Annotated in this window: 50 protein-coding genes (2 of these 50 cut by a window edge); 10 read left to right on the top strand and 40 right to left on the bottom strand. The window is 72.0% G+C overall.

The features are described from left to right. Together ACIQF6_RS13565 and ACIQF6_RS13560 are read left to right on the top strand one after the other, a co-directional pair. Positions 1-482: the 3' portion of a DUF4166 domain-containing protein gene (locus ACIQF6_RS13565; protein ID WP_400893862.1), read on the top strand. The gene continues 256 nt to the left of window position 1, outside the view; the window shows 482 of its 738 coding nt (coding positions 257-738); its start codon lies off the left edge, out of view; it ends in the stop codon at positions 480-482. Positions 483-523: 41 nt separating this feature from the next. Further along, the gene (locus ACIQF6_RS13560) at positions 524-1,165 is read left to right on the top strand and encodes a TetR/AcrR family transcriptional regulator (protein WP_400893860.1); all 642 of its coding nucleotides are present in this window, start codon (positions 524-526) and stop codon (positions 1,163-1,165) included. 79 nt (positions 1,166-1,244) lie between these two features. Here the strand turns inward: ACIQF6_RS13560 and ACIQF6_RS13555 are convergent, their stop codons facing one another. From ACIQF6_RS13555 to ACIQF6_RS13540, 4 genes are all read right to left on the bottom strand, one after another. Then, on the bottom strand, positions 1,245-2,768 hold the full coding sequence (locus ACIQF6_RS13555; protein ID WP_400893858.1) for a CoA-acylating methylmalonate-semialdehyde dehydrogenase: 1,524 nt from the start codon (positions 2,766-2,768) through the stop codon (positions 1,245-1,247). Between the two features lie 106 nt (positions 2,769-2,874). Then, positions 2,875-3,666: a hypothetical protein gene (locus tag ACIQF6_RS13550; RefSeq protein ID WP_400893856.1), complete on the bottom strand. Its 792-nt coding sequence runs from the start codon at positions 3,664-3,666 to the stop codon at positions 2,875-2,877. Positions 3,667-3,684: 18 nt separating this feature from the next. After that, positions 3,685-4,140: a hypothetical protein gene (locus ACIQF6_RS13545; protein ID WP_400893854.1), complete on the bottom strand. Its 456-nt coding sequence runs from the start codon at positions 4,138-4,140 to the stop codon at positions 3,685-3,687. A 101-nt stretch (positions 4,141-4,241) separates the two neighbouring features. Beyond that, a complete protein-coding gene (locus ACIQF6_RS13540) occupies positions 4,242-5,756 on the bottom strand; it encodes a gamma-aminobutyraldehyde dehydrogenase (protein WP_400893852.1) in 1,515 nt (504 codons plus the stop codon). A gap of 184 nt (positions 5,757-5,940) precedes the next feature. Here ACIQF6_RS13540 and ACIQF6_RS13535 point away from each other — a divergent pair, with 184 nt between their 5' ends. Next, positions 5,941-7,587, top strand: a complete 1,647-nt coding sequence (locus ACIQF6_RS13535; RefSeq protein ID WP_400893850.1) for a PucR family transcriptional regulator — start codon at positions 5,941-5,943, stop codon at positions 7,585-7,587. Between the two features lie 230 nt (positions 7,588-7,817). On the opposite strand, the gene ACIQF6_RS13530 is transcribed toward ACIQF6_RS13535, so the two are convergent. Next, positions 7,818-9,176, bottom strand: coding sequence for an aspartate aminotransferase family protein (locus ACIQF6_RS13530; protein WP_400893848.1), 1,359 nt, complete (start codon positions 9,174-9,176; stop codon positions 7,818-7,820). A 136-nt stretch (positions 9,177-9,312) separates the two neighbouring features. Beyond that, positions 9,313-10,758, bottom strand: coding sequence for a gamma-aminobutyraldehyde dehydrogenase (locus ACIQF6_RS13525; RefSeq protein ID WP_400893846.1), 1,446 nt, complete (start codon positions 10,756-10,758; stop codon positions 9,313-9,315). A 266-nt stretch (positions 10,759-11,024) separates the two neighbouring features. Between ACIQF6_RS13525 and ACIQF6_RS13520 the strand changes: the two genes are divergently transcribed. From ACIQF6_RS13520 to ACIQF6_RS13505, 4 genes are all read left to right on the top strand, one after another. Beyond that, positions 11,025-11,498, top strand: coding sequence for an Lrp/AsnC family transcriptional regulator (locus tag ACIQF6_RS13520; RefSeq protein ID WP_030458782.1), 474 nt, complete (start codon positions 11,025-11,027; stop codon positions 11,496-11,498). Then, positions 11,495-12,889, top strand: coding sequence for an aspartate aminotransferase family protein (locus tag ACIQF6_RS13515; protein WP_400893844.1), 1,395 nt, complete (start codon positions 11,495-11,497; stop codon positions 12,887-12,889). Before ACIQF6_RS13520 ends, ACIQF6_RS13515 begins: the two co-directional genes overlap by 4 nt. A gap of 214 nt (positions 12,890-13,103) precedes the next feature. After that, on the top strand, positions 13,104-13,811 hold the full coding sequence (locus ACIQF6_RS13510; protein ID WP_400893842.1) for an ABC transporter ATP-binding protein: 708 nt from the start codon (positions 13,104-13,106) through the stop codon (positions 13,809-13,811). Positions 13,812-13,821: 10 nt separating this feature from the next. Then, on the top strand, positions 13,822-14,961 hold the full coding sequence (locus ACIQF6_RS13505; RefSeq protein ID WP_400893840.1) for a hypothetical protein: 1,140 nt from the start codon (positions 13,822-13,824) through the stop codon (positions 14,959-14,961). Between the two features lie 75 nt (positions 14,962-15,036). Here the strand turns inward: ACIQF6_RS13505 and rlmN are convergent, their stop codons facing one another. The 7 genes from rlmN to rpsB all read right to left on the bottom strand — a co-directional run bounded on the left by rlmN (position 15,037) and on the right by rpsB (position 20,986). Beyond that, positions 15,037-16,137, bottom strand: coding sequence for a 23S rRNA (adenine(2503)-C(2))-methyltransferase RlmN (gene rlmN, locus ACIQF6_RS13500; RefSeq protein ID WP_400893838.1), 1,101 nt, complete (start codon positions 16,135-16,137; stop codon positions 15,037-15,039). Between the two features lie 40 nt (positions 16,138-16,177). Beyond that, positions 16,178-16,366, bottom strand: coding sequence for a hypothetical protein (locus tag ACIQF6_RS13495; RefSeq protein WP_400893836.1), 189 nt, complete (start codon positions 16,364-16,366; stop codon positions 16,178-16,180). A gap of 100 nt (positions 16,367-16,466) precedes the next feature. Next, positions 16,467-17,333, bottom strand: coding sequence for a phosphatidate cytidylyltransferase (locus ACIQF6_RS13490; RefSeq protein ID WP_400893834.1), 867 nt, complete (start codon positions 17,331-17,333; stop codon positions 16,467-16,469). Positions 17,334-17,475: 142 nt separating this feature from the next. Further along, positions 17,476-18,033 (bottom strand): ribosome recycling factor, encoded by a 558-nt coding sequence (gene frr / locus ACIQF6_RS13485; protein WP_035866581.1) that lies wholly within the window; start codon positions 18,031-18,033, stop codon positions 17,476-17,478. An 81-nt stretch (positions 18,034-18,114) separates the two neighbouring features. Then, positions 18,115-18,870, bottom strand: a complete 756-nt coding sequence (gene pyrH / locus ACIQF6_RS13480) for a UMP kinase (RefSeq protein ID WP_400893831.1) — start codon at positions 18,868-18,870, stop codon at positions 18,115-18,117. A gap of 284 nt (positions 18,871-19,154) precedes the next feature. After that, entirely contained in the window at positions 19,155-19,994 is an 840-nt protein-coding gene (gene tsf / locus ACIQF6_RS13475) for a translation elongation factor Ts (RefSeq protein WP_400893828.1), read from the bottom strand. A 131-nt stretch (positions 19,995-20,125) separates the two neighbouring features. Next, a complete protein-coding gene (gene rpsB, locus ACIQF6_RS13470) occupies positions 20,126-20,986 on the bottom strand; it encodes a 30S ribosomal protein S2 (protein WP_400893826.1) in 861 nt (286 codons plus the stop codon). A gap of 493 nt (positions 20,987-21,479) precedes the next feature. On the opposite strand from rpsB, the gene ACIQF6_RS13465 reads away from it, so the two are divergent. After that, a complete protein-coding gene (locus tag ACIQF6_RS13465; RefSeq protein WP_400893824.1) occupies positions 21,480-22,073 on the top strand; it encodes a M23 family metallopeptidase in 594 nt (197 codons plus the stop codon). A gap of 41 nt (positions 22,074-22,114) precedes the next feature. Here the strand turns inward: ACIQF6_RS13465 and ACIQF6_RS13460 are convergent, their stop codons facing one another. The 18 genes from ACIQF6_RS13460 to proS all read right to left on the bottom strand — a co-directional run bounded on the left by ACIQF6_RS13460 (position 22,115) and on the right by proS (position 40,182). Beyond that, complete coding sequence (locus ACIQF6_RS13460; protein WP_400893822.1) at positions 22,115-22,771, bottom strand: TetR/AcrR family transcriptional regulator; 657 nt, start codon at positions 22,769-22,771, stop codon at positions 22,115-22,117. 111 nt (positions 22,772-22,882) lie between these two features. Further along, positions 22,883-23,713 carry an RNA polymerase sigma factor WhiG gene (gene whiG / locus ACIQF6_RS13455; RefSeq protein WP_400893931.1) on the bottom strand — a complete coding sequence of 277 codons (831 nt, stop codon included), beginning with the start codon at positions 23,711-23,713 and terminating at the stop codon, positions 22,883-22,885. A 1,315-nt stretch (positions 23,714-25,028) separates the two neighbouring features. Then, positions 25,029-26,183, bottom strand: a complete 1,155-nt coding sequence (gene dprA, locus ACIQF6_RS13450; protein ID WP_400893820.1) for a DNA-processing protein DprA — start codon at positions 26,181-26,183, stop codon at positions 25,029-25,031. A 597-nt stretch (positions 26,184-26,780) separates the two neighbouring features. Further along, positions 26,781-28,433, bottom strand: coding sequence for a YifB family Mg chelatase-like AAA ATPase (locus tag ACIQF6_RS13445; protein WP_400893817.1), 1,653 nt, complete (start codon positions 28,431-28,433; stop codon positions 26,781-26,783). 1 nt (position 28,434) lies between these two features. Beyond that, positions 28,435-28,908 carry a YraN family protein gene (locus ACIQF6_RS13440; protein WP_400893815.1) on the bottom strand — a complete coding sequence of 158 codons (474 nt, stop codon included), beginning with the start codon at positions 28,906-28,908 and terminating at the stop codon, positions 28,435-28,437. A gap of 290 nt (positions 28,909-29,198) precedes the next feature. Next, entirely contained in the window at positions 29,199-29,525 is a 327-nt protein-coding gene (locus tag ACIQF6_RS13435; RefSeq protein ID WP_030458804.1) for a DUF2469 domain-containing protein, read from the bottom strand. A 56-nt stretch (positions 29,526-29,581) separates the two neighbouring features. Further along, complete coding sequence (locus ACIQF6_RS13430) at positions 29,582-30,055, bottom strand: NUDIX hydrolase (RefSeq protein ID WP_400893813.1); 474 nt, start codon at positions 30,053-30,055, stop codon at positions 29,582-29,584. Between the two features lie 70 nt (positions 30,056-30,125). Further along, on the bottom strand, positions 30,126-30,875 hold the full coding sequence (gene lepB, locus ACIQF6_RS13425) for a signal peptidase I (protein ID WP_400893811.1): 750 nt from the start codon (positions 30,873-30,875) through the stop codon (positions 30,126-30,128). Positions 30,876-31,042: 167 nt separating this feature from the next. Then, entirely contained in the window at positions 31,043-31,966 is a 924-nt protein-coding gene (gene lepB / locus ACIQF6_RS13420) for a signal peptidase I (protein ID WP_400893809.1), read from the bottom strand. A gap of 205 nt (positions 31,967-32,171) precedes the next feature. Further along, the gene (gene lepB, locus ACIQF6_RS13415; protein ID WP_400893807.1) at positions 32,172-33,116 is read right to left on the bottom strand and encodes a signal peptidase I; all 945 of its coding nucleotides are present in this window, start codon (positions 33,114-33,116) and stop codon (positions 32,172-32,174) included. Positions 33,117-33,324: 208 nt separating this feature from the next. Then, positions 33,325-33,951 carry a signal peptidase I gene (gene lepB, locus ACIQF6_RS13410; protein WP_400893805.1) on the bottom strand — a complete coding sequence of 209 codons (627 nt, stop codon included), beginning with the start codon at positions 33,949-33,951 and terminating at the stop codon, positions 33,325-33,327. A gap of 389 nt (positions 33,952-34,340) precedes the next feature. Then, on the bottom strand, positions 34,341-34,691 hold the full coding sequence (gene rplS, locus ACIQF6_RS13405) for a 50S ribosomal protein L19 (RefSeq protein WP_030458810.1): 351 nt from the start codon (positions 34,689-34,691) through the stop codon (positions 34,341-34,343). 154 nt (positions 34,692-34,845) lie between these two features. Next, positions 34,846-35,664, bottom strand: coding sequence for a tRNA (guanosine(37)-N1)-methyltransferase TrmD (gene trmD, locus ACIQF6_RS13400; RefSeq protein WP_400893929.1), 819 nt, complete (start codon positions 35,662-35,664; stop codon positions 34,846-34,848). 5 nt (positions 35,665-35,669) lie between these two features. After that, the gene (gene rimM / locus ACIQF6_RS13395; RefSeq protein WP_400893802.1) at positions 35,670-36,392 is read right to left on the bottom strand and encodes a ribosome maturation factor RimM; all 723 of its coding nucleotides are present in this window, start codon (positions 36,390-36,392) and stop codon (positions 35,670-35,672) included. A 167-nt stretch (positions 36,393-36,559) separates the two neighbouring features. Next, positions 36,560-36,799, bottom strand: a complete 240-nt coding sequence (locus ACIQF6_RS13390) for an RNA-binding protein (RefSeq protein ID WP_014138265.1) — start codon at positions 36,797-36,799, stop codon at positions 36,560-36,562. Positions 36,800-36,801: 2 nt separating this feature from the next. Then, a complete protein-coding gene (rpsP, locus tag ACIQF6_RS13385) occupies positions 36,802-37,230 on the bottom strand; it encodes a 30S ribosomal protein S16 (protein WP_043916170.1) in 429 nt (142 codons plus the stop codon). Positions 37,231-37,754: 524 nt separating this feature from the next. Next, the gene (locus ACIQF6_RS13380; RefSeq protein ID WP_043916169.1) at positions 37,755-38,333 is read right to left on the bottom strand and encodes a hypothetical protein; all 579 of its coding nucleotides are present in this window, start codon (positions 38,331-38,333) and stop codon (positions 37,755-37,757) included. A 436-nt stretch (positions 38,334-38,769) separates the two neighbouring features. After that, a complete protein-coding gene (gene proS / locus ACIQF6_RS13375) occupies positions 38,770-40,182 on the bottom strand; it encodes a proline--tRNA ligase (RefSeq protein WP_400893799.1) in 1,413 nt (470 codons plus the stop codon). 244 nt (positions 40,183-40,426) lie between these two features. Between proS and ACIQF6_RS13370 the strand changes: the two genes are divergently transcribed. Continuing rightward, a complete protein-coding gene (locus ACIQF6_RS13370; RefSeq protein WP_400893797.1) occupies positions 40,427-41,227 on the top strand; it encodes an SAM-dependent methyltransferase in 801 nt (266 codons plus the stop codon). Here ACIQF6_RS13370 and ftsH read toward each other — a convergent pair. From ftsH to ACIQF6_RS13335, 7 genes are all read right to left on the bottom strand, one after another. Then, positions 41,214-43,118 carry an ATP-dependent zinc metalloprotease FtsH gene (gene ftsH / locus ACIQF6_RS13365; RefSeq protein ID WP_400893795.1) on the bottom strand — a complete coding sequence of 635 codons (1,905 nt, stop codon included), beginning with the start codon at positions 43,116-43,118 and terminating at the stop codon, positions 41,214-41,216. The two genes, ACIQF6_RS13370 and ftsH, sit on opposite strands and share 14 nt — an antisense overlap. A 57-nt stretch (positions 43,119-43,175) precedes the next feature. Beyond that, positions 43,176-43,700 carry a GNAT family N-acetyltransferase gene (locus ACIQF6_RS13360; RefSeq protein WP_400893793.1) on the bottom strand — a complete coding sequence of 175 codons (525 nt, stop codon included), beginning with the start codon at positions 43,698-43,700 and terminating at the stop codon, positions 43,176-43,178. 228 nt (positions 43,701-43,928) lie between these two features. Continuing rightward, positions 43,929-45,482 (bottom strand): signal recognition particle protein, encoded by a 1,554-nt coding sequence (ffh, locus tag ACIQF6_RS13355; RefSeq protein WP_400893790.1) that lies wholly within the window; start codon positions 45,480-45,482, stop codon positions 43,929-43,931. Positions 45,483-45,886: 404 nt separating this feature from the next. Further along, complete coding sequence (locus ACIQF6_RS13350) at positions 45,887-48,361, bottom strand: [protein-PII] uridylyltransferase (protein WP_400893788.1); 2,475 nt, start codon at positions 48,359-48,361, stop codon at positions 45,887-45,889. Between the two features lie 26 nt (positions 48,362-48,387). Beyond that, positions 48,388-48,726: a P-II family nitrogen regulator gene (locus ACIQF6_RS13345; protein WP_400893786.1), complete on the bottom strand. Its 339-nt coding sequence runs from the start codon at positions 48,724-48,726 to the stop codon at positions 48,388-48,390. Next, positions 48,723-50,051 (bottom strand): ammonium transporter, encoded by a 1,329-nt coding sequence (locus ACIQF6_RS13340; protein ID WP_400893784.1) that lies wholly within the window; start codon positions 50,049-50,051, stop codon positions 48,723-48,725. The genes ACIQF6_RS13345 and ACIQF6_RS13340 overlap by 4 nt, the downstream gene beginning before the upstream one ends. A 171-nt stretch (positions 50,052-50,222) precedes the next feature. Then, on the bottom strand, positions 50,223-51,677 hold the full coding sequence (locus tag ACIQF6_RS13335; RefSeq protein WP_400893782.1) for a hypothetical protein: 1,455 nt from the start codon (positions 51,675-51,677) through the stop codon (positions 50,223-50,225). Between the two features lie 433 nt (positions 51,678-52,110). On the opposite strand from ACIQF6_RS13335, the gene ACIQF6_RS13330 reads away from it, so the two are divergent. Continuing rightward, positions 52,111-52,770 (top strand): bifunctional DNA primase/polymerase, encoded by a 660-nt coding sequence (locus ACIQF6_RS13330; protein WP_400893780.1) that lies wholly within the window; start codon positions 52,111-52,113, stop codon positions 52,768-52,770. 135 nt (positions 52,771-52,905) lie between these two features. Here the strand turns inward: ACIQF6_RS13330 and ftsY are convergent, their stop codons facing one another. Both ftsY and smc read right to left on the bottom strand, forming a co-directional pair. Next, entirely contained in the window at positions 52,906-54,162 is a 1,257-nt protein-coding gene (ftsY, locus tag ACIQF6_RS13325; protein WP_400893777.1) for a signal recognition particle-docking protein FtsY, read from the bottom strand. Between the two features lie 24 nt (positions 54,163-54,186). Then, positions 54,187-57,258, bottom strand: partial view of a chromosome segregation protein SMC gene (smc, locus tag ACIQF6_RS13320; RefSeq protein ID WP_400893775.1) — the 3' portion only. 555 nt of this gene lie beyond the right edge of the window; 3,072 of the gene's 3,627 nt are visible here — the last part of the coding sequence; its start codon lies beyond the right edge, outside the window; the stop codon is at positions 54,187-54,189.

Raw genomic sequence — 57,258 nt, 5'->3', positions numbered from 1 at the left:
AGGGGTGGGACATTCCGTTCACGATCGCCAATTACGCGTACCGGGACGGGTTCGGGCGGGAGACGGTGACGTTCGTCCGGACGTTTCAGTTCACCCGGCCGCGGCGGTTCGACGCGACGATGGTCGCGGCGTCCGGCCGGCCGGGGACGGTGCTCGACTATCTGGGGACGCGGCAGGAGCTGGCGGTGGACCTGCGGCTGGGGGTGACGGCGCGTGGCGGGTTGACGATCTCCTCGGCGGCACAGCGGGTGGCGTCGCTGGTAGGGGCGCCGGTGGTGCCGGAGTTGCTGACGGGGCGGGCGGAGTTGCACGAGTGGTTCGACGACGAGGCGGGGCGGTTCCGGATCAAGGTGCGGGTGACCAATCCGGTGGTGGGGCTGGTGCTGGGGTACCGGGGGTGGTTCACGGCGGAGTACCCGCGGGTGGGGGCGGAGGGGATTCCGCGTCATGTCCGTCCGGTGCGCGAGAGCTTCCGGATGTAGCGCGGGCCTCCGGGCGGGCGGCGGCGACTACGCTGCGGCGCATGGGCGACACACGTGAGCGGTTGATGGATGCGGCGATCAGTGCGCTCAAGCGGCAGGGGATCGCGGGGGTGTCGGCGCGGACCATCGCTGCGGAGATCGGGGCCAACCAGGCGCTGGTGTTCTACCACTTCAAGACGGTGGAGGGGCTGCTCACGGCGGCGGCGCTGCGGGAGACGGGTCTGCGGCTGGAGCGGTACCGCGAGCAGTTCGCGGAGGTGGGGTCGCTGCGCGAGCTGCTGACGGTCGGCCGGGAGCTGCACGCGCGGGAGCAGGAGGAGGGGAACGTCGCGCTGCTGGGGCAGTTCCTGGCGGGGGCGACGGGCTATCCGCAGCTCGCGGAGGTGACGGCCGACGGGCTGCGGCTGTGGACGGTGGAGATCGAGGCGGTGCTGGTCCGGCTGTTCGCCGGGCATCCGCTGGCGGAGTTCCTCGATCTGAAGGGGCTGGCGCAGGCGGTGACGGCCGGGTTCATCGGCCTGGAGCTGTACGACGGTGTGGACCCGGCGGGCGCGGCGGGGGCGTTCGTGGCGCTGGACCAGCTGGGGGTGCTGGTCGAGGTGGTGGACGGCCTCGGCCCGGTGGTGTCGCGGGCGGTGCGGGCGACGGTGCGCCGTCAGGTGCGGAACAACAGCGCGGAGTAGCGGAACGCCGAACGGCCGGCCCCCTGCCCGGGGCCGGCCGTTCGTGTCGTGGCGTGTCGTGCCGTGGTTCTCGACAGCCTCAGCTGTTGGTCGGGAACCCGAGGTTGATGCCGCCGTGCGACGGGTCGAGCCAGCGCTGGGTGACGGCCTTGCCGCGGGTGAAGAACTGGACGCCGTCGGCGCCGTAGGCGTGGCTGTCGCCGAACAGCGAGGCCTTCCAGCCGCCGAAGGAGTAGTAGGCGACGGGGACGGGGATCGGCACGTTGATGCCGACCATGCCGACCTCGACCTCGTTCTGGAAGCGCCGGGCCGCGCCGCCGTCGTTGGTGAAGATGGCGGTGCCGTTGCCGTACGGGTTGTTGTTGATCAGTTCCAGGCCCTCGTCGTAGGAGGGGACCCGGACGATCGACAGGATCGGGCCGAAGATCTCGTCGTTGTAGACGGACATGCCCGGCTTGACGTGGTCGAACAGGGTGGGGCCGAGCCAGAAGCCGTCGGCGGTGGGGGCGCCGGCGGCGTCCTCGCCGGCAATGGCGTGCTTGCGGCCGTCGACGGCGAGTTCGGCGCCGTCGGCGACACCGGACTCGACGTAGGAGGTGACCTTGTCGCGGTGCTGGCCGGTGACCAGCGGGCCCATCTCGGAGTCGCCGTTGCAGCCGGGGCCGACCTTGAGGGTGGCCATCCGCTCCTTGATCTTGGCGACCAGCTCGTCGCCGATCGGGTCGACGGCGACCAGGACGGAGACGGCCATGCAGCGCTCGCCGGCCGCGCCGAAGCCGGCGTTGATGGCGGCGTCGGCGGCCAGGTCGAGGTCGGCGTCGGGGAGCACCAGCATGTGGTTCTTGGCGCCGCCGAGGGCCTGCACGCGCTTGCCGTAGCGGGTGCCGGTCTCGTACACGTAGCGGGCGATCGGGGTGGAGCCGACGAACGAGACGGACTTGACGTCGGGGTGCTCCAGCAGGCGGTCGACCGCGACCTTGTCGCCGTGCACGACGTTGAAGACGCCGTCGGGGAGGCCGGCTTCCCGCCACAGTTCGGCGATGAAGTTGGCGGCGGACGGGTCCTTCTCGGAGGGCTTCAGCACGACCGTGTTGCCGGCCGCGATGGCGATCGGGAAGAACCACATCGGCACCATGGCCGGGAAGTTGAACGGCGAGATGATGGCGACCGGGCCGAGCGGCTGGCGGATCGAGTAGACGTCGACGCCGGTGGAGGCCTGCTCGGTGAAGCCGCCCTTGATGAGCTGCGGGATGCCGCAGGCGTACTCGACGACTTCCTGGCCGCGGGCGAGCTCGCCGAGGGCGTCGGAGTGCACCTTGCCGTGCTCGGAGACGATGATCGAGGCGAGTTCGTCCTTGCGGGCGTTGAACAGCTCGCGGAAGTTGAACAGCACCTGGGTGCGCCGGGCGATGGACGCCTTGCGCCAGGAGGTGAAGGCCTGGGCGGCGGCGGCGACCGCCTGGTCGACCTCGGCGATCTCGGCGAAGTCGACCTGGCCGGTGATCTGGCCGGTGGCCGGGTCGAAGATGTCGCCGCGGCGGGGCGCGGTTCCGGCGGTGGCGACGGACTGGCCGCCGATCCAGTGCGTGATGTGCTTGCTCAAGGGTCTCTGCCTCCGATGTCCACGGATGTCCCGCGCTCGTTCTCCAGTCTGCGCGGCGCGCCCGGCCCGCTCAACGAGCACCCTGACGGGGAAGCGTGATTCACCCTTACAGGTCGTCGGGAGCGTCTTCGGCGGTGCCGTCCGCGGCGCCGTCGGACGTCTCCGCGGCGTCCAGGTAGGGATCGTGCAGGCCGTCGGCGAGTTCGGTGGTCTCCAGCAGGTCGAGCCGTAGGTCCTGCGCCCAGTTCTCGGCCCACTTCCGGGTGTCGGCGGCACCGGACGGGAGCAGCGCGGCGGCGCTCTCCAGCCGATCGGCGAGCGTCGCGGCGGTGAACTCCTCGTCGAACGCGCCGGCCAGGGCCAGGAGTTGGCCTTCGCGCAGCCGGGCGGTGAGGGCGTGCAGGGCGAACAGGTCGGTGGGCAGGGCGCGTTCGCAGAGGGTGAGGACGGCCAGTGCGGCGGTGTCGTCCAGTGCGGCGACCGGGAGCGGGGCGCCGTCGGGCAGCACGGGCGGGTGGCGCAGCGGTTCGCGCCGCAGTTGGACGCCGAGCGCCGGGCGGGTCGGGTCGGGGAGCCCGAGGCCGGCGGTGTGGCCGGCGGTGACGGTGAGTTGGTGGCGTCTGGCGGTGCCGGGGGTGTCCACGGTGCGGTGGCCGGCGGCGCGCAGGGTTTCGGCGAGCCCGGTGGCGAGGTCGGCGAGCGGCGGGCCGCCGGCGCAGACCAGCAGCAGGTCGGCGCCGTGGCGGCGGACGGGCAGGCCGTGCAGGCGCAGGGCGTCGGCTCCGGCCAGGGCGAGGGCGTGCTGCAGGCAGTACGGCTGGGCGGCGGCGAGCAGCAGGGTGCGGTCGGTGGGCCGGTCCCCGGTGGGTGGCCCGGGGTCGGCGGTGCTGGTGTCCATGGGGACAGTGTGGTCCGCTCAGCGCGGGAACCGTGGGCAGCGCAGGTGCGCGGCGATGTCGTGCAGCGCGAGGGCGAGGGCGGCGGGGTCGACGAGGCGTCCGCTGCGGTGCGGGGGGATCAGCCAGTGCGGGCCGCGGCCCGGGCGGTCGGGGTGCGGGACGGCGATCCAGGTGCCGTCGCCGGAGCGGCGGATGCCGGTGCCGATCCAGCGGTCGGCGGTGCCGACGGGGACGAGGAAGCCGACGGTGTCGTCGGCCGGGTCCTCCAGGACGGGTCCGCCGCCGGGCCGGTCGAGCAGCGCGGCGGCGGGTCGGCCGAGCGGGCCGGGGACGTGCAGCACGTCCCAGCGGCGGCCGGCGGGCAGCAGGGCGAGGCCGAGGCCGGTGCGTTCCCAGCTGCGGCGGCAGTCGTCGGGGTCGGGGGCGGCGTCGGTCAGCCAGTGCAGGGCGCTGGGGTGGCGGGCGGTGCTCACGTGCGGTTCCTCGTCTCTCCCGGACGGCGGGCGGTGGACGTTCGTCATCCGGGAGAGCGGGGCGGTGGTGGTCTCTTACACGGGTCGCGCCCGACGGGCCGTCAGCGGTCGCCGAAGATGGTGCGGTGCCAGTCCTTGCGGGCGACCGCGGTGGTGTCGAACATGACGTGCTTGACCTGGGTGTATTCGTCGAGCGAGTACTGCGACATGTCCTTGCCGTAGCCGGAGGCCTTGTACCCGCCGTGCGGCATCTCGCTGATGATCGGGATGTGGTCGTTGACCCAGACGCAGCCGGCGGCGATCTCGCGGGTGGCGCGCAGCGAGCGGTGGATGTCGCGGGTCCAGGCGGAGGCGGCCAGGCCGTAGGGGGTGTCGTTGGCGAGCCGCAGGCCCTCCTCGTCGCTGTCGAAGGGCAGCACGACGAGCACGGGGCCGAAGATCTCGCCCTGGACGACCTCGCTGTCCTGGGCGGCGCCGGTGATCAGGGTGGGGCGGTAGTAGGCGCCGAGCGACAGGTCGGCGCCGTCGTGGCCCTTGCCGTCGGCGGGGCCGCCGGTGACCACGGTGGCGTAGGAGCGGGCGCGCTCGACGAAGCCGGCGACGCGGTCGCGGTGGGTGAAGGAGACCAGCGGGCCGAGGTCGGTCTGCGGGTTCATCGGGTCGCCGAGGCGGATCGCGGCGTACAGCTCGGCGACGCCGGCCACGAAGGCGTCGTACAGCGGGCGCTGGACGTAGGCGCGGGTGGCGGCGGTGCAGTCCTGGCCGCCGTTGATCAGCGAGGCGGCGACGGCGCCGTGCACGGCGGCGTCCAGGTCGGCGTCGTCGAAGACCACGAACGGGGCCTTGCCGCCGAGTTCGAGGTGGGTGCGCTTGACGGTGGCGGTGGCGATCTCGGCGACCCGCTTGCCGACGGCGGTGGAGCCGGTGAAGGACACCATGGCGACGTCGGGGTGGCCGATCAGGTGCTCGCCGGCGGTGCGCCCGGCGCCGGTGACGACGTTGACGACGCCGTCGGGGATGCCGGCGTCGGTGCAGGCCCGGGCGAACATCAGCGAGGTCAGCGGGGTGATCTCGGCGGGCTTGAGGACGATGGTGTTGCCGGCCGCGATGGCCGGGAGGATCTTCCAGGCGGCCATCTGCAGCGGGTAGTTCCACGGCGCGATGCTGCCGACCACGCCGATCGCCTCGCGGCGCACGTACGAGGTGTGGTCGCCGCTGTACTCGCCGGCGGCCTTGCCTTCGAGGTTGCGGGCGGCGCCGGCGAAGAACGCGGTGTTGTCGACGGTGCCGGGGACGTCGAACTCGGTGGACAGCTTGATCGGCTTGCCGGTCTGCGCGGTCTCCACCCGGGCGAACTGCCCGGCCCGGTCGGCGAGGATGCCGGCCAGGCGGTTCAGCGCCTCGGAGCGGGCGCCGGGGGTGGCGCCGGACCACTCGGGCAGCGCGGCGCGGGCGGCGGCCACCGCGGCGTCGACGTCGGCGGTGGTGGCGAGCTCGACCTGCTGGACGGTGCTGCCGTCGGCGGGGTTGACCACGTTGAACGGTTCGCCGCCGGAGCCCCGGGTCAGGCGGCCCGCGAGGTACTGCGCGCCGTCGTTGAAGCTGGTCAGGTCCATGAGTTGCCTCCATTGCCTACTCGACCCGGCCGACGATGCCTCGGTTCGGGTGTCGGAGGCAAGCGTCACTCAGCAAGGGCCCTCCCGACCGTCCTTACAGGCTGCAAGGGCCGCCCCTGGGCGACAGGGCGTCGCCCCGCAGCATGATTGACTTGACACCCTGAACCCCCTGGAGGTGTCCGCGATGCTCCCCACCGTCGCCCGCGTGCTCGATCTCGACGTGATGCGGCGCGGCCTGCCCCAGGTGGTGGCCGGAGCCTCCGCGCTGGAACGGCCGGTGCGCTGGGTGCACGTCAGCGAGCTGCCGGACCTGGCGGGGCTGCTGCACGGCGGCGAGCTGGTGCTGTCGACCGGCATCGCGCTGCCCGAGGACCGGGACGGGCTGGCCCGGTACGTCCGGGAGCTGGCCGAGGTCGGGGTGGCCGGCCTGGTGATCGAGTTCGGCCGGCGCTACTTCGACTCGCTGCCCCGGGCGCTGGTGGCCGCCGCCGAGCGGCACAACCTGCCGCTGGTGGTGCTGCGCCGGGAGCTGAAGTTCGTCGCCGTCACCGAGGCGGTGCACGCCCTGGTGGTGAACGCGCAGCTGGAGCAGCTGCGGGTGTCCGAGGCCGTGCACCAGGTGTTCAACGAGCTGGCCACCGAGGGCGCGGAGCCCGCCGAGGTGGTTCGGCAGGTCGGCCGGATGGCGGGCGCACCGGTGGTGCTGGAGAACCTGGCGCACCAGGTGCTGGCGCACGACACGGCGGGCCGCGGCGAGCAGGAGCTGCTGGAGAACTGGGAGCACCGCTCGCGCGGCGTCAACCCGCCGGGCCGCACCGGCTACGACCCGCGCTCGGGCTGGCTGGTGACCACGGTCGGCGCGCGCGGCCAGGACTGGGGCCGGCTGGTGCTGGTCGACGAGCCTGCGCCGCTCCCCCCGGACGTGCCGCACCGGCACGCAATGCTGCTGGAGCGCGGCGCGGCCACCCTCGCGCTGAACCGGCTGGTGGTGCGCGATCGCGAGTCGCTGGAGCGGCAGACCCACCGCACCCTGCTGTCGGGCATCCTCACCCACGCGCTCACCGTCTCCGAGGTGTCGCTGCGCGCCCAGGCGCTGGGCGTCCCGCTGGAGGGCCGCCGGCTGGTCGGCGTCGTCCTGAGACAGCGTCAGGGTCCGCTGCCCGCAGCCCTGGAGGCGCAGGCCCGGCTGCGCGACTTCACCGAACTGGCGGCCACCGCGATCCGTTCCGCCCGGCTGTCCGCGCTGGTCGGCGCGCTGGACGACGAGGGCGTGGGCGTGCTGATCGCGCTCGGCTCGCAGCAGGACGAGCACACCTCGCTGGAGGCGTTCGCCGCGGCGCTGCGCCGGCTGTCCGCGGAGGCGGGCCGGGACGGCGCGGCCGCCGAGCCGGTGATAGCGGTCGGCTCCTCGGTGGGCTCGGTCCGCGACGCCCGCCGCGCCCTGCTGGAGGCCACCCAGGTCGCCGACGCCGCCCTGCACGACGCCCCCGGCAACCGCGCCGCGTACTACCGCCTCCCTGACGTGCGGCTGCGCGGCCTGCTCCACCTGCTGCGCGACGACGAGCGCCTGCAGACCTACGTGGAGCGCGAACTCGGCCCGCTGCTGGCGCACGACGCCGAGCACGGCGGCCAGTTGGTGCAGATGCTGCGGATCTACCTGGAGCAGGGCCGCAACAAGTCCGCGGCGGCGGACGCCGCCCACCTGTCCCGCCCGTCCTTCTACGACCGCCTGCACAAGGTCGAGCGCATCCTCGGCGTCGACCTCGACCAGGTGGAGTCGTGCCTGTCGCTGCACGTGGCCCTGCTGGCGCTGGACGCGGTGCGCCGCTGACGGGGCGCCGTCGGCGGAGCGGACCGCCCCGACCCCGGTCACCTGATCGCGGATCAACTGTCCGTAGCCCGCCGGTTGTTCGGGATGGACTCGAAAGCCCTGTTCCCCCGTGGCTTCCCCAGGATCGGGCCAAGAATCGGCCGATCACCGTACAGAACTCCCCGAACCGCGTTGCGGCAGCACGAAGAGGCCCCGGGCAGTCGCCCGGGGCCTTCGTCACCGACGCACCGTCAGACGGTGTGCGCGTCCGCGAGGGTGAGCACCTCGTCCAGGACGGCGAGGCCGGTCTTGGCGTCCTGCTCGCTGATGTTGCACGGCGGGACCACGTGGAAGCGGTTCATGTTGGTGAACGGCCACAGGCCCCGCTGCTTGCAGGCGGCGGCGAGCTCCGCGATCGGCGCGTTGTCGGCGCCGGCCGCGTTGTAGGGCACCAGCGGCTCGCGGGTCTCGCGGTTCTTCACCAGGTCGAGCGCCCAGAACACGCCGAGGCCGCGGACCTCGCCGATCGAGGGGTGACGCTCCGCCAGCTCGCGCAGACCGGGGCCGAGCACGTTCTCGCCGATGTGCTTGGCGTTCTCCACGATGCCCTCCTCGGCCATCGTGTTGATGGTGGCCACCGCGGAGGCGCAGGCCAGCGGGTGGCCGGAGTAGGTGAGGCCGCCGGGGAACGCCTTCTGCGCGAAGGTCTCGGCGATCGCGCCGGAGATCGCCACGCCACCGAGCGGCAGGTAGCCGGAGTTGACGCCCTTGGCGAAGGTCAGCAGGTCGGGGGTGATGCCCCAGTGGTCGGCGGCGAACCACTCGCCGGTGCGACCGAACCCGGCCATCACCTCGTCCAGGATGAAGACGATCCCGTACTTGTCGCAGAGCTCCCGCACGCCCGCCAGGTAGCCGGCCGGCGGCACCAGGATGCCCGCGGTGCCGACCACGGTCTCCAGGATGATCGCCGCGACGGTGCCCGGGCCCTCGAACGCGAGGGTCTGCTCCAGGTGCGCCAGCGCGCGCTCGCACTCCTGGGCCTCGTTCTCGGCGTGGAAGTTCGAACGGTAGGCGTACGGGCCCCAGAAGTGCACGATGCCGGAGACGCCGGCCTCGTTCGCCCAGCGCCGCGGGTCGCCGGTCAGGGCGATCGCGTTGGCGGTGGCGCCGTGGTACGAGCGGTAGGTGGAGAGCACCTTGTGCCGGCCGGTGTGCAGCCGGGCCATCCGGATCGCGTTCTCGTTCGCCTCGGCGCCGCCGTTGGTGAAGAAGATCTTGTCCAGGTCGCCGGGGGTGCGCTCGGCGATCAGCCGGGCGGCCTCGCTGCGCGACTCCTCGGCGAAGCCCGGGGCGATGGTGCACAGCTGGGCGGCCTTCGCCTGGATCGCCGCGACCACCTTCGGGTGCTGGTGGCCGATGTTGGTGTTCACCAGCTGCGAGGAGAAGTCCAGGTAGCGGTTGCCGTCGTAGTCCCAGAAGTACGAGCCCTCGGCACCGGCCACCGCGAGGGGGTCGATCAGTGCCTGGGCGGACCACGAGTGGAAGACGTGCGCGCGGTCGGCGGCCTTGACGGCCTGCCCGGCGACCGAGTCAGCGGTGGGAGTGCTCATGCCCCCAGGTTAGGGACGCGCCCCCGCCCCGGGCAGCTGCATCGTGTCACGCGAGCCTCATGTCGCCCTGACAGGCTGAAAAGCCGAGGGCGCGAGGAGACAGTCTCCTCGCGCCCCGGTCCGTCCGCTACCCGATTCAGATCGCGGTCATGACGTGCTTGATCCGGGTGTAGTCCTCGAACCCGTACGAGGACAGGTCCTTGCCGTAGCCCGACTTCTTGAAGCCGCCGTGCGGCATCTCGGCGACCAGCGGGATGTGGGTGTTGATCCACACCGCGCCGAAGTCCAGGCGGCGGGACATCCGCATCGCGCGGGCGTGGTCCTTGGTCCACACCGAGGAGGCGAGGGCGAACTCGACGCCGTTCGCGTACTCGACGGCCTGCTCCTCGTCGGTGAACCGCTGCACGGTGATGACCGGGCCGAAGACCTCGTTCTGGATGATCTCGTCGTCCTGGTTCAGGCCGGAGACCACGGTCGGCGCGTAGAAGTAGCCGACCTCGCCGACCCGGTGACCGCCGGCCTCGACCTTGGCGTGCGCGGGCAGGCGCTCGATGAAGCCGGTGACCTGCTTCAGCTGGTTGGCGTTGTTCAGCGGGCCGTAGAGCACGTCCTCGTCGTCCACGCCGCCGGTCTTGGTCTCGTTGGCGGCCTTGGCGAGCGCCTCGACGAACGCGTCGTGGATCGACTCGTGCACCAGCACGCGGGTGGCGGCGGTGCAGTCCTGGCCGGCGTTGAAGTAGCCGGCCACCGAGATGCCCTCGACGGCCTCGGCGATGTCGGCGTCCTCGAAGACCACGACGGGGGCCTTGCCGCCGAGCTCCAGGTGGACCCGCTTGACGTCCTTCGCGGCGGACTCGGCGACCTGCATGCCGGCCCGGACCGAGCCGGTGATGGAGGCCATCGCCGGGGTGCGGTGCTCGACCATCAGGCGGCCGGTCTCACGGTCGCCGCAGATCACGTTGAAGATGCCGGCCGGCAGCTCCATCTCCTTCAGCACGCCGCCGATGATCTCGGCCAGCAGCACGGTGGAGGCGGGGGTGGTGTCGGACGGCTTGAGGACCACGGCGTTGCCCGCGGCGATCGCCGGGGCGAACTTCCACACGGCCATCATCATCGGGTAGTTCCACGGCGCGACCTGCGCGCAGACGCCGACCGGCTCGCGGCGGACGATCGAGGTCATCCCGTCCATGTACTCGCCCGCGGCCTTGCCCTCCAGCAGGCGGGCGGCGCCGGCGAAGAAGCGCAGCTGGTCGACCATCGGGCCGATCTCCTCGGAGAGGGTCAGCCCGCGCGGCTTGCCCGTGTTGCGGACCTCGGCGTCGACGATCTCGTCGGCCCGGGCCTCGACCGCGTCGGCGATCTTCAGCAGCAGCTTCTGCCGGGTGGACGGGGTGGAGTCGCGCCAGATCGGGAAGGCGGCAGCTGCGGCGGCCATCGCGGCGTCCACGTCGGAGGCGCCGGACAGCGGGGAGGTCGCGTACACCTCGCCCGTGGTCGGGTCGACGATGTCGAGGGTGCGGCCGTCCGCAGCGTCGACGAACTCACCGTTGATGTAGTTGCGCAGCGTACGAAGCTCGCTCACGGGTCTCTCCTCGGTCTGGGCCTGCCTCGTTGCATCCCCGGGCGCCAGATTACTCCGCACCGGGGCAGACACAGCATGTCAGCGACAAGCCACGATCGGCGGTGTGCACGCTCGCGCGTGTACGTCGTCAGACTACCTCCGACACTGCTGGAATCGACAGAACCCCGCCCAGAGCGCCACGCATTCCGTTCTCGATCATGGAATGCACGACGAAATCAGCAGAACCACCGCTTGCGATTCCTTCGCCCGTCGGGCACAGTGTCGGCGTGGCCAACCGTGACCGGAACGCCAGCGTTCCCCTCGACGCCGCCTCCAAGGCGATCATCGAGCAACTCCAGGAGGACGGGCGCCGTCCGTACGCCGCCATCGGCAAGGCCGTCGGCCTGTCCGAGGCGGCCGTTCGGCAGCGCGTCCAGAAGCTGCTCGACCAGGGCGTGATGCAGATCGTCGCCGTGACCGATCCCCTCACCGTCGGCTTCACCCGCCAGGCGATGGTGGGCATCCGCGTCGAGGGCGACATCGAGCCGGTCGCGGACGCGCTGGCCGCATTCGACGAGGTCGACTACGTGGTCTGCACCGCGGGTTCGTTCGACCTCCTCGCAGAGCTGGTGTGCGAGGACGACGAGCACCTCCTCGAACTGATCAACAAGCGCATCCGCGCGCTTCCCGGCGTGCGGAGCACCGAGAGCTTCGTTTACCTGAAGCTCCGGAAACAGACCTACACCTGGGGCACCCGATGACAGCCGAGCCGGCGCAGAAGGACCTTTCCAAGACCGCCTACGACCACCTGTGGATGCACTTCACCCGCATGTCGTCGTACGAGAACTCCCCCGTGCCGACGATCGTCAAGGGCGAGGGCACCTACGTCTGGGACGACAAGGGGCGCAAGTACCTCGACGGGCTCGCCGGCCTGTTCGTCGTCCAGGCCGGCCACGGCCGCGAGGAGCTGGCCGAGGCCGCTGCCAAGCAGGCCAAGGAGCTCGCCTTCTTCCCGGTGTGGAGCTACGCCCACCCGAAGGCCGTCGAGCTGGCCGAGCGCCTGGCCAACTACGCCCCGGGCGACCTGAACAAGGTCTTCTTCTCCACCGGTGGCGGCGAGGCCGTCGAGACCGCCTGGAAGCTCGCCAAGCAGTACTTCAAGCTGACCGGCAAGCCGACCAAGTACAAGGTCATCTCCCGCGCGGTCGCCTACCACGGCACCCCGCAGGGCGCCCTGTCGATCACCGGCCTGCCGGGCCTGAAGGCCCCGTTCGAGCCGCTGGTGCCGGGTACCCACAAGGCCCCGAACACCAACATCTACCGCGCCCCGTCCTTCCTGACGGCCCCCGACGGCACGGTCGACCCCGAGGCCTACGGCCGCTGGTGCGCGGACGAGATCGAGGTGGCCATCCTCAACGAAGGCGCCGAGACCGTCGCCGCCGTCTTCGTCGAGCCGGTGCAGAACGCCGGTGGCTGCTTCCCGCCGCCGCCCGGATACTTCCAGCGCCTGCGCGAGATCTGCGACCGCCACGACGTGCTGCTGGTCTCGGACGAGGTCATCTGCGCCTTCGGCCGCCTGGGCACCATGTTCGGCGCCGACAAGTTCGGCTACCAGCCCGACATGATCACCTGCGCCAAGGGCATGACCTCGGGTTACTCCCCGATCGGCGCGACCATCATCTCGGACCGCCTCGCCGAGCCGTTCTACAAGGGTGACAACACCTTCCTGCACGGCTACACCTTCGGCGGCCACCCGGTCTCCTCCGCGGTGGCGCTGGCCAACCTCGACATCTTCGAGCGCGAGGGCCTGAACCAGCACGTCCTGGACAACGAGTCCGCGTTCCTGGGCACCCTGAACAAGCTGCGCGACCTGCCGATCGTCGGCGACGTTCGCGGCAACGGCTACTTCTACGGCATCGAGCTCGTGAAGGACAAGGTCACCAAGGAGTCGTTCAACGACGAAGAGGTCGAGCGCGTCCTGTACGGCTTCCTCTCGAAGGCGCTGTTCGACAACGGCCTGTACTGCCGCGCCGACGACCGTGGCGACCCGGTCATCCAGCTGGCCCCGCCGCTGATCTCCGACCAGTCGACCTTCGACGAGATCGAGCAGATCCTGCGGACCAGCCTGACCGACGCGTGGGCGAAGATCTGATCGTCTGAGCTTTCTGCCCCACCCTCCACCGAAGGGCGGCCCCGACTCCTCACGTCGGGACCGCCCTTCGGCGTATCTCGGGACGAATCTGCGACCAACACGCCGCTTTCGCGGTGATTCCTCCCTGTTCGGGCCAGTGCGGCGCACCCGCACTGCCGTCCGATCGTTCTAATCTGACGACTGTCATATCCCCGTCGGCACCTGGATGGATCACATGTCAGCGGCCCCGCCCGACAACGACGTGCTCTGGGCCCGAGGGATCGTCAAGTCCCACCACGGCACCCCCGCACTGCGCGGCGTCTCCCTGAGCGTCCGTGAGGGCGAGATGCTCGCCGTCACCGGCCCGCGCGGCTCCGGCAAGTCCACCCTGCTCGGCTGCCTGTCCGCCCAACTCCCGGTCGACGAGGGCGAAGTCTGGTTCCACAGCTCCCCCGTGCACACCCTCGGCCGGGCCGGACGCGAACGGCTGCGCCGCGAACGCTTCGGCTGGGTCGGCTCCGAACCGCACCTGGTACCGGAACTGACGGCCCGTGAGAACGTCGCCCTGCCCCTGCTGCTGGCCGGCGCCGGCCACCGGGCCGCCCACCGCGCCGCCGCCGAATGGCTCGACCGCCTCGACGTCGCCGACTGCGCCGGACTGCGGCCCGCCGACCTCCCGCAGGACCGCCGCCAACGGATCGCCGTCGCCCGCGCCCTCGCCCCCGAGCCGCCCGTGGTCTTCGCCGACGACCCCACCGCGCCACTGCACCACGACGCCCGCGAACAGGTCCTGCGGATACTGGCCAGCGCCGCCCGCTCCCACCACCTGACGCTGGTGCTCGCCACCCACGACCCGGTGCTCGCCCAATTCGCCGACCGCACCGTCCACCTGGTCGACGGCCGGATCACCGCCGCACCCGCCGCGGTCCCCGCCGGGCACTGAGAGGGCCGACGTGTACTACCTCAGACTCGCCCGCGGCTACCGCGCCCCCGACCTGCTCCGCGGGCTGCTCACCGCCGGCGCCGCCGCCGTGGTCGCCGCCTTCCTGCTGCGCGCCCTCGGCCGGGCCCTGGCCGAACCCGCGGGCGGCGCCGACCGGCTGCTGTGGTGCCTGCCCCCGCTCGCCGCCGTCGCCTGGTTCGCCGCCGTCACCGCCCGCGCCGTCCCCGCCCAGCACCCCGAGCGGATCGCCGGCCTCACCGCCGCCGGCGTCGGACCCGGCCGGATCCGGCTGCTGATCGCCGCCGAGACCGCCCTGACCTGCGCCCTCGGCTCCGGCCTCACCCTGCTGCTCTTCCTGGTGCTGCGCAACGACGTCGCCGGGCCCTCGCTCGCCGCCGACATCGGCATGGGCATCCCGCTGCCCACCGCCGCACCCGTCACCCTGCTCGCCGTCCCCACCCTGGTCGCCGGCGTCGCCGCGGCCTGCGCCGTCCGCTTCCCCGACGCCCTGCCCGGCCGGCCCGCCGAACCCGCCCGCCCCCGCTGGAGCGCCCGCCGGCTCGCCCTGCCCGCCCCCGTGCTGCTCGCCGGGATCGGCCTCGAACTGTACGGACTGCGGCCGAACGCCACCGCCGCGGAGGACACCCTCCACCTGCCCGGCGGCCTGCCCGCCACCAGCCCCGCCCTGCTGACCGGCTGGACCTTGGCCGCCCTCGCCATCGCCCTGTGGACCGGCCCGCTGCTCGCCCTCGCCGGACGGCTGACGGTGCTCCGCAGGCCCTCGCCGCTGCGTCTGCTGGCCGGCCGCGCGCTCACCGCCCAGGCGCCCCGCCTCGGCACGCCGCTGGCCGTGCTCACCGCCGTCGCCGCACTGCTGCTGGTGGCCGGCCGCGAATGGTCCCGCCACGACACCGACGTCCCCGCGCTCACCCTGGTCGAGGGCCTGCTGATCCTGGCCTGCGCCGTCGCCGCCGTCGCCGCCCGCCTGCTGGAACTGCGCGGCGACCGCCGCCCCACCCTGGCCATCCTGGACCGCCTCGGCACCCCGACCGGCCTGCTCACCGGCACCCTCGCCCTGCGCGCCCTCGCCGCCGGCACCGTCCTGCTGGTGACCGGCGGGCTCACCCTGGCGCTCTGCCCGCTGGGCTGAGGCCCCCGGAGAACGACGAACTCCCCGGCGCTTCGAGCAGCGCCGGGGAGTTCGCGTATGTCGTCGTCGTGGGCCTCAGCCCGCCGCGGCCAGCTGGCCGCACGCGCCGTCGATCTCCTGCCCGCGGGTGTCGCGGACAGTGGTCGGCACCCCGTGCGCCTGGAGGCGGCGGACGAACTCCCGCTCGTCCTCCGGGCGGGAGGCCGTCCACTTCGAACCCGGCGTCGGGTTGAGCGGGATCAGGTTCACGTGCACCCGCTGGTTCTTGATCAGCCGGCCGAGCAGGTCCGCCCGCCACGCCTGGTCGTTGATGTCCTTGATCAGCGCGTACTCGATCGACACCCGACGGCCGGACTTCGCCGCGTAGTTCCACGCCGCGTCCAGCACCTCGGCGACCTTCCACCGGGTGTTCACCGGCACCAGCTCGTCGCGCAGCTCGTCGTCCGGGGCGTGCAGCGACAGCGCCAGGCGGCAGCTCAGGCCCTCGTCCGCGAACCGGTGCATGGCCGGGACCAGGCCGACCGTGGACACCGTGATGCCGCGCTGCGAGAGGCCGAAGCCGTCCGGCGCCGGGTCGGTGAGGCGGCGGATCGCCGACAGCACCCGGTTGTAGTTCGCCAGCGGCTCGCCCATGCCCATGAACACCACGTTGGACAGCCGCGCCTCGCCGCCGGACACCGTCCCGGACTTCAGGTCGCGCATGCCGGCGGCGATCTGCTCGACGATCTCGGCGGTCGACAGGTTACGGGTCAGACCGGCCTGGCCGGTCGCGCAGAACGGGCAGTTCATGCCGCAGCCGGCCTGCGAGCTGATGCACATCGTCACCCGGTCCGGGTATCGCATCAGCACCGACTCGACCAGCGTTCCGTCGAACAGCTTCCACAGCGTCTTGCGGGTCTCGTCGTCGTCGCACGAGACGTGCCGCACCACGGACATCAGCTCGGGCAGCAGCGCCTCGGTCAGCTTGCCCCGGCTGGCCGCCGGGATGTCCGTCCAGCTCTCCGGATCGTTCGACATCCGGCCGAAGTAGTGGTTCGACAGCTGCTTCGCGCGGAACGGCTGTTCGCCCAGCTCGGCGACGGCCTCCTTGCGCTCGGCAGGGCTGAGGTCGGCAAGGTGTCGCGGGGGCTTGGCGCCGCGCGGCGCGACAAAGGTCAGTTCTCCGGGCTTAGGCATGGTTCATCCAGTGTCGCAGACCGCCGACCCTGCCCCGTCGCTACCTCTTCGCCGCCCGGTGCCGCCTGAGCAGCGCCGTCAGCGTCGCACGGTCGACCCCGGCGTTCAGCGCCGCCACCAGCTCGTCCGGGCACAGCTCGTACAGGTCGCCCCAGCAGCGCCGCGACCGGTTGTCCCAGATCCGGTAGCCGCCCGGAACGCCGCGCGCCACGTACCGCCGTCTGCTCAACCGCACCCCCTCCGTCACGGCGGACGCTACCCGGCCGGGGGCACGGCCTCAACCGAAAAACGGCCCCCGGAAACCGGGGGCCGTCGCGGGTGTGCGCGGGTCAGCTGCCGACGAAGACCGTGAGCAGCAGCCAGACCACCGGGGCGGTCGGCAGCAACGAGTCGAGGCGGTCCATGATGCCGCCGTGGCCGGGGAGCAGGGTGCCCATGTCCTTGATGCCCAGGTCGCGCTTGATCATCGACTCGGCGAGGTCGCCGAGGGTCGCGGTGACCGCCGCGCAGCCGCCCAGGATCAGGCCCTGCCACCAGGAGCCGCCGTCGATCAGGAAGTGCATCAGCAGCGCGCCGGCGATCATCGACAGGCCGATGCCGCCCGCCAGCCCCTCACGGGTCTTGCCGGGGCTGATGGTCGGGGCGAGCTTGGTGCGGCCGAACTTGTAGCCGACGGCGTACGCGCCGGTGTCCGAGCAGATCGTGACGACCAGGAACAGCAGGATCCGCCAGGCGCCGTCGTCCGCGGCCAGCATCAGCGCGACGAAGGTCGCCAGGAACGGCACGTAGAAGGCCGTGAACACGCCGGCCGTTATGTCGCGCAGGAAGTTCTCCGGCGGCGTGGCCATCCGGGCGACCATCATCGCCAGGCCGGTGAGCGCCAGGATCGCGGCCGCCCACTGGCCGCCCTCGAAGTAGCCGGTCACCACCATGCCGACGCCGCCGATCAGCAGCGGGATCTGCGGGACGTGGATGTCCTTGCGCTCGGCGAGCCGGCTGGTGAGCTCCCAGATGCCGACGGCGACGGCGGCGGCCACCACGACCATGAAGACCGCCTTGACCACGAACAGCGAGGCCGCGATCACCGCCCCGAGGCCGACTCCCACACCTATCGCGGCGGGCAGGTTGCGGCCGCCGCGCGGCTTGCGGGGCTGCTGGTCGGTCTGGGCCACGGAGGTCTCCTGGGCGGGGGGCATGAACTGAGTCTGTGCCGCGCCGCCCCCTCGCCATACCGGAGGCCGCCGCGCGAGTGACCCGTCTGGCGCCGGCCCGGGTCGAGCCGCGCCCCGGACCGGGCGGACGGGCCGCCGGTCCGGGGCGTACGCGCGGGGTCTGGGATCAGACCTCCAGCAGCTCGGCTTCCTTGTGCTTCAGCAGCTCGTCGATCTGCGCCACGAACTTGGCGGTCAGGTCGTCGAGCTCCTTCTCGCCGCGGCGGCCGTCGTCCTCGCCGATCTCCTTGTCCTTGACCAGCTTGTCGATCGCGTCCTTCGCCTTGCGGCGGACGGAGCGGACCGAGACCTTGGCGTCCTCGCCCTTGCCGCGGGCCTGCTTGATGTACTCGCGGCGGCGCTCCTCGGTGAGCTGCGGCAGCACCACCCGGATGACGGAACCGTCGTTCGACGGGTTGACGCCCAGGTCCGAGTCGCGGATCGCGGTCTCGATGGCCTTCAGCGCCGTCTTGTCGAACGGGGTGACCATGGCCATCCGCGGCTCCGGAACGGAGAACGAGGCCAGCTGGTTGATCGGCGTCAGGGCGCCGTAGTACTCGGCGACGATCTTGGCGAACATCGCCGGGTGTGCACGGCCGGTGCGGATGGCGGCGAGGTCGTCCTTGGCGACCGCGACGGCCTTCTCCATCTTCTCCTCGGCCTCGAGGAGGGTCTCGTCAATCACTGTGTGCTCCCTGTCCGGTTCATCTGCTGTTGTCCCGTACCGGTGCCCCGGACGGCTGTTGCTGCTCAGTGCCCCCGACGCCTAGGCCCGGGCGGAGTCCTCGCTGATGAGTGTGCCGATCTTCTCACCCTTGACCGCACGGGCGATATTGCCCTCGGCGAGCAGTTCGAAGACCAGGATCGGCAGACCGTTGTCCTTGCACAGGGTGATCGCGGTCAGGTCGGCGACCTTCAGGTCGCGGGAGATCACCTCGGTGTAGTCCAGCGAGTCGAACCGGACCGCGGTCGGGTTGCTGCGCGGGTCGGAGTCGTAGACCCCGTCGACGCCGTTCTTGCCCATCAGCAGGACGTCGGCGTGGATCTCCAGCGCGCGCTGCACGGCGGTGGTGTCGGTGGAGAAGTACGGCATGCCCATACCCGCGCCGAAGATCACCACGCGGCCCTTCTCCAGGTGCCGGATGGCACGCAGCGGCAGGTACGGCTCGGCGACCTGGCCCATGGTGATCGCGGTCTGCACGCGGGTCTCCATGCCCTCCTTGATCAGGAAGTCCTGGAGCGCGAGGCAGTTCATCACGGTGCCCAGCATGCCCATGTAGTCGGAGCGGGCCCGGTCCATGCCGCGCTGCTGGAGTTCGGCGCCGCGGAAGAAGTTGCCGCCGCCGATCACGATGGCGACCTCCGTCCCCGCGCGGACCACCGTGGCGATCTCACGGGCGATGGCGTGCACCACGTCCGGGTCGACGCCGAGGCCGCCTCCGCCGGCGAACGCCTCGCCGGACAGCTTGAGCAGTACCCGGCGGCGGGTGCCGTCCGGTGCGGTCTCCTGCGTCTCCTGCATGGACTTTCCCTTCTCCGCCTGCTGGTCAGCAGATCTGCAAGTGCTACTCACGGCGCCGGGCGTGCGGGCCAGGTGCCGTGTATGCGCGAGGAGGCCACTGCCGCGGGAACCGGTACGGTCTCCTGCACGGCAATGGCCTCCTCTTCGTTCATGGTGCCGACGCCGCCCTCATGGGGTACTGGAGGGCTCGGTCGGCGCGTTCCTCCGCCCCTGCGGGCGGGCGCTCTCCTACCTTATGTCCGGCCCGGGGCCGGTCCTGGCGGGATGAGCTGCGCGGAACGGTCTCAGGCGCCGACGCGGAAGCGAACGAAACGCTTGAGGGCGACGCCGGCCTCGTCGAGGACCTTGGCGACGGACTTCTTGTTGTCCTTGGCGAACGCCTGCTCCAGGACGGCGTTCTCCTTGACGAAGCCGGTGACCCGACCCTCGACGATCTTCGGCAGGGCAGCCTCGGGCTTGCCCTCCTCGCGAGCGGTGGCCTCGGCGACGCGGCGCTCGTTCTCCAGCTCGTCGGCCGGGATCTCCTCGCGGGAGAGGTACTTCGGCGCGAAGGCGGCGATGTGCTGCGCGACGTCCTTGGCGGTCTCGGCGTTCTCCTGGTCGAGCTCGACGAGGACACCGATGGTCGGCGGCAGGTCCGGGTCCGACTTGTGCATGTAGACCGCGACGAAGCCGTCGTTGTCGAACTGGGCGAAGCGACGGAAGACGATCTTCTCGCCCAGGGTCGCGTTGGCCTCGTCCACGAACTGCTGGACGGTCTGGCCCGGGTTGATCTCGGAGGCCAGCGCGGCGTCCAGGTCGGCCGGGGAGGTGGCGGCAACGTGCGCGGCGATCGCGTTGGCGACCTCGACGAACTTGCCACCCTTGGCGACGAAGTCGGTCTCGCAGTTCAGCTCGACCAGAACGCCGGACTTCTTGTCCTCGGCGATCAGCGCGGCGACGGCGCCGTTGGAGGCGTCACGGCCCTCGCGCTTGGCGACGCCCTTCTGGCCCTTGATGCGCAGGAGCTCGACGGCCTTCTCGACGTTGCCCTCGGCCTCGTCCAGAGCCTTCTTGCAGTCCATCATGCCGGCGCCGGTGAGCTCACGGAGCTTCTTGACGTCCGCGGCGGTGAAGTTCGCCATCGTGTGATCTCTTCTCACGTCTCGCGTGTCTGCGTGGGAAAGTGCCGGGGCTCCGGGTGCGGACCCCCGGCACGGGAGAGAGGGGCACCCACCGGCTCAGCCCGGCCGGTGCCCCTCACCCTGGTGGTACGTCAGGCCTGCTCGGCCTCGGCGGCCGGAGCCTCGACGGCCGGGGCCTCGGCGGCGGGCGCCTCGGCGGCGGGGGCCTCGGCGGCCTTCTCGCCCTCGAGGATCTCCTTCTCCCAGGCGGCCAGCGGCTGGTCGGCGCCCGGCTCGGCCTTCGCGTCGCCCTTGGCGACACCGGCGCGGGACTTCAGGCCCTCGGCGACGGCGTCGGCGATCACGCGGGTCAGCAGGGTGACGGAGCGGATCGCGTCGTCGTTGCCCGGGATCTTGTAGTCGACCTCGTCGGGGTCACAGTTGGTGTCGAGGATGGCGACGACCGGGATGTTGAGCTTCCGGGCCTCGCCGACCGCGATGTGCTCCTTCTTGGTGTCCACGATCCAGACAGCGCTGGGAACGCGCTGCATGTCGCGGATACCGCCGAGGGTCTTCTCCAGCTTGTCGTACTCGCGCTGGAGGACCAGGAGCTCCTTCTTGGTGAGGCCCGAGCCGGCCACATCCGTGAAGTCGATCTCGCCGAGCTCCTTGAGGCGCTGCAGACGCTTGTAAACGGTCGAGAAGTTGGTCAGCATGCCACCCAGCCAGCGCTGGTTGACGTACGGCATGCCCACGCGGGTCGCCTGCTCGGCGATGGCCTCCTGGGCCTGCTTCTTGGTGCCGACGAAGAGGACGCTGCCGCCGTGGGCAACGGTCTCCTTGACGAACTCGAAGGCGCGGTCGATGTAGTTCAGCGACTGCAGGAGGTCGATGATGTAGATGCCGTTGCGCTCCGTGAAGATGAAGCGCTTCATCTTCGGGTTCCAACGACGGGTCTGGTGACCGAAGTGGACGCCGCTCTCCAGCAGCTCCCGCATCGTGACGACGGCCATGTGCCGTGCTCCTCTGTGGTTGCCCGGCTCGCCGCGAGGCAGGTGCGCTCTGCGGGGTGCCGGGGCTCTCGGTTTGTCCGTGTCGGTCGGGCGACCGCCACGCCTGACGCCCCGACGTGCCAAGCCGCTTGGCCTGCACGGGGCTTGCGGCCTCGGCAGGCTCGGCGGACCGAGCGGCACTCGCACCGTGGACCGTTCCCGGAGGGGGACAGGCCGTCGGTGGCGGGGCGTGCGAAGTCGACCCGGCAGACCGGGTCGCGTGTGAAGTGTACGGGAAGCCCCGAGCGGCGGGCGACTCCGCGCGGTCCCGCCGCCCTGTTCAGCACCGCTGCGGGCGGGGCGCCGCCCACCCTTCACCCCTGTGGGGGACGGCAATTGTCCACAGGCCCGGTTTGTCCACAGCTTCCGGAATCGGCGGGCGGCACCGGCGCTGTGACCCCCATGGTGGGGCACCCGGGGCACTGGGCGGCCCGGGCTCCGAGGGAGGTTCGAGATGGGGTGGTGGGACGCGCGGGGTCGGGGTGCGATCCGGCGGGCGTGGGTGATGCTGCTGGTGACCGGGCTCGTGTCCGTGGGCGCCGGTGGGGGCGGTTCGGGGAGTCCGGCGGCGACAGCGGTCGCGACGGGGTTCTCGGGGGTGGCGGGGTCCGGGGTCGCGGGGCCGGGGCGGGTATGGCCGGTGGGCGGTCGATCCGCGCTGTTTCGGCGGTTCGACCCACCGCCGGAGCGCTGGGCGGCCGGGCATCGCGGCGTGGACCTGGCGGCCCCGCCCGGGGCAGTCGTGCGAGCGGCCGCAGCCGGCGTGGTGACGTTCGCCGGAGAGGTGGCCGGGCGCCCGGTCGTGGTGGTCACCCACCCCGGCTCGGGCACTCCCCCGCTGCGGACCACCTACCTCCCGGTGGCCGGTTCCGTCCCGGTCGGCACCGCGGTCTCGGCGGGCGACCCGATCGGCGAACTGACCGCCGGCTCCGGGCACTGCCCCGTCGACTGCCTGCACTGGGGCCTGCTCCGCGGCACCCGCTACCTCGACCCGCTCGCCCTGTTCGGCACCGGCCGGGCCCGGCTGCTCCCGCTCGACTCCCCCTGACGCCGGATCAGCCCCGGCCACGGCTCGGCCCCGGCCACGGATCAGCCCTGACCACTCCCGGCGGAGCCGGAGCCGGAGTCCGTCCCGACCGGGGCGGTGTCGGCGGCGGCCGCGCCCGGGCCGAGGCCGTCCAGGGCGAACCGCACCGCGGTGTCGGCGATCTCCGACGCGTCGGCGGCCTCCCGGCTCCGCTCGATCTGGCGGACCGCCGCCTCCACCACGCCCTGCAGCAGCGAGGCTGCGACGACCGGCCTGGAGTGACCGAGTTCTTCCAGGGTGCGCACCACCATCGCGGTCAGACCGGTGTGCGCGGCCCTGATCCGTGCCCTCGCGGCGTCGTCGAGCTCGAACTCGGCGACGGCCACCACGGCGCGGTGCACCGGATCGGCGGCCAACGCCAGCTGCCCGCGGACGTACGCCTCGATCCGCTCGGCCGCACCGTCGCAGGCCGCCATGCCCGCTTCGATCTCGGCGGCCCACAGCGGAAGGTCCACCGTGCAGAGCGCTTCCACCAACTCGGACTTGGACCGGAAGTATTCGTACACCGAGGACCTGGCCAGCCCGGTACGCGCAGCGAGGGCACCGAAGTTCAGCGCCTCCCTGCCGCCCTCCGCCAACAGGACGCGCGCGGCGTCCAACAGTGCTGCCTGCTGCAACTGTCGATGCTCGGCCACCGTGGCCGCTCGGATTTTCGGCACGCACCAACTCTACGGACGCCGACGGCCGACGGGGGCCCACACCGCGCACCCGCCGGCCCGCCACCGCCACCGCCGCGTTGCCGCCGTCATCGCATTTGCCGCCGCACCTCCTCAGCGGACGTCGGACATCTTCGCCCGCAGCTGCAACACCGACTTGGTGTGGATCTGGCTGACCCGGCTCTCGGTCACCCCGAGCACCTGACCGATCTCGGCCAGCGTCAGGCCCTCGTAGTAGTAGAGAGTCACCACCGTCTTCTCCCGTTCGGGCAGCGTGTTGACCGCCGAGGCCAGCAGGCGGCGCAGCTCGCGGTCCTCGGCGATCTCGACCGGATTGTCGGCACCGTTGTCCGGCAAGGTCTCCATCAGCGTCAGCCGGTCACCGCCCTCGCCCGCCGAGTGCAGCAGTTCGTCGAGCGCCACGACATTGGCCAGCGACAGCTGGCTGAAGATGGTGTGCAACTCGTCCAGCGCGATGCCCATCTCCGCCGCCACCTCGGGGTCGTGGGGCGTCCGCCGCAGTCGGGCTTCCAGGGTCGCGTAGGCCCGTTCGACCGCCTTCGCCTTCTGCCGCACCGACCGCGGGATCCAGTCCAGCGCCCGCAGTTCGTCGATGATCGCACCGCGAATCCGGCTGATCGCATACGTCTCGAACTTGATCGCCCGGTCGATGTCGAACTTCTCAATGGCATCGATCAGCCCGAAGACCCCCGAGGACACGAAGTCCGCCTGCTCCACATTGGCCGGCAGCCCGACCCCGACCCGGCCCGCGACGTACTTCACCAACGGCGAATAGTGCAGGATCAGCTGGTCGCGCAGCCCCTGGTCTCCCGTCTCCTTGTACGAGCGCCACAACGCCTGTAGCGCCGACTGATCCCCGCCCTTCCCGCCGCCTCGCTCACCTCCCCTGCCCTGGCTCCCGACCGACCCCGCCTCGACACCCACGCCGCCCGCCCCGGAGGCACCCACCACAGGCGCCACCGCCGGCGCGGGCACCGTCGCCCCCGCAGGTTCCCTCGCAGGTGCCCCGGGCCCGGGCACCGAAACCGATGACGGCCCGACCGGTGGCGGTCCGACCACTGGCGGCTCCGCCGGCGGCAGCCCCACCGATGCCGGCCCCGTCGGCGACGGCCCGCCCGACAGTCCGGGCTTCGACGCTCCCGACCCCTGCCCCGGGCCGGCCGGCGGCGTTGTCTTCTCCAGGGAACGTTCCGCCTCCGGGCCACTCGCCTGCCTGCGAACCTGCGAGCTCCGGACGGGAGGTTCTCCCGGTTTCACCTTCGACCGCACGCCGCGCCTGGACTGGCCGCGCACCGCTCTGCCGTTCGCCGCAGGCGACGCGTCGGCGGTGGAGGCATCCGCCGGCGCCTCGACCGCAGTCCGCTCGGGCTGCGGTCCATCGCCGCCCTGGCCTTCGCCGAGTCGACCGCCGCCCGCACGGTCGACGCCCTGCTGATCGACGTCCGACCGATCAACGCCCGACCGATCGACGTCCGACCGATCAACGCGCTGATCGGAGCGCTGACCGCCGAGCGGTGCCGACCCGTCCGGCGGGCCGCCGGTGTCATCACCGCGCGGCCGGGGATTGGCCGGGGCGCTCAGCGGCACTGCCTGTGGGCAGGGCAGCAGTTGACCGGGGCGCTCGACGGGTGGGCGCGTCGAGGACTGCCGGTCCGACGGCCCCTGTGGGACGGGAGGACGGGGAAGGGGCGAGGGCGAGGTGGGACGGGCCTGGGACTGTGGGGGCGCGGTCGGGGAAGTGCCCGGACGCGTCATTCCCACGACTCCCGAGGACCTGGCCCGCAACTCCGCGGCGTTGCGGATCTCGGCCCCCGGCCCGTCCGGGGGCCGACCGTCACCGGTCACCCTGTGTCCGGGAATGTGAGTGGCCATGCGTTGGTCTGCGCCGTTCTGCCGAGTCATGTGCTGATAGGGACGCCATAACCGAGCGTAGCGTGACCGAGTAGCTGCACAGTGCTACCGCCACTCGGGCGTCGCCCGATCCGGTGGCAGTGGCGGGCTCCCCCGGCGCGTCGCGGTCCGGGCCCCGATCGACAGTCGGGCGTCCCGCCTCCGCTGGGCCGCCGACCAGCACAGACCTCCCCCGACACATCGGAATCTTTGAGTCACACCCGTTCCCCGGTGTCGCCCACCCGGGCTCAGCCGTCTCAGCGCCGCTCTCAACTCACCTGGGGTTCCTTCCTGTTGACGGGATGCTCCGTTCGGTCGACCTTCCGTGTCCGCTGTTGTGCAGATCCGATCACTTGCGTCGCACCAACCTCCAGTGCGCTCCGTAACGCTCGACGAAGCCCAGCGAACTCAGCTCGTGCAGGTGGTGCACGGTCTCCTGCGGGGAGAGCGCGGCGTACTGGGCGAGCCGCTGCACCGGCGCGCCGTCCGCGTTCGCCGGCACCGCCTCCAGGACGCGGGCCACCGGTGGTGCCAGCACGTCGCGAGGCAGGATCGGACCGGCTCGCTCGGGTGCCAGATCGTCACCGACAGAGCCGATCAGTTCGCCCACTTCGGCACCGTTGGTGACCAGAGTCGCGGCACCACTTCTGATCAATGCGTGGACTCCAGCCGAGAGTTCGGACGTCACCTGGCCGGGGACGCCCATGGTGTGCCGGTTGAGATCCAAGGCGCGCCGCGCGGTGGAGAGCGCGCCGCTGCGCGGTGCGGCCTCCACCACGACGGTGCCTCGGGTGAGCGCCGCTATCACCCGGTTGCGCAGCACGAATCTGAACCTGGTCGGGTTCATTCCGAGCGCCAGCTCACTCACCAGCAACCCATCGCCCCCGATCCGGTCGATCAGTGCTTTGTTCCCACGCGGGTAGCAAATGTCAACTCCATTGGCCAGGACTGCGATCGTCATTCCGTTGACGGCCAGCGCTCCCATATGGGCGGCCGTGTCGACGCCGTAGGCGGCCCCGGAGACCACCACCCAGCCGCGCTCAGCCAGCTCCGACCCGAGTTGACCGGCGATGTGCCGCCCGTATGCGGTGCAGGCCCGGGATCCGACGATGGCGACCGATCTCAGAGCCAGCAGACGCAGCGACGGCAGCCGCGGCCCCGGCCGGCCTCGGATCCACAGTCCGACCGGGCGGCTGTCGCCGAGGTCGTCCAGTTGTGAGGGCCACTCGGTATCGCCCGGAATGATGAACTTCCCACCGAGCTTGGCGATTCGTTCAAGGTCGGTGGCCGGGTTGAACTTTCGCAACCTCTCCTGGTAGGCGGCGATCCGGTCCGCCCCGAGCCCCAGCCGACTCGGCGACGCTCCGTTGTAGAAGCCCTGCACCAGGCCGACCACACCCAGTCGCTGAATCGCCCGGCCGATGGCCGCGTCACCCGGTTCGATCAGCCTGGTGAGCGCCGCTCGGGCCACCCGCTCGGGCTCGGGCGGGTCCGGGGTGGTCACTGCTGCAGCCCACCGGGTGGGGCGGATTGCTCGGTGGTCACCCCGCACCGCCTCCGGACGGATGGCATGACCTGCCGCGACCGGTTCGGCCGTGCAGTGCCGGCTCGTCACGGCAATGTGGCCGGCACGAACAGCAGTTGCCGCGGTGTCCGGTGACGGCGGGCAGTGGTCGGCCGCATCCGGGCCCGGCCGGTGGAGGCCGGGCGGACCAGCTCCTCGGATCAGGTGGCGCAGCCGCTCGTGGCCGCCGTCCGGCGCAGGGCCGTTGGGCGGGCGGGGCGGGCAAGGACTGCCGGATGGATCGGGCGGGGCGGGCTCGTCCACCAAGTGCAGTGTGCCGGGCTTGGGTTGTGCGGGGCGGGCCGGACCGTGTGGGCGCTCGGTGTCACCGTCACAGGCCGGACTGCCGGGCGGCGAGGTCAGCACCGTCGACGCTGTCGCGGCGTCGGCCTGCTGCTGGGGAGCGGGAACTGCTGCGGTCACGAGGTGGTCCTCCTACGGTGACTCGACCAATGGGCGGTCGGGGCGGGGGCGTGTATCGGGCTGGCGGCCTGCACGCCGGCCGGTGCTGCCGGCCGCCAGCAAGGTGATGGGTGATCAGACCTCGGCTCCCACTTCGGCATCCGCGTCGTAGTACATGTCGGATCGGCGGTCTGTCGGTCGGGTGACGCGCTGGACTCCGGTGCGGAGGGTGAGCGCGGTCTGGACGTCGGTGCGGGTGGGGCGGGGTCGGTGGGCGAGGTCGGCGACCGTCCAGGCGACGCGGAGGATCCGGTCGAGGCCTCGTGCGGTGAGCAGGCCTCGGTCGAGGTCACGCTCGGCGTCGGTGAGTGAGCCGGGTGCGAGTTGCCAGCGCGTGCGCAGTTCGTGCCCGGGTACTTCGGCGTTCGTCCGCCACGGGGTGTCGGCGAGGCGAGCGGCGGCTCGTTCGCGGGCCTCCCTCACGCGTTCGGCGACTGTGGCCGTGCTCTCGGCCTTTCCGCCTTGCTGCATCAGCTCGGCCCTGCTGACTCCGGCCACTTGGACCTGGAGGTCGACCCGGTCCAGCAGCGGCCCGGACAATCGCGCCTGGTAGCGGTTGACCATGACGGGTGTGCATTCGCAGCCTTCTCCTCTCAACGAATAGCGGCCGCAGGGACAGGGGTTGGCGGCCAGGCAGAGCAGGAAGCGGGCGGGCAGCCGCATCGAGCCTGCGGCTCTGGCGATCATCACCTCCCCCGATTCCAGGGGTTGGCGCAGGGCGTCGAGGACCCGGACCGGGAATTCGGGTGCCTCGTCGAGGAAGAGCACGCCGCGGTGAGCGATGGAGACGGCGCCGGGTCGGGGCAGTCCCGTCCCGCCGCCCACGATGGCGGGCATGGTGGTCGAGTGGTGCGGAGCGCAGTAGGGCGGGGTGTCGATCAGCGGGCGGTCGGGTGGGAGCAGCCCGGCCACGGAGTGGATCGCGGTCACTTCGAGGGCTTCGGCCTGCGTGAGTGGTGGGAGCAGGGCGGGTAGTCGTTCCGCCAGCATGGTCTTGCCGGCTCCGGGCGGCCCTTTGAGGTACAGGTGGTGGCCGCCCGCTGCGGCGATCTCCAGGGCTTGGCGGGCTTCGTACTGCCCGGCCACGTCGGCGAGGTCGGGTCGGTGCGCATGGTCCGAGGTGACGTCCCGGACTCCGAGCCCGGGGAGCAGGAGTCCGGCGAACGAGGAGTCGGGGCGACCGGTGGACGGGTCTGGCGGTTCGTCGGGGACGGGGGCGTTGGTGAGGATGGCGATGAGTTGCCGCAGGCTTCGCACGCCGAGGACGGAGACGCCTGGGACCAACTCGGCTTCGGCGGCAGTCTGTTCGGCGACCACGATCTGGCGGTAGCCGGCGTCCGCCGCGGCGAGGACCGCGGGCAGGACACCGCGCACCGGGCGTACCCGACCGTCCAGTCCGAGCTCGCCGATGATCAGCAGGCCGTCGATCGACGCGGGGTCGAGGCGTTCGGCGGCTGCCAGGACCGCGCAGGCCACGGCCAGGTCGTACCCGCTGCCGCTCTTGGGTACGGAGGCTGGGGTGAGGCCCACGGTGAGTTTGCGCAGCGGCCACTTCTCGCCGCTGTTGGAGACCGCTGCGCGGACCCGGTCGCGGGCTTCGAGGAGGGCCTTGTCGGCGAGGCCCACCAGGCTGAAGGCTGCGAGTCCGGGTTCGAGGTCGGCCTGCACCTCGACCACGACGCCGTCCACCCCGACCAGGGCGACCGAGCAGGTACGGGCGAAGGCCATCTCACACCGCCCCGCGAAGGTGCTCGACCGCGGCGGCACCCCTGAGCGGGTTGACCACGGCGACCAGGTCGATGCGCACTCCCCCGGGCGGCGGAGGCGCCGGCCCGCCGACTGCGGCTTCGTCCAGCGGCTCGCCGCCCTCGACCCGCTCGGCTGCGGCCAGCACCAGTCGGCAGAAGTGCTCGGGCCAGCGTTCGGCGAGCCAACGCTCGGCGAGGTGGCGCAGTCGGTCGGCCTTGGTCCGGTCGATCGCCTCGGACGGCTGCTGGAAGCCCCGCTCGGACCTGGTCTTCACCTCGCACACCGCGAGGGTGTCCCCGTCCAGTGCGACGATGTCGAGCTCGCCCTCGGCGCAGCGCCAGTTGCGCTCCAGGATGCACAGCCCGCCCTCCGTGAGCCGGCGGGCAGCGACCTCCTCGCCGTAGCGTCCGAGGCCGTTGGTGGAAATCTTGTTGGGATTCTGCACGGCAATCACCTCCGGCCGGAAGGTTGCCGTCACAGCCGGGAAGTGAGCCAGTGAAATCGTCAGGCCTGTGGATAACTCGGGCCTGTGGATAACTTAGCTCGCTCGTTCGAGCGACAAAGCCAAAAATGCGCTGGACAACCGGCGAACTCAGCGACCAGTCTCGGTGGCCCGGGCATCGCCGCACCTCATCACCGTGCGGTCGCCCGGAGGGAAGGGCGCGGTCGGCCGCGCCGTTCCCCGCCCACCCCGGGCGGTCGGGCCCGGGGCGCTCCCGGGCCGGCCGTGCAGCCGCAGAACGGTCAGTTCCCGAACGCGGAGTCGTCCGAGGGCAGCTCAAGATCGCTCTTGGCCAGCTCCTCGATATTCACGTCCTTGAAAGTCAGCACGCGGACCTTCCGAACGAACCGGGCCGGTCGGTACATGTCCCAGACCCACGCATCCGCCATCGACACCTCGAAGAACACCTCGCCCTGCACCGAATGCACCTGCAGGTCGTAGTCGTTCGTCAGATAGAAACGCCGTTCGGTCTCGATCACGTACTTGAACAGGCCGACGACATCCCGGTACTCCCGGTAGAGCTTGAGCTCCATCTCGGTCTCGTACTTCTCGAGGTCTTCGGCACTCATTCCAAGCGTCCCCTCACTCGTCACGTCCACCCCATTGTGGACCACCGGGCCAGTGCTCAGAGCCGTACTGGCGGTTCTGGCGGCCCTTCCCTCAGAACCTGCTCCAACAGCGCCGCCAGTTCGCGCGGATACACGGTCTCCTCGGTGGCCCTCAACTCCGCCACCGTCCACCAACGGACGGCGAGCAACAGCGCGTGCTCGTCCGCCCCGCTCTGCCGCAGTGCCACCTCGCCCCGGCCGGTGCGGGCGAGGTGGAACCACTGTTCCTGTTCGTAGTCCCTGCCCCGGAAGGAGAACTCCACCGTGCCGTACGCAACCAGCGGTCCCCACTCCACCTCGGTCAGCCCGATCTCCTCGCCCAGCTCGCGCCGGGCTGCGTCGGCCGGGCTCTCGCCCGGCTCGATGCCGCCACCCGGGGTGATCCACCAGTCGACGCCCGGCCTGGCCGGGTCGGTTCCGTGCAGCAGCAGGACGCGCCCGTCCGGGTCGACCAGCAGCACGCGAACGGCCCTGCGACGCTCGACCACCACCTGGTTCAGCTCCGTCCTGAGGTTCTGCGCACGTCTCCGGGCCGGCCTCCGGGTGCCGCCGGCCCCCGATTCAAGCCTTCCGCCGCCCCCGCAGCATGCGACCCAGCGAAGCCGCCCAGCCCGCCGCCGAGGCGAGCACGATCAGGACCGCCCCGCCGATCGCCGTCCAGCCGGCGGGCAGCAGGGCTCCCGCCTGGTGCGCACCCGGCGCACCCAGTTCGTCGAAGGCCGTGGTGCGCCCCTCCAGCCCGGCCCGGGACAGCGGCAGAATCACCGCCTCGACCCGTGCCTTCACCCCGGAGGCCGGGACGGTGCCGGAGGCCACGTCCAGGTGGCTGCGCGAGTCCAACGAGTTCCCACGGAAGTCACCGAGCAGGAACAGCCGCCCCTCGGGCACCGTCACCGAGAACTCGGTGGTGGCCACCGTGGCCTTGGCCAGGTAGGGCTCGTTCAGCTGGTGGCCGTTGACGGTGATCCGCCCCTCGCGGTCGCCGGAGACGGTGTCACCACCGACTGCAGCCACCCGCTTGACCAGGGTGGCGTTGCCCCAGTCCGAGTCCTGGAAGACCACGATGTCGCCGCGTCCGATCGACGTCCCGTCGGCGGTGTGGGCGAGGACGGTGTCGCCGATCTCCAGGGTGGGGCTCATCGACCCGCTGGGGATCTTGTAGGGCCGGTACTGGACGGCGAGCACCGCGAAGCCGCCGACGAGCATCACGAATCCGATCGCGATCACCAGGCTCTGCACGATCGACGCCGAGCTCCGGCGGCGGGCGGGTCTGGCCTCGGTCGGCGGTGTCCGCTCCGCGACACTGGTCATCGGCTTCGCCCTCTCCTGGCGCTCACGCGCTCCGGGCGAGCGCTCGCTACCTGCCCGGGGCTCGCCGTCCTGGGCTGGACAGCACTGCGGGCCGTGGCACGTGCGAGCAGACTACTCACGAGTACCACGGCCCGCGCAAGAGTCAATCGCGGACGGTCTGCGACCGGTCAGCGACGGCGCTTGCGTACCCACCACACGCCGGGAACGGCCAGGGCCGCACCTGCCAGCGTCGGGGCGAGCGGCCCACCGGCCGCCAGACCCTTCTGGTCGAAGGTGTCGGGGACGGGCAGCGTCGCCCAGTCGCCGATCGGCCAGGCCACCACGAACGCGCGGCCGACGACGTTCCCGACCGGCACAGTGCCGCCGCCCGGCTGGTCCATGTGGAAGCGGGAGTCCAGGGAGTTTGCACGGTGGTCGCCCATCACCCAGATCCGGCCCTCCGGTACCTTCACCGGACCGAACGGCTTCCCCCCGCACGGGGTGTTGCCGGCGAAGATGTACGGCTCGTCGAGTGCGATGTTGTTCACCTTGACCGGGCCGGAGCCCTCGCACTCGACGGTGTCACCGCCGACCGCGATGACGCGCTTGATCAGGTCCTTCTCGTCGCTGGACGGCATCAGCCCGATGAAGCTGAAGACATCCTGGATCCCGCGCACGAAGGTGTTGCTGCTGCGCTGGGCGGGCTCGTCGTTCAGCCAGCCGCCCGGGTCCTTGAAGACCACGACCTCACCGCGCTCCGGCTCCGCGCCGAACCACGGGGTGAGCTTGTCCACCAGGACACGGTCACCGACCTGGAGCGTGTTCTCCATCGAACCCGACGGGATCGAGAACGCCTGGACGAAGAAGGTCTTGATCACCAACGCCAGGATCAGTGCGATGCCGACCAGGATCGGCAGTTCCTTCCAGAAGGAACGCTGCTTGGGAGCCTTCTTGGCCTTGGCCGACGCCTCCGAATCGCTCTCTTCCACCGCGTCGGACTCCTCCGCCATCAGGGCGTCACCGTCCTCTGCGTTTCGCCCCTCGGCGTTGCCCGAAGGCTCCCCGTCGGGCTCCGGAGCACCTGAGCGGGCACCGATCACCAGATCCCCCACGACATCTCCTCCCTGCTGTGCGGACGCCTGCGCGTCCGCGCTCACCAGTGCCGCACAGCGGGCACCACACTCTGCGATCGATCGAAAACCCGCCTCTGGCTTGCCCTACCCGGGCACGCCCGACACCAGGCCGGAACCGAGCACTTCAGCACTTCTCTATCACTCCCGGTCGACCAGCCCGTGTTTCCACGCGCCGACCGGACCGTCAGTCAGCCATCGGCCCGATCCCTCGGTGCGTTCCCCACCGCCGGACAACGACGGGGAGGACGCCCAACACACCCATAACGAGCGGGGGTTCCGCAGGAATCGGCCCAACGGCCGATGATCCTGCCACTCGCACCGGTACAGAGGAGAGTGAATCAGGAACACCCAGTTGACCGAAGTGGGAGATCGGCCACGCGACCACGAATGCACGACCGACCACGTTCGCCACCGGAATGGTTCCGGCGCCGGGGTTGCCCATGTGGTAGCGGGAGTCCGCAGACAGGTCGCGGTGATCCCCCATCACCCACAGTCGGCCCTGAGGGACCGTCACCTTGAAGGTGATCCGCGAGGGCACGTTGCCGGGCGCAATGTAGGGCTCGTCCAGCGGAGTGCCGTTCACGCTCAGCCGGCCCTGCGCATCGCAGCACTCCACGGTGTCACCGGCGACACCGACCACCCGCTTGATCAAGTCCCGCTCGTCCTCGGAAGGAAGGAACCCCACCGCCGAGAACACCGACTTCACGTCGTGCAGCACCGGCCCGTCCGTGGACGGCTTGCGGTTGTCCTCCAACCAGCCGCCCGGGTCCTTGAACACCACCACCTCACCGCGCTCCGGCTTCGCGCCGAACCACGGGGTGAGCTTGTCCACCACGACCCGGTCACCGACCTGCAGGGTCGGCTCCATCGAACCGGAGGGAATGACGAACACCTGGACCAGGAAAGTCTTCAACACCACGGCGATGACCAACGCCACCAGCACGATCACCGGCAGCTCACGCAGAAAGGAGCGACGGCCACGACGCGCGGCCCGCTTGGCGGTTCGCCGCCGCTCGGCGCGGCCTCTGACGGGCCCGTGGCGGTCCACCGCGTCCCGCCCACCGCCTGCGACGGCCTCCTCGGCATCGTCGGCCCGGTCAGTGCCGTCCGCTCCCTCGGCGCTGTCCACGCCCTCGGCACCGTCGGCCTGGTCGATGCCGTCCGCTCGGTCGACTCCGCCGGCGCCCTCGACTCCGGCTGCGCCCCCGACACCGTCGGCTCTGCCGGAGCCCCCGGAGCCCCCGGGGGCGGGCAGGTACACGGAGTCCGAGGATGCACGGTGCGAATCGGGAGATCGGTTCTCGGGCTGGGGCGTGCCGTCGATGGCGGCCCTGGGTCTACCGTGGCTCCCCATGGCCACCGGTCCCCTCAATCGCGGCGAATGCCGCCGGCCGGTCGAGCGAGGTCGTCCGACCGAGGGGGAACAGCAGCCAGTCGGCGCGTCCGATCACCCGGTTCACGGGCACGGTGCCGCCGCCGGGCTCGCCGAGGTGGTCCCGTGAGTCGCGGGACGCACTGCGGTGGTCGCCCATCACCCACAACTTGCCGGAAGGAACCACGATGTCGAACGGTACCGCCGACGGTGCGTCGCCGGGGAGCAGGTAGGCGCTCTCGTCCAACGGCACCCCGTTGACCCGGAGGCGGCCGTCGGAGCCGCAGCAGGTGACCCGGTCGCCGCCCACCCCGATCACCCGCTTCACGTAGACGGTGTCGCCGGCGGGGGCCAATCCGGCCTCGGTCAGCAGGCGCTTCACCCCGGACGGTTCGTCCCGGTACGGCAGAAAGGAGCCGATGCCGTCGAAGACCACCACATCGCCCCGCTGCGGGTGCCCATCGAAGGCGTAGGCGAGCTGGTTGACCAGGACCCGGTCACCCGGCTGCAAGGTCCCCTCCATCGAGCCGGACGGCACCGCGAAGGGCCGCGCGACGAAGGCGTTCACCAGCAGCAGTGTGACCACGCACACCGCACCGATCCACAGCAGGTCCCGCGACCACCGCCGCCCACCACCGACCTCGGCACCGTCGCCACCCTCGCCGTCCCCGGTGTCCTCGCCGTCCCCGGTGCTATCGGCATCGCCGGCACCCTCAGCGCCCTCGGAGCCCTTTCCGCCCTCGGAGCCCTCGGCGTTCTTGCCCGCATCCGGGTCGGCCGCGGCTGCGGCCGCAGCTACCGCATCGGCTCCGCCCGTGTCTCCGTCCCCGGAAACGAGAACGGACCGCGTCGGCGTGTCCGTACCCGTGGGTGCGGGACTGCCGTCGCGGTCCGTCGGTGGTTCGTGCGTGCTCATCGGGGGTGAGCCTATCCTCCCGGGTTAAACCGGTCGGAGGGCCTTCCCCTGTCGAGCCTGCGCGATCACGCGTCGCGCTTCTCCTTGATCTTCGCGGCCTTGCCGCGGAGGTCACGCAGGTAGTACAGCTTGGCGCGGCGGACCGCACCGCGGGTCACGACCTCGATCTTCTCGACGACCGGGGTGTGCACCGGGAAGGTGCGCTCGACGCCGACGTTGAAGCTGACCTTGCGGACGGTGAAGGTCTCACCGATGCCGGCGCCGTGACGACGGATGACAACGCCCTGGAAGACCTGGACGCGCGAGCGGTTGCCTTCGATGACTCGGACGTGCACCTTCAGGGTGTCGCCGGGGCGGAAGGCGGGGATGTCGGTACGCAGCGAGGCCGCGTCGACAGCAGCGAGCTTGTTGCTCATCGTTGCTCTCCATCGCAGGCGCCACGGGCCGCCCACGGAAATTCGTCTCAACTGGGTGGTGCTGCGGGCCGCTTCGGCTGACGATGAACCCCCCGTGGCGGGGGCACCGGTCCACTGGCCCCGCGAAGGGGGCCGGGCGACAGACAGCAGTCGCCTATTCTTCCACAGGCTCTACCGCAGACCGAAATCGGCCGGCGGTGTCGTCCCAGGCCAGGCCGAGGACGCTGAGTGCTTCGCGTTCCTTCTTGGTGAACGAGTCGCGCTGCCAACGGGCCACCAGGTCGGGCCGGTTGGCGAGGGTACGGGCGAAGGCCTGCTCGCGCCGCCACTGGGCGATCTTCCCGTGGTGGCCGCTGAGCAGGATTTCCGGCACCTCGCGGCCACGCCACTCGGCGGGCTTGGTGTACACCGGGCCCTCCAGCAGGTCGGCCATGGCGCCGGGGGCGAAGGAGTCGTCCCGGTGCGACTCGGCGTTGCCGAGCACCCCGGGCAGCAGCCGGGCGATCGCCTCGACCATCACCAGCACGGCGACCTCGCCTCCGGCCAGCACGTAGTCGCCGATGGAGGCTTCGACCACGGGCATCCGGGTCGCGGCTTCGTCGATGACCCGACGGTCGATGCCCTCGTAACGGGCGGGCGCGAAGGCCAGCCAGTTGCGGGCGGCCAGGTCCTGGGCGAGTTCCTGGGTGAACGGTCGACCGCTGGGGGTGGGCACCACCAGGGTCGGCACCTCACCCTCGGGGCCGGCCGCGAGGACGGTGTCCAGCGCCGCACCCCACGGTTCGGGCTTCATCACCATGCCGGGCCCACCGCCGTAGGGGGTGTCGTCCACGGTGCGGTGGATGTCGGTGGTCCACTGCCGCAGGTCGTGCAGGTGCACGTCGAGCTGACCCCGGGCCCGCGCCTTGCCGACCAGCGAGACGTTCAGCGGCTCCAAGTACTCGGGGAAGATCGTGACGACGTCGATCCGCATGTCGGTCACACCGCACCCCCGGTCGAGTCGTCCGAGTCGTCCGAGCCACTGGAGCCGTCGTCGTCCGAGTCACCAGAGCCCTCGTCGTCCGAGCCACTGGAGCCGTCGTCCTCCGAGTCACCAGAGCCGTCGTCGTCCGGGCCACCAGAGCCGTCGGAGTCCTCCGAGTCACCGGCGGCAGCCCCCTCGCCCTCGCGCGACGAGGCGACCACCGCGTCGGCAGGGTCGATCAGGCCGGGCGGCGGAGTGATCACGGCGCGCTGCTCGTCCAGGTCGATGATGGGGACGATCTGCTCGACGAACGGGATGAGGACCTCGGTGCCGTCGGGGCGCTGGACGGTGAGCAGGTCCTGGTACGGGAGGTGGACCACCTCGGTGAGTTCGCCGATCAGGGTGCCGTCGGTGAGGACGACGTCCAGGCCGATCAGCTGGTGGTCGTAGTACTCGTCGGGGTCCTCGGGGGCCTCGTCCGGGTCGACCTCGGCGATCAGGAAGGTGCCGCGCAGCGCCTCGGCGGCGGTGCGGTCCTTGACGCCGGCGAAGCGCAGCAGCAGACGGCCGCTGTGCACCTTGCCGGACTCGACGGTCAGCGGTCCGATGCCGGCCGGGTCGGTGAGGAGGACCGCGCCGGGTCCGAGCCGCAGTTCCGGCTCGTCGGTGCGGACCTCGACGCTGACGTCCCCTCGGATGCCGTGGGCGCGGCCGATCTTGCCGACGACGAGCTGCACGGTGATCGTTCTCCTGAGATGAGCCTGGGTGAGGCGAGCGAGGTGTGAGGTTCAAAAAACGAACAGGGCCGGAAAACGGGAAGGACCGGCCGGGACGGATGCGTCCCGGCCGGTCCGGAAACCCGGTGGTCGACCTGTCGGTTGACGTTGCCGGTCGATCGAGGAGGTCAGCGAAGGCTGTCCACGTCGACCAGGTCGACCCGGACGTTGCGACCGCCGAGGGCGCCGACCACGGTGCGCAGTGCGCGCGCCGTGCGGCCGCCCCGGCCGATCACCTTGCCGAGGTCGTCGGGGTGCACCCGCACCTCGATGGTGTGACCGCGGCGCAGGTTCCGCGAGCGGACCTGCACCTCGTCGGGGTGCTCGACGATGCCCTTCACCAGGTGGTCGAGGGCTTCCTCGATCATGCTCAGGCCTCGGTGGAAGCGGCCTCGGCCTCGTCAGCCTTGTCCGACTTCTTGGCCTTCGGGGTGATGGCGACACCGGTGGTGGCGTCCTCGAAGCCGGCGACGGCCTTGGCGAACAGGTGCGAGAAGTCCTCGACCTTGGGCTCGGCGACCTTCAGCGGCTCCGGAGCCGGCAGGCCCTTGAACTTCTGCCAGTCGCCGGTCAGCTTGAGGATGGCGAGCACCGGCTCGGTCGGCTGGGCGCCGACGGACAGCCAGTACTGGGCGCGGTCGCCGTCGACCTCGATCTTCGAGGGGTTGTAGGTCGGCTGGTAGATGCCGATCTCCTCGATCGCGCGGCCGTCACGCTTGGTGCGCGAGTCGGCGACGACGATGCGGTAGTGCGGGGAGCGGATCTTGCCCAGACGCTTCAGCTTGATCTTGACAGCCACGGGTGTGGATTCTCCTGGTTTTGACGTGGGTGAGCAGCGCTCCGCCGCGTGGGGCTGCGGCGCGAGGTGCCGTTCAAGGGACACGCCAGCCGTTAGGAGAGAGGGTCCTGCCTGGCTGCCGAGTACTCAGCTGTCCATTCTGCCACATTGTCGAGGTCCCCCCGACCGCCGCCGGTACGACAAGCGACACACCGACTGCACGCCGACCGCACGCCAAGCCCGCGCCAACCGCACACAGATCACGCGGCGGCCGGACACCGACCACACGCCCGCCGCTCCCCGAAAAGCACCCGGAGCACAACCGAGCACCCGGAGCACCCGGAGTACTTGGAAGCGCCCAGAAACACTCGGAACCACACCCGGAAGCGCTCAGAAGCACCCGCGAAACACCGCGGAAAGCCTCCGCGAAAGTGTCCGGAAAAAGTTGTGTCGACCGCCCCCCGAAGGGGCCGGCCGACTCACGGCCGGCCCGCGGGCACCCCCGCCCGCGGTCCGGATCAAGCGTTCTTCAGCAGCACCGAATGTCAAGCGATCTTGAACGGCTGCTGGCAGGCGCCGCAGACGATCGAGGCCTGCGCCAGCACCGACGGGACGACGCGGACGTTGCGACCGCAGCCGCAGACCGCCTTGACCCGCACGCCGCCGCCCGAGGAACCGTGCCGGGCGGCCGGTCCGCGGAAGGCGCGGTGGTTGCCCTCGCCGGCGACGGCGAGCTGGTGCGCCCCGAGCGCGCGGTCGAGACGCTCGATGGTCTCGGCGTAGCGTTCGCGGGTCTCGTGGCCCATCGTCACCTGGGAGAACCCGCTGCTGGCGTGCGGCTCGACCGGGTGGGCCAGGCCCAGCTCGGAGGCGAGCAGCAGGAAGCGGCGGTTGTGGTAGCGCCCGGCCCGCGACGTGTCGCGGATCTCGCGGGCTGCGGCCAGGCCGTGCGCGGCCTCGTGCAGCAGGCGTTCGAAGTTGAGCCGGGTGCCGCAGGCCGACGAGGACTCGCCGATCAGCGCCTCGGGAGACGCCAGGTCGGGCAGGTCCCGGTGGTGGGCCTGGATGTCGCTCCAGGCGGCGGCCAGTTCGGCCGCAAGGACGAGGGGCTGTGTCGTGCTCACGCTGTACCAACGATGGGGAGAGAGCCGATGTTCCGCCGGACCCCGTGGTTCGGGAATTCCCAGCGAACTCTCAGGAATGCACTTCCGCACGCGAATTGTGCGGTTCCGGACTGACGCAAGACCAACCCCCTGCACGTTTGGACCCGGCGCTCTCGCCGGGGCTCTCGGCACCCGTCGCGGAGCCCAACATCCCCACGACGGACGGCCCGCGACCTGTCCGAAAATTGACAGGGCCACGGGCCGTATACCGTACCGCTTGTCAGGTACCGCCGGGAGTTGACTGGTCGGTAGTCTCAACTACCAGTATGTAAAACGGGGTTCGGGTTCCACCGGGGTCACCCCGCGGCTTCGCCGGCGCTTCCGCAGCTCACCGCGGTGATCACGCTCCGCACACGGTCCCCGGGCCGTCGGCCCGGGGACGCTCGCGGTGATCGGATCAGTACGCGCGGGCGACCAGGGCCAGGTTGCCCTCCTGGTCGTCGGCGGCCGGCACGGTGCCGTCCGCGGCAATCAGGCAGCGCACCGACACGCCCTGCTCGGCCAACTTCGCCTCGCCCTCCGGGCCGAGGTCGGCCCAGGAGATCCGGCCCCAGCCGGTGGCGGCGGCCTCGACGGCCTCGTCGATGGTCTTCACATCCGCGGTGCGGGCCTCGCGGCGCTCGCGGGACTCGCGCAGCAGCAGCGCCTGGTCCTCCTCCAGGATGCCGGGGACGATCGCGGCCAGGGAGTCGACCTGGACCGGCTCCTTGCCGCCGGCGATCCGGCGGGCCAGCATCGCGGTGCCGGCCTCCAGGTCGCGCGGGCCGACCTCGATGCGCAGCGGCACGCCCTTGAGCTCCCAGTCGACGGCGCGGCGGCCGAACGGGGTGTCGGTGCGGTCGTCGACGACCACCCGAACGCCCGCGGCCTCCAGCTGGGCGCCGATCTCGCGGACCTTGGCCAGCACCGCGTCCTCGCCCTTGATGGCCAGGACCACGACCTGGACGGCGGCCAGCCGCGGCGGAACCCGCAGGCCGTTGTCGTCGCCGTGGGACATGATCAGGCCGCCGACCATGCGGGTCGAGACGCCCCAGGAGGTCTGCCAGACGTACTCGCGCTCGGCGCCCTGGAGCTGGTAGGTGGTGTTGAAGGCCTTGGCGAAGTTCTGGCCCAGCTCGTGGCTGGTGCCCATCTGCAGGGCCTTGCCGTCACGCATCATGCCTTCGAGCGTGAGGGTGTTGATGGCGCCGGCGAAACGCTCGCGGGCGGTCTTGCGACCGAGCACCACGTCGATGCCGAGCACGTTGGTCATGAAGTCGCCGTAGACGTCCGTGTGGATCTGCGAGGCGTACGCGCGGGCGTCCTCGTAGGTGGCGTGGGCGGTGTGGCCCTCCTGCCAGAGGAACTCGGTGGTGCGCAGGAAGACGCGCGGACGCAGCTCCCAACGGACCACGTTGGCCCACTGGTTGATCAGCAGCGGCAGGTCGCGGTGGCTCTGCACCCACTTGGAGAAGTACTCGTTGATGATCGTCTCGGAGGTGGGCCGGACGACCACCGGCTCCTCGAGCTCCTTGCCGCCGCCGTGGGTGACCACCGCGAGCTCGGGGGCGAAGCCCTCCACGTGCTCGGCTTCCTTGGTCAGGTAGGACTGCGGGATGAACATCGGGAAGTACGCGTTCTGGGCGCCGGCCTTCTTGATCCGGGCGTCCATCTCCTGCTGCATCCGCTCCCACAGGCCGTAGCCGTACGGTCGGATGACCATGGTGCCCCGTACCGGACCGTTGTCGGCCAGCTCTGCCTTGTTGATGAGGTCCTGGTACCAGCGGGGGAAGTCTTCCGCCTGGGGGGTGAGAACGGGTGCCTTAGCCATGGGCCGAATGGTACGGGGCGTGACGGCCGGACCGTGAATCCGTTTACCCCACCGCGGCCCGTTGACGGGGCGGTGGCACGCCCGCGCACACCCCGGGGCGCACACCCGCAGCGCGCGGATACCTGCTCGCACCCCTCTGGACGACGGGGGCGACCCGCTGTTCGCTGAGAGGGGCCGGGGGGTGCCGGGCTGCGGCACGGGCAGCCGATTCCGAGGACCGACGTGGACCGATTGGGAGGCCGCGATGGCTTCAGCGCAGGTGACCGGCAGCACCGTGGACCGGGTCCGGGCGGACGGTCCGGTGGAGCGGTGCGGTCGGGCGCGGGACTGGGCGGAGATCCAGGAGCGCATGCTCGTCCCCCTCTACCAGGACGTCTACCGGCGGCTGGAGGTCGGCGCGGCGACCAGCCTGCTGGGGGTGGGGTGCCGGTCGGGCCTGGCGCTGCTGCTCGCCGAGGGGCGCGGCGCACAGGTCGCGGGGGTGGAGTGGAACGGCGAGCTGCGGGAGCTGGCGGCGGCCCGCGGGCTGCAGGTGGAGCCCGGCGGGAGCCTCGCCCGTGCGGCGCACTCCGTCCCCCGGCCGGCGCACTCCCTGGTGACGGTTTTCGAGCAGCCGCCGACGCCGGCACTGGTCGCCTGGTCCGCGCAGCGCACGCTCCCCGGAGGCCTGCTGGTACTCGCGGACCGGGGCCCGGCGGAGCGCTGCGGGAGCACCGCGGTGCTGGAGGTGGCGCGTCGGCACGCCCCTGCGGAGGAACCGGCCGCCGGGACGCCGCAGTCGCTGCTGCGCTCCGCGGGTCTGCGCCCCTCCGCCACCGGCCGGGTGGTCTGTCCGTTCGCGTACGCCGACCTGGACTCGGCGGTCCGCGGGCTGCTGGCCACCGGTCTGTTCGACCGGGCGGAGCAGCGGGCCGGGGCGGCGCTGGTGGCCAAGGAGTTGGAGGAGGCGCTGCATCCGTACCTGGGCCCGGACGGTTCGGTGCGGATGGTGGACGAGTTCCGCTGGGTGGCGGGCGCCCGGCCCGCGGACGCTACTCGCGGCTGATCCCGGCGGCGGCGTAGGCGGCCTCCTCGTCCAGCGTCTCGGCCTCCAGCAGGGCGGTGGCGAGGGCGTCGAGCCGGTGGCGGTGCCGGTTGAGCAGGACGATCGCCTCCTCCCAGCATTCGGCGACGATCCGGCGGGCCTCCTCGTCGACCGCGTCCAGGGTGGTGGGGGCGGCGGACAGGCCGTACGGGGACTGGCTGTCGTTGGGGATGGCGGTGACCCGGCCGACCAGGCTGCTCATGCCCCAGCGGCCGGCCATCGAGCGGGCGATGGTGGTGAGTTGTTCGAGGTCGCTCTCGGCGCCGGTGGTGACCACGCCGTACACCACCTGCTCGGCCGCCATTCCGCCGAGTGCGCCGATGATCCGGCCGCGCAGGTACGGCTCGGTGTAGGAGTAGCGGTCGGTGTCGGGGGTGGAGAGGGTGACGCCGAGGGCCCGGCCGCGCGGCACGATGGTGACCTTGCGGACGGGGTCGGCGCCGGGTTGCAGCATGCCGAGCAGGGCGTGCCCGGACTCGTGGTAGGCGGTGCGTTCGCGTTCCTGCTGGGGCATCACCAGCGGTCGCACCGCGCCGAGTTGGACCTTCTCCAGGGCCTCGGACAGGTTCTCCTGGTTGACCGCGTCCTGCTGGCGTTTGACCGCCAGCAGCGCGGCCTCGTTGACCAGGTTGGCCAGGTCGGCGCCGGTCATGCCGGGGGTGGTGCGGGCGACGGCGTCCAGGTCGGTGCCCTCGGCCAGCGGGACTTCGCGGCTGTGGATCCGCAGGATCTGTTCGCGGCCGGTCCGGTCGGGCGGGCTGACGGTGATCCGCCGGTCGAAGCGGCCGGGGCGCAGCAGGGCGGGGTCGAGGATCTCGGCCCGGTTGGTCGCGGCGATCACGATCACGCCCTCGGAGCCGGTGAAGCCGTCCATCTCGGTGAGGATCTGGTTGAGCGTCTGTTCGCGTTCGTCGTGGCCGCCCATGCCGCCACCGCCGCCGCGCTGGCGGCCGATGGTGTCGATCTCGTCGATGAAGATGATCGCGGGGGCGACCTTGCGGGCCTCGGCGAACAGGTCGCGGACCCGGCTGGCGCCGACGCCGACGATCATCTCGATGAACTCGGACGCCGAGGCGGAGAAGAACGGGACGTCCGCCTCGCCGGCCACCGCGCGGGCCAGCAGGGTCTTGCCGGTGCCGGGCGGGCCGGAGAGCAGGACGCCGCGCGGCATCTTCGCGCCCAGCCGACGGTAGGCCTGGGGGTTCTTCAGGAAGTCGACGACCTCGCTGAGTTCGGCCTCCACCTCGTCGATGCCCGCCACGTCCTGGAAGGTGGTGCGCCGGCCCTGGCTGGTGTCCACCGGCTTGGGCGGGGCCTTGCGACCGAGCGCGCCGCCGCCCAGGCCGCCGGCCATCCGGCGGGCCAGGAACACCCAGACCGCGATCAGCAGCAGCATCGGGGCGAGCGAGATCAGCAGGTTGGCCAGGAAGCTGCGCTGCTGCACCACCGGGCGGGCGGTCACCTCGACGTTGTGCGACTGGAGGGTGTCCCAGAGCGGGTCGGTGGCGAACGCCGGTCGCTGGGTGGTGAATTCGGTGTAGTCGCCCTTGCCGCCGTCCGGCTTGGGCTGCTTGTTCCGCAGGGTGCCCTCGATGGCATCGCCCTTGGAGTAGATCTTGGTGATGTTGTCGCTGTTGAGCTGCTTGCTGAACTCGGTGTACGAGACGGTGGTGGACCCGCCGCCGCCGAAGAAGCTCAGCAGCAGGTCCGACAGCAGGAACACCACCAGGGCGGTGAGGATCAGGCCCGTCCAGCCGCCCGGCATCTTCCGCTTCGGCGGAGCGGGGGGCGGTGCCCCCTCGGACCGCCAGGGCTGGTCGGGGGTCTGACGCGGCGGCACGGGGTTGCTCACCCGTCGGACAATACGGACATTCCGTCCGACGATCGGTGCGCAACGCCGCGACGCGAATCAGCGCACGGGGGTCGGCCACTCCTCCGCCGTCAGCGCGAACCGCTCGTGGTCGCGCCACGCGTTCTGCAGGAACAGCATCCGCGGCGTGAACCCCTCGTGCCGGAAACCCAGCCGACGCGCCATCGCCACCGAACGCTCGTTGTCCGGCTGCACGTTGATCTCCAGCCGGTGCAGCCCCAGCCCGCCCTGCTCGATCGGCGTGAAGCACCGGTCCACCACCAGCCGCATGCCCTCCGACATCCGCCCCGTCCCTTCGAACGGCACGTACGAGTCGTAGCCCAGCACGCCGTTGCAGTACCGGGCCATCACGATGTTCGCCACATTGCACTTGCCGACCATGCCGCCGGTCTCCCGGTCGAACATCAGGAACGTCCGCAGCGCCGATCCCTGACGGTTCAACAGCTCCGGCAGCACGTCCGGCTCCACCGGATTCCACCGCCCGATGTGCTCGGCGGAACGCCGCACGGCCTCGGCATAGGGGACGGCGTCATCGGGGCGAGGGGCTCGGATCGTTACGCGCATGCCAGCCATCATCGCGCAAGGGGTCCGCGAACAGGGGGCGAACCCAGGTGGGCGCCAACGCAGATGGGCCGGGGTACCCCCGGGCGAAGCCCAGGGGGCGGAACGGCGCGGAGGGGAACGCACCACGTCCGCAAGATCGCGACGCAGGCCGATGACCTGAACGTGATCGCGACCTTGCGGACGTGGTCTGCGCCTGTCGCGCAGTTCCTGCTCTCGCGCCCGCCTGCCTTACAGCAGGTCCTTGAACTCCTTGGGCAGCTCGAAGTCCGACGGGCCCTTCCCCGCCGGCAGGCCGAACGCGTCGCCGCCCTGGCCGCCCGGCCCGAGGGCCTTGCGCTCCGCCGCGGCCGCCTCCTCCTGGGCCCGCTTCAGCGGGTTGCCGCTCTTGCGCTTGCCCTTGGCGACCGGCGCCTTCTTGCCGGAGCGCTTGCCGCCGCCGCCCATGCCGGGGATGCCGGGCATGCCGGGGATTCCCTTGCCGGAGGCCATCGCGGACATCATCTTGCGGGCGTCGAAGAACCGCTCGACCAGGCTGGAGACCTCGCCGACCTGGACGCCGGCGCCCTTGGCGATGCGCAGCCGGCGCGAGCCGTTGATCAGCTTCGGGTCGGTGCGCTCGGCCGGGGTCATCGACTTGATGATCGCGCCGACGCGGTTGACGTCCTTGTCGTCGATGTTGTTGATCTGGTCCCGGATCTGGCCCATGCCGGGAAGCATGCCGAGCAGCTTGGAGATCGAGCCCATCTTCTGGACCTGCTCCAGCTGCGACAGGAAGTCGTCGAGCGTGAACTCCTTGCCGCCGCCCTGCAGCTTGGCGGCCATCTTCTCGGCCTCGGCCTGCGAGAAGGTCTGCTCGGCCTTCTCGATCAGCGAGAGGACGTCACCCATGCCGAGGATGCGCGAGGCCATCCGGTCGGGGTGGAAGGCGTCGAAGTCGTCGACCTTCTCGCCGTTGGAGGCGAACATGATCTGACGGCCGGTCACGTGCGCGACGGAGAGCGCGGCGCCGCCGCGGGCGTCGCCGTCGAGCTTGGAGAGCACCACGCCGGTGAAGTCGACGCCTTCGAGGAAGGCCTGCGCGGTGGTGACCGCGTCCTGGCCGACCATGGCGTCGACCACGAACAGGACCTCGTCCGGGTCGACCGCGGCGCGGATGTCCGCGGCCTGCTGCATCAGTTCGGCGTCGATGCCGAGGCGGCCGGCGGTGTCGACGATGACAACGTCGTACTGCTTCTGCTTGGCGTACTCGATGGAGTCGCGGGCGACCTGCACCGGGTCGCCGACGCCATTGCCCGGCTGCGGGCCGTAGAACGCGACGCCCGCGCGCTCGGCGACCACCTGGAGCTGGTTGACGGCGTTGGGGCGCTGGAGGTCGCAGGCGACCAGCAGCGGGGTGTGCTTCTGGGCCTTCAGCCAGTGGCCGAGCTTTCCGGCCAGGGTGGTCTTACCGGCACCCTGGAGACCGGCCAGCATGATCACCGTCGGGCCGGTCTTGGCGTACCGCAGGCGGCGGGTCTCGCCGCCGAGGATGCCGATGAGCTCCTCGTTGACGATCTTGATGATCTGCTGGGCGGGGTTCAGCGCGCCGGAGACCTCGGAGCCGAGGGCGCGCTCCTTGACCTGCTTGATGAAGGCGCGGACCACGGGAAGCGCGACGTCCGCCTCCAGCAGCGCGATCCGGATCTCCCGGGCGGTGGCATCGATGTCCGCCTCGCTGAGGCGGCCCTTGCCCCGGAGGTTCTTGAACGTCGCTGCGAGGCGATCGGAAAGAGTGTCGAACACGTCGGTCGCGGGTCCCTTGCGGCATCGGTTGTGAGTACGGTCGTCGCCCCCCAGGGTATCCGGCCGCTCGACCGGGCGGTCCCGTCAGGCCCGGTGGACTCCTTCGGGGCCCGCTCGCCGCCACGCCGGATGTCCTCCACGGCCGGCTTCGGGCGCCGGTCCAGCCACTCGGCCGGCGATCGTCCGCCCGGCCGACGGATCGGCCGGGCGACCACCGGCATCGCCAGCGACCCGGCAGCCGACCAGCGCGTACGCGTTCACCCGGCGGTGCGGCAGGTGGATGATCGCCCGGCCGTTCTGCCCGTGGACCGGGTACCGCGGCGGCTCGGCGCCCCGGCGACTCGGGCCTGGCCGGAGCGGCAGGCGCGGGCACCTCCCGAGCTGCGTGCGGACGCGTGACGCAGTCACCCTGCGGCGCTGTCGTCACCCGGTCGGCGCAGCGCCCGCTGCACCCGCTCGGCCAGGGCCCGCGCGGCGTCCGGTGCCAGGGGGCGGCCGGCCCCGTCCGTCAGGTAGAAGGCGTCCACGGCGTCCGCCCCCAGCGTGCTGACGTGGGCGGTCCGCACCCGGGCGCCGGCCGCGTCCAGCGCCCGTCCGATCCGGTGGAGCAGTCCCGGGGCGTCGTGCGCCCGCACCTCCAGCACCGTCGCGGTGGCCGAGGCGCCGCCGGGGGCCACCGTCACCACCGGTGGCGGCGGGGTGATCCCGGGCCGGCGCGGGGCGGCCGCGTCCCGCTCGGCGAGTCGGCGGCCCGGGTCCAACGAACCGTCCAGCGCCCGCCGCAGGTCGGCGCGCAGGCGTGCGGCCGACGGGACCTCGCCGAACGCGGCCGCCACCCGCCAGCGCAGCAGCAGGACCGGTCCGGCCCCGATCGGGTCCAGCTCGCCCAGGGTGAGCGACCGCACGGTGAGCCGGTTCAGCGCCAGTACTCCGGCGACGGTGCCGAGCAGCCCGGGCCGCTCCGGCACGGCCAGCGACAACTCGGCCCCCGCCGGCCCGCCCGGCTCCCCCGTCGCGGCGCGCAGCTCCAGCACCGGCTCCCCGGTGCGGGCCGCCCGCACAGCCAGGCGTTCCTCGTCCGCGTCGGCCGGCGCGGCGGGCGGCGCGGGCGGCGTACCGGCCAGCGCCGCGGCCGACCTGCGGACCAGCCCCGCCACCAGCGAGGCCCGCCAGGCGCTCCACGCGGCCGGCCCGGTGGCCAGCGCGTCCGCCTCGGTGAGCGCGTGCAGCAGTTCCAGCACGGGCGCGCTGCCGACCGCCCCGGTGATCAGCGCCGGCGTGGCCGGGTCGTCCGGGTCCCGCCGGGTGGCGGTCTCCACCAGGGTGAGGTGGTGCCGGACCAGCAGCGCCAGGGTGTCGGTGTCCGCGCGGTCGAAGCCCATCCGGACGGCCACCGCACGGGCGACCCCCTCGCCGGCCCGTGCGTGATCGACCGCCCCACCGACCGGCGCGTGGTCAACGACCCCACCGACCGGCGTGTGTTCGCCGGGACCGCCCTTGCCCAGGTCGTGCAGCAGGGCCGCGACCAGCAGCAGGTCGGGCCGGGCCACCCGGCGGGTCAGCGCGGACGCCCGGACGGCTGTCTCCACCAGGTGCCGGTCCACCGTCCAGGTGTGCACCGGGTTGCGCTGCGGGCGGCAGCGCACCCGCTCCCACTCCGGGAGCAGTCGGACGATCAGCCCGGCCGAGTCCAGCGCCTCCCAGACCGGGAGGCAGGCCCGGCCCGCGCCGAGCAGGGTGACCAGCTGCTCCCGCGCCTCGGCGGGCCACGGCACCGGCAGCGCCGGGCACTCGGCGGCCAGTCGACGCACCGTGGCCTGCGAGATCGGCAGCCCGTGCTGGGCGGCTGCGGCGGCCGCCCGCAGCGGCAGCACCGGGTCGTCGGCCGGGCGGGCGGCCCGGGCCAGCACCGCCTCGCCGTCCTGCGCCACCACCCCGTCGGCCAGCGGCTCGCGCACCGCGCCCGTCCGGTCGGGCCTGCCGAACGGACGGCGCAGCAGCGGCCGGCGGCGGGCGGCCAGCAGCCGGTCGACGGCCCGCCAGGTGACGTCGCCCGCGTAGGCGACGGTCCGGGCGGCCCGGTAGACCTCGCGGAGCAGGGCGTCGGCGTCCGGCAGCCCGAGCAGGGCCGCCGCCCGGTCCTGGTCCTGGAGGTTGAGCCGGTCGGCGGCCCGGCCGGTGGCCAGGTGCAGCGCGTCGCGCACGTCGGCGAGCCGCTGCCGGGCGGCGGCCAGTCCTTCCCTGGGGGCGTCGGCCAGCCAGGTGGCGGCGACCGCGTCCAGGTCGACCGCGTCCCGCAGGCCGCCCCTGGCCTCCTTGAGGTCCGGCTCCAGCAGGAAGGACAGCTCGCCGTGGCGCTCGGCCCTGGCCAGGCCCAGCTCGCGCAGTTCGGGCAGCCGGCGGGCGGCGCCGGTCCGCCAGTCGGCCAGCACGGCGGTGCGCAGCGCGGCGGTGAGATCGGGCTCGCCGGCCAGGTGCCGGGCGTCCAGCAGGCCGAGCTGGGCCCGGAGGTCGGCGGCGGCCACGGCGCGGGCCTCGGCGAGTCGGCGCACCGAGTGGTCCAGCGCGACTCCGCTGTCCCAGACCGGGTACCAGAGCCGGTCCGCCAGTTCGGTGACGGCCTTCCCGCTGCCGGCGCCGTCGTGCAGCAGGACCAGGTCGAGGTCGCTGCCCGGGGAGAGCTCGCCGCGCCCGTAGCCGCCGACCGCGACCAGGGCGGTGCCGGGCGGCGGGTCGGCGCGCCGGAAGAGCCCTGCCAGCCAGTCGTCGGTGAGCCGGGCCAGCGCCGCCCGGCGGGCCGGGCCGGTGAGCGCCGGGTCGGCCAGCAGCGCGGCCCTGTCCCGGCGGTGCCCGGCGGGGTCCACGAGGTCCGCTGCCATGTCAACGGCCTTTGCCGACACGGCAGTTACAGGGCATCGGGGCCGCGCTCGCCGGTCCGGACGCGCACGGCGGTCTCCACCGGGACCGACCAGACCTTGCCGTCGCCGATCTTCCCGGTGCGGGCGGCCCTGACCACCACGTCGATCACCTGCTCGGCGTCCTCGTCCTCGACGAGTATCTCCACCCTGGCCTTGGGCACCAGGTCGACGGTGTACTCGGCGCCCCGGTAGACCTCGGTGTGCCCGCGCTGCCGGCCGTATCCACTGGCCTCGGTGACGGTCAGCCCGTGCACCCCGAAGGCCTGCAGGGCGGCCTTCACCTCGTCCAGGCGGTGCGGCTTGATGACGGCGGTGATGAGCTTCATCGGGCGTCGACCTCGGTCTTCTCGACAACGGCGGGGGCGGTGGCGGGGGCGGTGGCGGTGCGGGCCCGGCCGACCGCGAGGGCGGTGAAGTCGTAGGCGGATTCGGCGTGTTCGGCCTGGTCGAGGCCGGACAGCTCGACGTCCTCGGCGACCCGGAAGCCGATCGTCCGCTGGATCGCCGCGCCCAGCAGCCAGGACAGCACGAACGAGTACACCAGCACGGCGGCCACGCCGAGCGCCTGCCGGCCGAGTTGTCCGAAGCCTCCGCCGTAGAACAGGCCGGCCGCGCTCTGCCCGACGTGGCCGGTGGCGAACAGGCCGACCAGCAGCGAGCCGATCACGCCGCCGACCAGGTGGACGCCCACCACATCGAGCGAGTCGTCGAGGCCGAAGCGGTACTTGAGGCCGATCGCGGCCGCGCACACGGCGCCGGCGACCAGGCCGACGGCGATCGCGCCGAGCGGCGACACCGAGCCGCAGGCCGGGGTGATGGCGACCAGTCCGGCCACCGCGCCGGACGCCGCGCCGAGGGTGGTGAACGCGCCGTGCCGCAGCCGCTCGTACGCCAGCCAGCCGAGCATCGCGGCGGCGGTGGCGACCTGGGTGTTCACGAACGCCGTCCCGGCGACGCCGTTGGCCGCCAGCGCCGAGCCCGCGTTGAAGCCGAACCAGCCGAACCAGAGCAGGCCGGAGCCGAGCATCACCAACGGCAGGCTGTGCGGGCGCATCGGGTCCTTCCGGAAGCCGATCCGCGGGCCCAGAACCAGCACCAGGGCCAGGCCCGCCGCACCGGCGTTGATGTGCACGGCCGTACCCCCGGCGAAGTCGATCACGCCGCTGCGGTCGCCGAGCCAGCCGCCGTGGCCGCCGTCGAAGTAGAACACCCAGTGCGCGACCGGGAAGTAGACGATCGTCACCCAGAGCGCCACGAACAGGCTCCAGGACGCGAACCTGGCCCGGTCCGCGATCGCGCCGCTGATCAGCGCCGGGGTGATGACCGCGAACATCAGCTGGAACGCGGCGAACGCGGTGACCGGGATGCTGCCGGTGAGCGCGTTCAGGTCGATGCCGCGCAGCCCGACGAAGTCGAGGTTGCCGATCAGACCGGCCCCGGCGTCCGGCCCGAAGGCCAGCGAGTACCCGTAGAGCACCCACAGCACGCTGACGATCGCCAGCGAAACGAAACTCATGGCGAGCATGTTGAGGGTGCTCCTGACCCTGACCATGCCCCCGTAGAAGAAGGCCAGACCCGGGGTCATCACCATGACCAGGGCCGCACTGATGAGCACGAAGGCGGTGTCGCCCGCGCTGAAGCCGTCCGACATCGGCGTCTCCTCCGAGGTGGAAGCCGTTCCATGCCGGGAGGTGTGGCTGTCCCGGCATGTCGGCCATGGGAGGAGCGTGTCGAAGCCGGGTTTCCACCGATGCGGCCCGGTGTTTCACCACCGTGACGTGGTTCACGCGCCCGTTACGGGCACGTGAACCACCGGCGGCGGTCAGACCACCGTGACGAACTCCGGGATGTCCTGGATCACCCGCTCGGCGAGCCGGTCCACCCCAGCCACGCCGCGGAAGTCCCGGGTGGCGGCCTCGGAGGTCTTGCGGACCCGGGTGTTCAGCCGCTCGGAGCGGACCTTGCGGGCGATGTCCACCGCCGCCTCGCAGTACTCCGCGGCCTCCTCCGGCTCGCGCTGCAGCAGCCGCACCGAGGCCATGCCGACCAGGTTGAACGCGTAGGTGCGGACGTGGTCGCCGTCGTCCCGGAACATGTCGACGGCCTTGGTGATCATCGGCTCGGCGGCCTTGGCCATGGCGACGCCCCGGTCCGAGGTGTACGCCAGGTCGCGGTAGGAGTGGCCGTTCTCCGCGTTGAGCTCGGCCGCGGAGAAGAACCGCAGCCAGTTCGGCGCCTCGTCACCGCTGTTGATGTCGCTGAAGGTGTCCTCCGAGAGCCGGATCGCCCGGGAGCAGCGGTTGACCTCGCCGATGGTGGCGTACGCCCGGGCCTCCATCGCGTACAGCAGCGACTGCTGGCGGGTGGTCGCGGTGTCCCGGCTGCCGTACTGGGCCAGGTGGATCAGCTCCAGCGCGTCCTCGCCGCGGTTCAGGTGGATCATCTGCCGGCACATGTCGGTCAGCACGTGCGCGCCGAACGGCCGGTCCCCGGCCTCCTTGGCGGCGTGCAGCGCCAGCACGTAGTACTTCTGCGCGCTCGGGTGCATGCCCACGTCGTACGACATGAAGCCCGCCAGGTGGGCGAGTTCGGCGGTGAGCCGGAACAGCCGCTTGGTGGTGGTCTCGGGGTAGGTCTCCTGCAACAGGTCGGTGACTTCGTGGAGCTGGCCCACCACGGCCTTGCGGCGCAGGCCGCCGCCGTTCTGGGCGTCCCACTTCCGGAACATCTCGGTGGTCTGCTCCAGCAGTTGCAGCTCCGGCTCGGACAGCCGCCCGGAGAACTGCTCGCCGCCGTTGGCCGCCGCCAGGATCGGGGTGGGCTCGCCGTTCGGGCCCGGCGTCAGCCAGCGCTGCATCGGCTCGATGAGCGCGGCGCCGGCCGTCAGCGCCAGCGAAGTGCCCAGGAAGCCACGGCGGTTGAGCATCAGGTCGCTGCGCGAGTACTCGCTGATCGCCTGCACCGTCTGCTGCGGGCTCCACGGCAGGTCCACCCCGCCGCCGACGGTGGTCACCGGGATGGCGGCGCGCAGGCCGAGGTCCTCGATCGACACCACCGAGCCGAAGCGCTCGGAGAACAGCTCCGACATGATCTTCGGGATCGGCTCGCGCGGCTGCTCGCCGTCCAGCCACCGGCGCACCCGTGAGGTGTCCGTGGAGACGTGGTGCGCACCGATCTGCCGCGCTCTCCGGTTCACCTGGCGCGCCAGCTCGCCCTTCGACCAGCCGCTGCGCGCGAACCAGGAGCCCAGCTTCTCGTTCGGCTGCTTCTCACCCATGGGACCGTCCCCATCCCGCCCCGACCCGGGGCTCCCGCTCGCCTTGACGACTCGTCATTTCGCCGACCGCTGTGACCGGTCCGCTGCATTCCGTATCCAGAACGTAGCGTCCCTCCGCCATCCGAGGGAGCAACGTCCGGGAAACGCCACCATTCGCCACCCCCACGAGTGAACTGCCGGGCGTGGAGCCGCGCTTCACTATGTGTCAGCTCGGCATGACCCCGGCACATGCCCGGACCCGACGGAGGCACGCGTGCGGCAACGACGATCCGGCATCGGAAGCACCGGTGCAAGGTTCCTGCTCACCCGAGCCGCCCGAATCGGTGTGCGCCGGTCCGCGCGCGCCTCCGGCGCACCACGCGCCACACGCCCCCCGGGCGACGCATCGTCACCATCCCGTAACCAGCGGCAACCGGAACCGGTTGGGGGAGGCATGGACAAGCTGTTCGGCACCCTGCGACTCGTCGGCGGCCGTCGCCGCACCCGGCCCACCGCGCTCCGTACCGCCACCGAGTACTCGGAGCGCTGGGGTTGGACGCTCGCCGTCGGCAGCCCGGCGCCGCACACCTCGCTCCACTGCGACTGCGCCGTCCCGCTCTGCGCCGCACCCAACCTGCACCACGAGGTCGGCCCGCTCATCGCCCCGGGCGCCGATGCCGCGGAACTCGCCGCGCGATGTCCGGCGGACGCGCCGCTGCTGCTCCCCACCGGCCACCAGTTCGACGTCCTGGACGTGCCGGCCCAGCCCGGCCTGCAGGCCCTGGTCCGGCTGGAACGGATGGGCACCCAGGTCGGCCCCGTCCTCGCCTCCCCCACCGGCCGGCTGCTGTTCTTCGTCGCCCCGCGCACCGCCGAACGCCTGCCAGACCTGCTCTACCGGATGGGCTGGGACGACGCCTCGCTCGACCTCGCCTGCCACGGCCTCGGCTCCTACCTGGCCGCCCCACCGGTCGCCCTCGGCCCGCTCGGCCCCATGCGGTGGCTGCGCCGCCCCACCGCCGACACCCCGCCGCCGGAGGCCCGCCTCCTGCTCGGCACCCTCGCGTACGCCTGTCACCGCACCCGCGACCGGGAGACGTCCCTCGCCGGCTGAGGACGCACGCAAAGAAAGGTCCGTTCGAGGAGAGAACTTCCCTCCTCGAACGGACCTTTCTGACGGGTGCCTCCCGCTTCGCGCAGTTCCCCGCGCTCCCGGTTTCGCACCCACCGGGTCTCGCGGCCCGGGCGGCTAGCCCAGGAGCGCGTCCACGAACGCCCCCGGCTCGAACGGCGCGAGGTCGTCCGCGCCTTCGCCGAGACCGATCAGCTTGACGGGCACGCCCAGTTCGCGCTGCACCGAGATCACGATGCCGCCCTTCGCGGTGCCGTCGAGCTTGGTGAGCACGATGCCGGTGATGTCGACGACCTCGGCGAACACCCGGGCCTGCACCAGGCCGTTCTGGCCGGTGGTGGCGTCGAGGACGAGCAGCACCTCGTCGACCGGGCCGTGCTTCTCGACGACCCGCTTGACCTTGCCGAGTTCGTCCATCAGACCGGTCTTGGTGTGCAGGCGGCCGGCGGTGTCCACCAGGACGGTGTCGACGCCGTCGGAGATGCCCTGCTTGACGGCGTCGAACGCGACGGACGCCGGGTCGCCGCCCTCGGGGCCGCGGACGGTGTGGGCGCCGACCCGCTCGCCCCAGGTCTGGAGCTGGTCGGCGGCGGCGGCGCGGAAGGTGTCGGCGGCGCCGAGCACCACCTTGCGGCCGTCGGCGACCAGGACACGGGCGAGCTTGCCGGTGGTGGTGGTCTTGCCGACGCCGTTGACGCCGACGACCAGGACCACGGCGGGGCCGCCCTCGGCCTTGACGGAGTGGACGGTGCGGTCCAGCTCGGGGTTGATCAGCTTGACCAGCTCGTCGCGGAGCAGCCCGCGCAGCTCGTCGGGGGTGCGGGTGCCGAGCACCTTGACCCGGGTGCGCAGGTTGTCGACGAGTTCCTGGGTGGCGCCGACGCCGACGTCGGCGGTGAGCAGGGTCTCCTCGATCTCCTCCCAGGTGTCCTCGTCGAGGCGGTCGCGGGAGAGCAGGGTGAGCAGGCCCTTGCCGAGCGTGGACTGCGAGCGGGAGAGCCGCGAGCGCAGCCGGACCAGGCGTCCGGCGGTGGGTTCGGGGACCTCGATCGCGGGGGCGGCCTCCGCCTCCTCGATCCGCACTTCCTCGGCGGGCTGCTCGACCGCCGGCTCCTCGACCGACGGCTGCTCCGCCGCCGGCTCCGCCACCGCGGGCTCTTCGCCCGTCGGCTGTGCGGCTACCGGCTTCTCGGCGGTCGGCGGCGCGGCCGTCTCGGCCGGCGCGCCCTTGGTTCCCGCGGCGGGCGGCGCGGTGATCGTCGGGGTCTGGCTGGGCTTGTCCAGCTCTTTGCGTCGTTTGCCGGAAACGACGAGTCCGGTGATCGCGCCGATGGCGACCACCGCGATGACAACGGCAAGGATCACGTATTCCATAACCCGTCCAGTATCACTTAGCGCCTACGCCGGCCCGGGTTCCGCGGGCTCCAGCCTTTCCGTGCTGTGCTTCCGTGCCTTGCCGGGCATCCGCAGGCGCTGGCTGATCACCTGGGAGATGCCGTCGCCCTTCATGGTCACGCCGTACAGGGCGTCGGCGGATTCCATGGTGAGCTTCTGATGGGTGATGACGATCAGCTGGGAACTCTCCCGCAGCTCCTCCATGATCGCGATCAGCCGGCGCAGATTGGTCTCGTCCAGCGCGGCTTCGACCTCGTCCATGACGTAGAACGGGCTGGGCCGCGCCTTGAAGATCGCCACCAGCAGCGCCACGGCGGTCAGCGAGCGTTCGCCGCCCGAGAGCAGCGAGAGCCGCTTGACCTTCTTGCCGGGCGGACGGGCCTCGACCTCGACGCCGGTGGTGAGCATGTTGTCCGGGTCGGTGAGGACGAGTCGGCCCTCGCCGCCGGGGAACAGCCGGGCGAAGACGCCCTCGAACTGGGCGGCGGTGTCCTGGTACGCGGCGGTGAACAGCTGCTCGACCCGGGCGTCGACGTCGCGGACGATGTCGAGCAGGTCGCGGCGGCTCTTGCGCAGGTCGTCGAGCTGTTCGCCGAGGAACTGGTGGCGGGCCTCCAGCGCGGCGAACTCCTCCAGCGCGAGCGGGTTGACCTTGCCGAGCTGCTGGTAGGCGCGTTCGGCGGCCTTGAGCCGCTTCTCCACCTCGGCCCGGACGAAGGGACGCCCCTCACCGACGCTCCCCCCGACGCCCTCGCCGCCGCGCTCCTCGACGCCCCCGACGCCCTCGCCGTCCTCGGCCGGCGGCGCGGGGACGGGCCGGTCGGGGCCGTAGCCGGCCAGCAGTTCGGCGCCCTCGATGCCGAACTCCTCCAGCGCCCTGGCCTCCAACTGCTCGATCCGGAGCCGCTTCTCGGCGCGCAGCACCTCGTCGCGGTGGCCGGCGTCGACCAGCCGGTCCAGTTCGGTCTGGAGTTCGCGGCCGCTCTCGCGGAACTGGCGGAGTTTGCCCTCCCGGGCCGCCCGGTCGGCTTCGACGGCGACGCGCTCGGTCTCCGCGGCGGCGAGGGTCTCCTCGATCCGGCCGAGCAGGTGGCGGGCCGCGGTGGCGACGGCTCCGGCGACGGCGGCTTCCCGGCGGGCGCGGGCGCGTCGTTCGGCGGCGCGGGTCCGGGCCTCGCGTTCGGCGCGGGCGGCCCGGTCCAGCTGCTCGGCGCGGCCGGCCAGTCCGCGGGCCCGTTCCTCGTGGGTGCGGACGGCGAGCCGGGCTTCCATCTCGGTCTGCCGGGCGGAAGTCCCGGCGGCGGCCAGCCGGTCGCGTTCGGCGCTGTCGGGTTCGTCCTCGCCGCTGTCGGCCAACTCCTCGGCGGTGGCGAGGCGTTCGGCGAGTTCCTCGGCGGCGGCGCGGGCCTCGGCGAGGCCGCTCTCGGCCTTGGCGACGGCGCCGGCGGTGCGTTCGGCCTCGCCGGCGGCGGCGCGGGCGGCCCCGCCGGAACGCCCGAGCGCTCCGGCGAGTTCGGCGCGCCGCTTCTCGCCCTGGCGGCGCAGCGCGGCCAACTCTTCGACTTCGGCGGCGAGTTCGTGGCGGTGCTGCTGCGCCTCGGCCAGCCGGTCGGCCAACTCGGCGCAGCGGGCGTCGAGTTCTTCGATGCCGCGGGCGGCCTCGGCGACCGCGGCCCGGGCCTCCAGCGGGCTGGGGGCGCCGGCCGAGCCGCCGTGCGCGAGGACGCCGGAGAGCAGGTCGCCGTTCTCGGTGACGGCCGTCCAGTCCGGGTGCCGGTCGATCAACTGCCGGGCGGCGGCGAGGTCTTCCACCAGGGCGGTGCGGCGCAGCAGCCGTCGGGCGGCGGCCGCCATCGGGCCGTCGATCAACTCCCCTGCCCAGCGCGATCCTTCGGGCGGCGTTTCGGCAACGCCCGGGTCCGGGGCGGCGATCAGCAGCGCGGCCCGGCCGCCGTCCTCGGCGCGCAGCCGGTCGAGGGCCGCGGCGGCGGCGGCCGCGTCCTCGACCGCGACGGCGTCGGCGGCGGGTCCGAGCCCGGCGGCGACCGCGAGTTCGTGTCCGGGTTCGATGTGCAGCAGTTCGGCGGCGGGTCCGAGGACGCCGGGCCGGCCGAGCAGGGCGGCGCTGCCGTCCTTGCGGCGCAGGGCGAGGGCGAGGGTGTCGTGCCGGGCGGTGAGCGCGGCGCGTTCCTTCTCGGCGCCGGTGAGCGCCTCGCGGGCGGCGCCGGCGGCCCGTTCGGCCTCGGCCAGGGCGGCGCGGGCCCGGTCGTGGCGGCTTTCGGTCTCCTCGTCCCCGGCCTCGGTCTGCTCGCTGTGTTCGAGGAGTTCCCGGTGTTCGGCCTGGGCGGCCTCGGCGCGCAGCAGGGCTTCGTCGCGGGCGGTGGCGAGCCGTTCGATCTCGGCTTCGGCAGCGGCGGCCCGGGAGCGGGCGGCGGCGGCCAGGCCCTGCAACCGGGCCAGGCCCTCGCGCCGGTCGGCGATCGCCCGGGCGGCCGCTTTGAGCCGCAACTCTTCGCCGGCGAGGGCCCGTTCGAGTTCGGTGCGCTCCTCGACGGTCTCGGCGAGCGCGTCCTGGGCCTGTTCCAGGGCCGCTTCGAGGGCGGCTTCCTCCTCGCGGACCCGGGCGGCCTCCCGTTCCAGGTCCTCGGGGTCGCGGCCGCGCCGTTCCTCCGACTGCCCGGCGGTGGTGGCGGCCCGCACCCTGGCTTCGGCCAGTCCGATGGTGCCGCGGGTGCGTTCGGCGAGCGCGGACAGCCGGTACCAGGTCTGCCGGGCGGCCTCCAGGGCCGGTCCGAGCTGTTCGACCTGGGCCTCCAGGAGGGCTTCGCGCCGGCCGGCTTCGGCGAGCTGCTGTTCGACGGTGGTGCGGCGGAGCTTCAGCGCCAGCTCGTCGGCGACTTCCGCCTCGACGGCCTTGCGCAGGGTGAGCAGGTCGTCGGCGAGCAGCCGCAGCCGGGCGTCGCGCAGTTCGGCCTGGATGCCGGCGGCCCGCCGGGCGATCTTCGCCTGTCGCCCCAACGGGCCGAGCTGGCGGCGCAGTTCGGCGACCAGGTCCTGGACGCGGTTCAGGTTGGC

The organism is Kitasatospora sp. NPDC092948 (genome assembly GCF_044754805.1).
Classification (GTDB): Bacteria; Actinomycetota; Actinomycetes; order Streptomycetales; family Streptomycetaceae; genus Kitasatospora.
Note: the sequence above shows the minus strand (reverse complement) of the source record. Positions and strands in the feature narration are given on the sequence as shown.

Bases quoted from the DNA above. Each gene is read 5' to 3' on its own strand.
- ACIQF6_RS13560 (WP_400893860.1), top strand. From the start codon at position 524: ATGGGCGACACACGTGAGCGGTTGATGGATGCGGCGATCAGTGCGCTC.
- ACIQF6_RS13550 (WP_400893856.1), bottom strand. From the start codon at position 3,666: ATGGACACCAGCACCGCCGACCCCGGGCCACCCACCGGGGACCGGCCC.
- ACIQF6_RS13540 (WP_400893852.1), bottom strand. From the start codon at position 5,756: ATGGACCTGACCAGCTTCAACGACGGCGCGCAGTACCTCGCGGGCCGC.
- ACIQF6_RS13535 (WP_400893850.1), top strand. From the start codon at position 5,941: ATGCTCCCCACCGTCGCCCGCGTGCTCGATCTCGACGTGATGCGGCGC.
- ACIQF6_RS13530 (WP_400893848.1), bottom strand. From the start codon at position 9,176: ATGAGCACTCCCACCGCTGACTCGGTCGCCGGGCAGGCCGTCAAGGCC.
- ACIQF6_RS13515 (WP_400893844.1), top strand. From the start codon at position 11,495: ATGACAGCCGAGCCGGCGCAGAAGGACCTTTCCAAGACCGCCTACGAC.
- ACIQF6_RS13510 (WP_400893842.1), top strand. From the start codon at position 13,104: ATGTCAGCGGCCCCGCCCGACAACGACGTGCTCTGGGCCCGAGGGATC.
- rlmN (WP_400893838.1), bottom strand. From the start codon at position 16,137: ATGCCTAAGCCCGGAGAACTGACCTTTGTCGCGCCGCGCGGCGCCAAG.
- ACIQF6_RS13490 (WP_400893834.1), bottom strand. From the start codon at position 17,333: ATGCCCCCCGCCCAGGAGACCTCCGTGGCCCAGACCGACCAGCAGCCC.
- pyrH (WP_400893831.1), bottom strand. From the start codon at position 18,870: ATGCAGGAGACGCAGGAGACCGCACCGGACGGCACCCGCCGCCGGGTA.
- tsf (WP_400893828.1), bottom strand. From the start codon at position 19,994: ATGGCGAACTTCACCGCCGCGGACGTCAAGAAGCTCCGTGAGCTCACC.
- rpsB (WP_400893826.1), bottom strand. From the start codon at position 20,986: ATGGCCGTCGTCACGATGCGGGAGCTGCTGGAGAGCGGCGTCCACTTC.
- ACIQF6_RS13465 (WP_400893824.1), top strand. From the start codon at position 21,480: ATGGGGTGGTGGGACGCGCGGGGTCGGGGTGCGATCCGGCGGGCGTGG.
- ACIQF6_RS13445 (WP_400893817.1), bottom strand. From the start codon at position 28,433: ATGGCCTTCGCCCGTACCTGCTCGGTCGCCCTGGTCGGGGTGGACGGC.
- ACIQF6_RS13435 (WP_030458804.1), bottom strand. From the start codon at position 29,525: ATGAGTGCCGAAGACCTCGAGAAGTACGAGACCGAGATGGAGCTCAAG.
- lepB (WP_400893811.1), bottom strand. From the start codon at position 30,875: ATGACCAGTGTCGCGGAGCGGACACCGCCGACCGAGGCCAGACCCGCC.
- rplS (WP_030458810.1), bottom strand. From the start codon at position 34,691: ATGAGCAACAAGCTCGCTGCTGTCGACGCGGCCTCGCTGCGTACCGAC.
- trmD (WP_400893929.1), bottom strand. From the start codon at position 35,664: ATGCGGATCGACGTCGTCACGATCTTCCCCGAGTACTTGGAGCCGCTG.
- ACIQF6_RS13390 (WP_014138265.1), bottom strand. From the start codon at position 36,799: ATGATCGAGGAAGCCCTCGACCACCTGGTGAAGGGCATCGTCGAGCAC.
- proS (WP_400893799.1), bottom strand. From the start codon at position 40,182: ATGGCTAAGGCACCCGTTCTCACCCCCCAGGCGGAAGACTTCCCCCGC.
- ACIQF6_RS13370 (WP_400893797.1), top strand. From the start codon at position 40,427: ATGGCTTCAGCGCAGGTGACCGGCAGCACCGTGGACCGGGTCCGGGCG.
- ACIQF6_RS13360 (WP_400893793.1), bottom strand. From the start codon at position 43,700: ATGCGCGTAACGATCCGAGCCCCTCGCCCCGATGACGCCGTCCCCTAT.
- ACIQF6_RS13350 (WP_400893788.1), bottom strand. From the start codon at position 48,361: ATGGCAGCGGACCTCGTGGACCCCGCCGGGCACCGCCGGGACAGGGCC.
- ACIQF6_RS13345 (WP_400893786.1), bottom strand. From the start codon at position 48,726: ATGAAGCTCATCACCGCCGTCATCAAGCCGCACCGCCTGGACGAGGTG.
- ACIQF6_RS13340 (WP_400893784.1), bottom strand. From the start codon at position 50,051: ATGTCGGACGGCTTCAGCGCGGGCGACACCGCCTTCGTGCTCATCAGT.
- ACIQF6_RS13335 (WP_400893782.1), bottom strand. From the start codon at position 51,677: ATGGGTGAGAAGCAGCCGAACGAGAAGCTGGGCTCCTGGTTCGCGCGC.
- ACIQF6_RS13330 (WP_400893780.1), top strand. From the start codon at position 52,111: ATGGACAAGCTGTTCGGCACCCTGCGACTCGTCGGCGGCCGTCGCCGC.
- ftsY (WP_400893777.1), bottom strand. From the start codon at position 54,162: ATGGAATACGTGATCCTTGCCGTTGTCATCGCGGTGGTCGCCATCGGC.